This is a genomic window from Bradyrhizobium sp. Gha (assembly GCF_900113735.1).
Lineage (GTDB): Bacteria > Pseudomonadota > Alphaproteobacteria > Rhizobiales > Xanthobacteraceae > Bradyrhizobium.
Genome location: NZ_FOQM01000003.1, coordinates 452,433 through 510,103, shown reverse-complemented (window position 1 = coordinate 510,103; position 57,671 = coordinate 452,433). Strand labels below are relative to the sequence as shown.

General features: G+C 63.7%; 47 protein-coding genes and 1 pseudogene (2 of these 48 cut by a window edge). 21 read left to right on the top strand and 27 right to left on the bottom strand.

The genetic code is table 11. The annotated features are described in order from the left end of the window. The 4 genes in view from BM222_RS08075 to BM222_RS08060 are tightly spaced (at most 47 nt apart) and all read right to left on the bottom strand, a layout consistent with a single transcriptional unit that may run on beyond the window. On the bottom strand, window positions 1-978 hold the 5' portion of the coding sequence (locus BM222_RS08075) for an alpha/beta fold hydrolase (RefSeq protein ID WP_092227724.1). Its footprint begins 18 nt before the window's first position; only the first 978 of its 996 coding nucleotides appear in the window; its start codon is at window positions 976-978; its stop codon lies beyond the left edge, outside the window. Between the two features lie 22 nt (window positions 979-1,000). Continuing rightward, a complete protein-coding gene (locus tag BM222_RS08070) occupies window positions 1,001-2,551 on the bottom strand; it encodes a WS/DGAT/MGAT family O-acyltransferase (RefSeq protein ID WP_092227723.1) in 1,551 nt (516 codons plus the stop codon). 47 nt (window positions 2,552-2,598) lie between these two features. Beyond that, window positions 2,599-3,399, bottom strand: coding sequence for an alpha/beta hydrolase family protein (locus tag BM222_RS08065; protein ID WP_092227722.1), 801 nt, complete (start codon window positions 3,397-3,399; stop codon window positions 2,599-2,601). Beyond that, window positions 3,399-3,656 carry a DUF6489 family protein gene (locus BM222_RS08060; RefSeq protein ID WP_092227721.1) on the bottom strand — a complete coding sequence of 86 codons (258 nt, stop codon included), beginning with the start codon at window positions 3,654-3,656 and terminating at the stop codon, window positions 3,399-3,401. Before BM222_RS08060 ends, BM222_RS08065 begins: the two co-directional genes overlap by 1 nt. 386 nt (window positions 3,657-4,042) lie before the next feature. On the opposite strand from BM222_RS08060, the gene BM222_RS08055 reads away from it, so the two are divergent. The 12 genes from BM222_RS08055 (at window position 4,043) to BM222_RS08000 (ending at window position 17,760) form a co-directional block, all read left to right on the top strand. Continuing rightward, the gene (locus BM222_RS08055; RefSeq protein WP_092227720.1) at window positions 4,043-5,644 is read left to right on the top strand and encodes an ABC transporter substrate-binding protein; all 1,602 of its coding nucleotides are present in this window, start codon (window positions 4,043-4,045) and stop codon (window positions 5,642-5,644) included. 114 nt (window positions 5,645-5,758) lie between these two features. Beyond that, window positions 5,759-6,739: an ABC transporter permease gene (locus tag BM222_RS08050; RefSeq protein WP_092227719.1), complete on the top strand. Its 981-nt coding sequence runs from the start codon at window positions 5,759-5,761 to the stop codon at window positions 6,737-6,739. A gap of 1 nt (window position 6,740) precedes the next feature. Next, a complete protein-coding gene (locus BM222_RS08045) occupies window positions 6,741-7,703 on the top strand; it encodes an ABC transporter permease (RefSeq protein ID WP_092227718.1) in 963 nt (320 codons plus the stop codon). A gap of 13 nt (window positions 7,704-7,716) precedes the next feature. Next, a complete protein-coding gene (locus BM222_RS08040; protein WP_092227717.1) occupies window positions 7,717-8,703 on the top strand; it encodes an ABC transporter ATP-binding protein in 987 nt (328 codons plus the stop codon). Continuing rightward, complete coding sequence (locus tag BM222_RS08035) at window positions 8,700-9,689, top strand: ABC transporter ATP-binding protein (RefSeq protein ID WP_092227716.1); 990 nt, start codon at window positions 8,700-8,702, stop codon at window positions 9,687-9,689. Before BM222_RS08040 ends, BM222_RS08035 begins: the two co-directional genes overlap by 4 nt. Window positions 9,690-9,768: 79 nt before the next feature. Beyond that, the gene (locus BM222_RS08030; RefSeq protein ID WP_092227715.1) at window positions 9,769-11,574 is read left to right on the top strand and encodes a gamma-glutamyltransferase family protein; all 1,806 of its coding nucleotides are present in this window, start codon (window positions 9,769-9,771) and stop codon (window positions 11,572-11,574) included. 9 nt (window positions 11,575-11,583) lie between these two features. Beyond that, on the top strand, window positions 11,584-12,294 hold the full coding sequence (locus BM222_RS08025; RefSeq protein WP_092227714.1) for a DUF1028 domain-containing protein: 711 nt from the start codon (window positions 11,584-11,586) through the stop codon (window positions 12,292-12,294). Beyond that, entirely contained in the window at window positions 12,291-13,280 is a 990-nt protein-coding gene (locus BM222_RS08020; RefSeq protein ID WP_092227713.1) for an ABC transporter ATP-binding protein, read from the top strand. Before BM222_RS08025 ends, BM222_RS08020 begins: the two co-directional genes overlap by 4 nt. Further along, entirely contained in the window at window positions 13,280-14,386 is a 1,107-nt protein-coding gene (locus BM222_RS08015) for an ABC transporter ATP-binding protein (protein WP_177243063.1), read from the top strand. The genes BM222_RS08020 and BM222_RS08015 overlap by 1 nt, the downstream gene beginning before the upstream one ends. Window positions 14,387-14,408: 22 nt before the next feature. Further along, window positions 14,409-15,917 (top strand): ABC transporter substrate-binding protein, encoded by a 1,509-nt coding sequence (locus BM222_RS08010; RefSeq protein WP_092227711.1) that lies wholly within the window; start codon window positions 14,409-14,411, stop codon window positions 15,915-15,917. A gap of 10 nt (window positions 15,918-15,927) precedes the next feature. After that, entirely contained in the window at window positions 15,928-16,869 is a 942-nt protein-coding gene (locus BM222_RS08005; protein ID WP_092227710.1) for an ABC transporter permease, read from the top strand. A 3-nt stretch (window positions 16,870-16,872) separates the two neighbouring features. Then, a complete protein-coding gene (locus BM222_RS08000) occupies window positions 16,873-17,760 on the top strand; it encodes an ABC transporter permease (protein ID WP_092227709.1) in 888 nt (295 codons plus the stop codon). Between the two features lie 61 nt (window positions 17,761-17,821). Here the strand turns inward: BM222_RS08000 and cnbZ are convergent, their stop codons facing one another. From cnbZ to BM222_RS07965, 7 genes are all read right to left on the bottom strand, one after another. Next, on the bottom strand, window positions 17,822-18,568 hold the full coding sequence (cnbZ, locus tag BM222_RS07995) for a 2-amino-5-chloromuconate deaminase CnbZ (protein WP_092227708.1): 747 nt from the start codon (window positions 18,566-18,568) through the stop codon (window positions 17,822-17,824). An 8-nt stretch (window positions 18,569-18,576) separates the two neighbouring features. Continuing rightward, on the bottom strand, window positions 18,577-19,827 hold the full coding sequence (locus tag BM222_RS07990) for an adenylate/guanylate cyclase domain-containing protein (RefSeq protein ID WP_092227707.1): 1,251 nt from the start codon (window positions 19,825-19,827) through the stop codon (window positions 18,577-18,579). Beyond that, on the bottom strand, window positions 19,824-20,213 hold the full coding sequence (locus BM222_RS07985; RefSeq protein ID WP_092227706.1) for a response regulator: 390 nt from the start codon (window positions 20,211-20,213) through the stop codon (window positions 19,824-19,826). The genes BM222_RS07990 and BM222_RS07985 overlap by 4 nt, the downstream gene beginning before the upstream one ends. Continuing rightward, entirely contained in the window at window positions 20,210-22,816 is a 2,607-nt protein-coding gene (locus BM222_RS07980) for an ATP-binding protein (RefSeq protein ID WP_092227705.1), read from the bottom strand. The genes BM222_RS07985 and BM222_RS07980 overlap by 4 nt, the downstream gene beginning before the upstream one ends. A 327-nt stretch (window positions 22,817-23,143) precedes the next feature. Then, window positions 23,144-26,239, bottom strand: a complete 3,096-nt coding sequence (locus tag BM222_RS07975) for a MexW/MexI family multidrug efflux RND transporter permease subunit (RefSeq protein WP_092227704.1) — start codon at window positions 26,237-26,239, stop codon at window positions 23,144-23,146. Window positions 26,240-26,307: 68 nt separating this feature from the next. Further along, the gene (locus BM222_RS07970) at window positions 26,308-27,501 is read right to left on the bottom strand and encodes an efflux RND transporter periplasmic adaptor subunit (RefSeq protein ID WP_092227703.1); all 1,194 of its coding nucleotides are present in this window, start codon (window positions 27,499-27,501) and stop codon (window positions 26,308-26,310) included. Window positions 27,502-27,503: 2 nt separating this feature from the next. After that, window positions 27,504-28,205 carry a TetR/AcrR family transcriptional regulator gene (locus tag BM222_RS07965; protein WP_092227702.1) on the bottom strand — a complete coding sequence of 234 codons (702 nt, stop codon included), beginning with the start codon at window positions 28,203-28,205 and terminating at the stop codon, window positions 27,504-27,506. A 428-nt stretch (window positions 28,206-28,633) separates the two neighbouring features. On the opposite strand from BM222_RS07965, the gene BM222_RS07960 reads away from it, so the two are divergent. From BM222_RS07960 to rocD, 3 genes are all read left to right on the top strand, one after another. Next, the gene (locus BM222_RS07960; protein WP_092227701.1) at window positions 28,634-29,854 is read left to right on the top strand and encodes a cytochrome P450; all 1,221 of its coding nucleotides are present in this window, start codon (window positions 28,634-28,636) and stop codon (window positions 29,852-29,854) included. Between the two features lie 72 nt (window positions 29,855-29,926). Further along, window positions 29,927-30,154 carry a hypothetical protein gene (locus BM222_RS07955; protein WP_143105910.1) on the top strand — a complete coding sequence of 76 codons (228 nt, stop codon included), beginning with the start codon at window positions 29,927-29,929 and terminating at the stop codon, window positions 30,152-30,154. Between the two features lie 52 nt (window positions 30,155-30,206). After that, window positions 30,207-31,421 (top strand): ornithine--oxo-acid transaminase, encoded by a 1,215-nt coding sequence (gene rocD / locus BM222_RS07950; protein ID WP_092227699.1) that lies wholly within the window; start codon window positions 30,207-30,209, stop codon window positions 31,419-31,421. Between the two features lie 135 nt (window positions 31,422-31,556). On the opposite strand, the gene BM222_RS07945 is transcribed toward rocD, so the two are convergent. Then, window positions 31,557-33,185, bottom strand: coding sequence for a putative bifunctional diguanylate cyclase/phosphodiesterase (locus tag BM222_RS07945; protein ID WP_092227698.1), 1,629 nt, complete (start codon window positions 33,183-33,185; stop codon window positions 31,557-31,559). A gap of 588 nt (window positions 33,186-33,773) precedes the next feature. On the opposite strand from BM222_RS07945, the gene BM222_RS07940 reads away from it, so the two are divergent. Together BM222_RS07940 and BM222_RS07935 are read left to right on the top strand one after the other, a co-directional pair. Further along, window positions 33,774-35,177, top strand: a complete 1,404-nt coding sequence (locus BM222_RS07940; RefSeq protein WP_092227697.1) for a GGDEF domain-containing protein — start codon at window positions 33,774-33,776, stop codon at window positions 35,175-35,177. Window positions 35,178-35,638: 461 nt separating this feature from the next. Then, the gene (locus BM222_RS07935) at window positions 35,639-37,282 is read left to right on the top strand and encodes a Spy/CpxP family protein refolding chaperone (RefSeq protein ID WP_244547032.1); all 1,644 of its coding nucleotides are present in this window, start codon (window positions 35,639-35,641) and stop codon (window positions 37,280-37,282) included. 797 nt (window positions 37,283-38,079) lie between these two features. Here the strand turns inward: BM222_RS07935 and BM222_RS41680 are convergent. From BM222_RS41680 to BM222_RS07875, 10 genes and pseudogenes are all read right to left on the bottom strand, one after another. Then, window positions 38,080-38,261, bottom strand: a pseudogene (locus BM222_RS41680) (NADP-dependent oxidoreductase); the annotation flags it as partial. 112 nt (window positions 38,262-38,373) lie between these two features. Then, window positions 38,374-39,237: a sugar phosphate isomerase/epimerase family protein gene (locus BM222_RS07920; protein ID WP_092227696.1), complete on the bottom strand. Its 864-nt coding sequence runs from the start codon at window positions 39,235-39,237 to the stop codon at window positions 38,374-38,376. Continuing rightward, complete coding sequence (locus BM222_RS07915) at window positions 39,237-40,427, bottom strand: dihydrodipicolinate synthase family protein (protein WP_092227776.1); 1,191 nt, start codon at window positions 40,425-40,427, stop codon at window positions 39,237-39,239. The genes BM222_RS07920 and BM222_RS07915 overlap by 1 nt, the downstream gene beginning before the upstream one ends. Window positions 40,428-40,540: 113 nt before the next feature. Then, window positions 40,541-41,692, bottom strand: coding sequence for a Gfo/Idh/MocA family protein (locus tag BM222_RS07910; protein ID WP_092227695.1), 1,152 nt, complete (start codon window positions 41,690-41,692; stop codon window positions 40,541-40,543). Beyond that, window positions 41,689-43,086, bottom strand: coding sequence for an enolase-like domain-containing protein (locus BM222_RS07905; RefSeq protein ID WP_092227694.1), 1,398 nt, complete (start codon window positions 43,084-43,086; stop codon window positions 41,689-41,691). Before BM222_RS07905 ends, BM222_RS07910 begins: the two co-directional genes overlap by 4 nt. Window positions 43,087-43,290: 204 nt before the next feature. Further along, window positions 43,291-44,139, bottom strand: a complete 849-nt coding sequence (locus tag BM222_RS07895; protein ID WP_092227693.1) for an ABC transporter ATP-binding protein — start codon at window positions 44,137-44,139, stop codon at window positions 43,291-43,293. A gap of 115 nt (window positions 44,140-44,254) precedes the next feature. Further along, window positions 44,255-45,247, bottom strand: coding sequence for an ABC transporter substrate-binding protein (locus BM222_RS07890; protein WP_177243062.1), 993 nt, complete (start codon window positions 45,245-45,247; stop codon window positions 44,255-44,257). A 105-nt stretch (window positions 45,248-45,352) separates the two neighbouring features. Next, entirely contained in the window at window positions 45,353-46,162 is an 810-nt protein-coding gene (locus BM222_RS07885) for an ABC transporter permease (RefSeq protein ID WP_092227691.1), read from the bottom strand. 188 nt (window positions 46,163-46,350) lie between these two features. Then, window positions 46,351-47,010 (bottom strand): TetR/AcrR family transcriptional regulator, encoded by a 660-nt coding sequence (locus BM222_RS07880; protein WP_092227690.1) that lies wholly within the window; start codon window positions 47,008-47,010, stop codon window positions 46,351-46,353. 208 nt (window positions 47,011-47,218) lie between these two features. Beyond that, window positions 47,219-48,067, bottom strand: coding sequence for a VOC family protein (locus tag BM222_RS07875; RefSeq protein WP_092227689.1), 849 nt, complete (start codon window positions 48,065-48,067; stop codon window positions 47,219-47,221). 209 nt (window positions 48,068-48,276) lie between these two features. Here BM222_RS07875 and BM222_RS07870 point away from each other — a divergent pair, with 209 nt between their 5' ends. Both BM222_RS07870 and rbsK read left to right on the top strand, forming a co-directional pair. Continuing rightward, window positions 48,277-49,170 (top strand): sugar kinase, encoded by an 894-nt coding sequence (locus BM222_RS07870; RefSeq protein WP_092227688.1) that lies wholly within the window; start codon window positions 48,277-48,279, stop codon window positions 49,168-49,170. 20 nt (window positions 49,171-49,190) lie between these two features. Beyond that, window positions 49,191-50,105: a ribokinase gene (gene rbsK / locus BM222_RS07865; RefSeq protein ID WP_092227687.1), complete on the top strand. Its 915-nt coding sequence runs from the start codon at window positions 49,191-49,193 to the stop codon at window positions 50,103-50,105. Here rbsK and BM222_RS07860 read toward each other — a convergent pair whose 3' ends face one another. Continuing rightward, the gene (locus BM222_RS07860) at window positions 50,106-51,326 is read right to left on the bottom strand and encodes an NAD(P)/FAD-dependent oxidoreductase (protein WP_092227686.1); all 1,221 of its coding nucleotides are present in this window, start codon (window positions 51,324-51,326) and stop codon (window positions 50,106-50,108) included. It abuts the gene before it with no gap. A gap of 222 nt (window positions 51,327-51,548) precedes the next feature. Here BM222_RS07860 and BM222_RS07855 point away from each other — a divergent pair, with 222 nt between their 5' ends. Beyond that, window positions 51,549-52,343 (top strand): enoyl-CoA hydratase/isomerase family protein, encoded by a 795-nt coding sequence (locus tag BM222_RS07855; protein ID WP_092227685.1) that lies wholly within the window; start codon window positions 51,549-51,551, stop codon window positions 52,341-52,343. Between the two features lie 3 nt (window positions 52,344-52,346). Here the strand turns inward: BM222_RS07855 and BM222_RS07850 are convergent, their stop codons facing one another. From BM222_RS07850 to BM222_RS07835, 4 genes are all read right to left on the bottom strand, one after another. Further along, window positions 52,347-53,687 carry a TRAP transporter large permease gene (locus BM222_RS07850; protein ID WP_092227684.1) on the bottom strand — a complete coding sequence of 447 codons (1,341 nt, stop codon included), beginning with the start codon at window positions 53,685-53,687 and terminating at the stop codon, window positions 52,347-52,349. Next, window positions 53,684-54,262, bottom strand: a complete 579-nt coding sequence (locus tag BM222_RS07845) for a TRAP transporter small permease (RefSeq protein WP_092227683.1) — start codon at window positions 54,260-54,262, stop codon at window positions 53,684-53,686. The genes BM222_RS07850 and BM222_RS07845 overlap by 4 nt, the downstream gene beginning before the upstream one ends. A gap of 166 nt (window positions 54,263-54,428) precedes the next feature. Next, window positions 54,429-55,424, bottom strand: a complete 996-nt coding sequence (locus BM222_RS07840) for a TRAP transporter substrate-binding protein (protein WP_092227682.1) — start codon at window positions 55,422-55,424, stop codon at window positions 54,429-54,431. A 60-nt stretch (window positions 55,425-55,484) separates the two neighbouring features. Further along, a complete protein-coding gene (locus BM222_RS07835) occupies window positions 55,485-57,215 on the bottom strand; it encodes an IlvD/Edd family dehydratase (RefSeq protein WP_177243075.1) in 1,731 nt (576 codons plus the stop codon). Between the two features lie 173 nt (window positions 57,216-57,388). Here BM222_RS07835 and BM222_RS07830 point away from each other — a divergent pair, with 173 nt between their 5' ends. Further along, window positions 57,389-57,671, top strand: the 5' end (the start) of a protein-coding gene (locus BM222_RS07830) for a GntR family transcriptional regulator (RefSeq protein ID WP_092227680.1). 398 nt of this gene lie beyond the right edge of the window; only the first 283 of its 681 coding nucleotides appear in the window; it begins with the start codon at window positions 57,389-57,391; its stop codon lies off the right edge, out of view.

Here is a 57,671-nt window from a genome sequence, read left to right as displayed (position 1 = left end):
ACGCCATTCGATCAAGATGGCGCTGACTTCTTCCGGCTTCTCCTGCTGCGTCCAATGGCCGCTGTCCTTCACCAGGTATTTTTCGAGGTCCGCCACCAGTCCCTCCATGCCGTCGGCCGCGGACGGCGGCAGCACCGCGTCGTTCTCGGCCATGATCATCAGCGACGGCACGGTGATGTGGTGGTCGAGCCCTTGCGAGCGCTCCCAGTTGCGGGTGAAATTGCGGTACCAATTGATGCCGCCGGTGAAGCCGGTTTCCGTGAACGTGTCGACGAACACCTGCTTCTCCTCCGCCGTCAGGATCGGCGTCCGCGGATCGACCTTGGCATCGTAGGCCGCGATCATCTGGGGAAACGCCAGATTGGTCTTTGACGAGGCGCCAACGCCTGCGATCGGCGGCTCACCTGATTTCTCCGCCGGACGTGGCAGCGGCTTGCGCATGAAGGCATCAAAGGTCTGCTCGACACGGCTGCCGAAAATCCTGTCCGGTTCGCGCGCGGGGTCCTGGAATTGGACGATATACATCTGGTCGCCGTAGCGCTCGCGGAACAGTGCGATCGGATCCATCGGCGCACGGTCCCAATGCGGCGTGTTGACACCGACGACACCGGCAACGCGGTTGGGGTGCCGCAGCGGCATTTGCCAGACGACGAAGCCACCCCAATCGTGGCCAACGAAGATTGCCTTGTCGATGTTGAAATGATCCAGCAGCCCGACCAGGTCGCCGGTCAGGTGCTCCATGTCATAAGCCTCGACCGGCTCGGGCCGCTCGGTCGCGCCATAGCCGCGCTGGTCCGGCGCGATCACGCGGATGCCGGCCTCGCTCAGCGCCTTGATCTGGTGGCGCCAGGAGAAGGCGAGCTCCGGCCAGCCATGGCACAGCACCACCGGCGGCTTGTCGGTGACAGGACCCGCCTCGTAATAGCCCATGCGGATTCCGTTCGTCTGCGCGAACCTCAGCGGGGGCATTTCAATCATTGCGAACTTCCTGACAAGCGACTTATTCGGCTGCGCCCTTGATGTCGGCCGCAGGCGGCGCGTAGGCCGCTTCGAGCGCGGCAAACTCCTCCGGCAGCATGTCGCACATCACCTGTACATGCGGAATGATGTTGGCGCCGACGATGAAGCCGAAATCGAGCTGGTCGCGGTAGCTCTGCACGGTGATGTTGAGCGCCTGTCCGTGCGTCGAGATCGAGACCGGGAAAATGTGCAGCAGTTCGGCGCCCGCGGCATAGAGCGTCTGCCGCGGCCCCGGCACGTTGGACACCGTGATGTTGGCCGCCGGCGGCAGCACGTCCGACAGGTCCGAGCGGCTGTAGAGCAGTGCCAGGATCTGGACGATGATCGGCGCGCCCAGCATCGAGATGTTGGAGACCTGCGGCATCAAGGCCCGCAGCGGATGCGACATCTCCTTGGACTTGGTCGACTGCGCGATGATGGCCTCGAGCCGCGCCTTGGGATCCTCGATATTGGTCGCGATCGAACAGATCATGCCGAACACCTGGTTGTTGGCTTCGGTGTTGCCCTCCTCGCGCAGGGAGATCGGCACTGCAGCGGTCAGCGACTTCGCCGGCAGCGTGCCATATTGCAGGAGATAGCGCCGGACCACGCCGGAGGCGAGCGCCAGCACGACGTCATTGAGCTTGCCGCCCGCCGCCTTGGCCAGCGCCTTGGATCGCGACAGCGAGATCGACACGCCGGCAAAGCTGCGCTCCGACGAAATCGTCTTGTTGAGCATGGTGGGGGGCGACACCATGCTGGCGAGGCTCTCGCGCGACTTCGGGTCGGAGATCTTGCCGAGCACGTCGGAGACGCTCTTGACCACGGTTGGGATGCTGCCGGCGAAGCGCACCGCGCTTTCGATCTGATACATCGCGTTGTCGAACAGGATCGAACCGATGTCGCTCTTGCCGGTGCGCGGCAGTTGCAGGTTCTGGGCGGCCTTGCCGGCATCGAGTGGCTGGTTGAACAGCTGCGTATAGGAATCGAGCAGATTGGCGGCGATGTCGCGCGGCTCCTGCCCCGGCTTCGATCCGCCGGTCGGCGGCTCGACCTTCCGCGGAATCGGCGAGATGTCGTAGATCATGTTGGTCAGGGCCGCACCGGCGCCACCATCGATGGCGGCATGATGCATCTTGGAATAGAGCCCGACTTCATTGTCCTTCATGCCCTCGAACACGTAGAATTCCCAGAGCGGGCGGGCGCGGTTCAGGAGCTTGGCATGCATCCAGCCGACGATGCGCTCGAGCGTGGCGCGGTCACGCGGCGCCGGCAGGCTGGCGCGGAAGATGTGACGGTCGATGTCGAACTGGTCGTCCTCGACCCAGGTCGGATGATCGATATCCAGCGGCGCCTTCTCAAGGCGCGCTTTCAGGATCGGCGCGATGTGCAGCCGCGAGACGATCATCGCCTTGAAGTCTTCGAAGAAGTCGCCCTTGTAATCGTCAGGCAGACGAAAGATCGCCATGCTACCGACATGCATCGGCATCTCAGGCGTTTCCAGATAGAGAAACGACGCATCCAGCGACGAAAGCTTCTTACCGTCAGCCATAGTTCCCTCCGCTTGTGTGTGACGGGCGCCTTTGCCGGCGCTTCTCGTCAGGCCGATACTGCCCGCTCAGGCGGGGCATATGCAATGGCAAACGGCCCCGCCCGGTCGAATGGCCAGAACTCTCCCTCCGGTTGAGCCAGGCGATCTGCAACGGCCCACAACGCAGCCGGGTTCACCCCGAGCCCGACATGGCTCGCCAAATGCACCTCGATGTTCTCGGCCCGATCCGACTCGCGCAGGAGGCAGGTGCGCCAATTCACGACGCCGTCCGTGCGCGAATAGATCGAGGTCGCCGGCACCTTGAGATCGCCGGCAATCGCGGCGCGCGCTTCTGCAAAATCCTCGACCCGCTCGCCTGACAATGCCTCGTAGAGCGCGGTCGCGTTGGTCGCCCGCACGTCATTGGCGAAGGGGCTGCCAAGCGTGATCACGGAGCGGACCATGTCCGGCGCCTGAAGCGCGAGGTCACGGGCATAGACGCCGCCGAGACTCCATCCGACCAGGCTGACTTTCCTTCCACTGGTGGCGTGGATTTCGACAAGGCGGGTGCGAAGGGCTTGCCGCATTCGCGCCAATCCGCCCAGATTGCGGCCCATCCGCCAGGCCTGCGCCTCATAGCCGAGCTCTCCGAGATAGCGCCGCATCGGCGCCATCGAAAGATCGCTGGCAAGAAAGCCCGGCAGCGCCAGCACCGGATGGCCGTCGCCCCTCGGCGCGCGCATCAGCAGCGGCGACAGCAGGAGGCTGGCGTTGAATTCAAACAGCCCTCGGGCCTCGGCTAGCAACAGGCCAAGGCTCGGCGGACGAAGCCGGCCCGGCGACGGCGGCCCGTCCGGCTCGGATGTCATTACTTCTTCTTGTCGCCGCTGCGCGGGCTGCCGAGACCGGCCATCGTGACGAACATGTCCTGAAACCGCTCCGCGAGCTTGGGATCAAAGGTAAACCAGCTCTGGATCAGCGATTCCGGAGAGACCTTGTCGATGTTGCTCAGGACCTGCTGCTGCAGCTTGTCCATGACCGCCGTCTGCATCGGCGATACATCAGGCAATCCGAAGAACTGGCGGGCCTCGAGGGGAGTGCAGTCGATTTCGATATTTACTTTCATGTCCCCTCCGGATCAGATTCGAGTGGCCTCGCTCAGTATCGCCGCGACATGGTGTGCGACGCAAGCGACCTGAGACGCGGGGCTGGGCGCCGGCTTCCGTAAATCAGGGGATATGGTCAATCAAATCGCTCCGCCCCGATCGCGCGCCGCCGGGCCGCCGCCGCGGTATTCCCGCCCCATTTTCGAGACATCGCGGTCGAAATTCGAATGTCGCCCGCGCGCCTCTCGCCCCAAAATGCCTGTCAGCATTGCTGCACAGCGGTGCAACTTGGCGCGTTCCTTGCTGGAATGGCGCTTGCACGGGTCGAGAACTCTGGGCAACATGGGTCGATCAGCCCCGCCGAACAATCAAAAATGACGGCGCGGGTGAGTGGAGAGGGTCAAGAATGTCAGTCGGACGAAGTCTTTTTGCGGCGACGCTCGCCGGTGTGTTTGCGTTCGCCGTTTCGCCGGCGTGGAGCCAGACGCTGCGCTACGCCAACCAGGGTGAGCTGAAGTCGCTCGACCCCTACACACTCAACGAGTCGACCACCAGCGCGCATCTGGGCCACGTCTATGAGGGTCTGGTCGCTCGCGGCAAAGACCTGAAGATCATCCCGGCGCTGGCCGAAAGCTGGGAGACGCCGGAGCCGACGCGTTGGCGCTTTCACCTGCGCAAGGGCGTCAAATTCCACAACGGTGACCCCTTCACCGCCGATGACGTGGTGTTCTCGGCCGAGCGCGTCCGAGCAAAAGGCTCGAACTTCCAGAGCCGCGTTCCCGCCGATGCCAAGGTCATCAAGGTCGACGATTACACCGTCGATTTCGTCCTGACCTCGCCCAACCCCATCCTGACGGCGCTGTGGGCGACCTGGTACATCATGGACAAGAAATGGGCAGAGGCGAACGATGCGGTGGCACCGACGCCCGCAGCCGCGACGACCCCGAGCTATGCCTCGCTGCATGAAAACGGCACCGGCCCCTTCACGATCGAGAGCCATCAGCCGGGCGTGAAGACCGTCTTCAAGGCCAACCCGAACTGGTGGGGCAAGCCGGAGCATAATCTGAAGGAGATCGTCTTTACGCCGATCGCAAACCCCGCCACGCGCGTTGCGGCGCTGTTGTCCGGCGAGGTCGACGTGATCGAGCCGGTTCCGGTCCAGGACATCGAGCGCGTCAAAGCAAGCCCCAACGCCACCGTGCTGACGGGGCCTGAACTGCGCACCATCTTCGTTGGCATGGACCAGGCGCGCGACGAACTGCTGTACTCCAACGTCAAGGGCAAGAACCCATTCAAGGACGTTCGCGTTCGCGAAGCCGTCTACCGTGCGATCGACGTCGACCTGATCAAGAATCGCGTCATGCGCGGGTTGTCCACGCCGTCCGCATTGATGGTCGCACCCGAGATCTTCGCGATGTCGAAGGACTTCACGCGACCGAAGCTCGATCCCGACGCCGCCAAGAAGCTTCTGGCGGACGCCGGCTATGCCGACGGCTTCGAGGTGACGATGGACTGCCCGAACGACCGCTACGTCAATGACGCCGCGATCTGCCAGGCCATCGTCGGCATGCTCGCACGCATCAACATCAAGGTGGATCTGCTGGCGCAGCCCAAGGCCCAGTATTTCGCCAAGGTGCTGAAGCCCGGCGGCTACAAGACCTCGCTGTACATGCTGGGCTGGACTCCGGATACGCTCGACTCCCAGAATGTGCTGCACGACATCATGGGCTGCCGCGACGACCCCAAGGATCCCAACCGCGGCGAAGCCAATCTCGGCGGCTATTGCAACAAGCAGTTCGACGAGCTCGCCGACAAGGTGCTCGTGGAATCCGATCCGACCAAGCGCGATCTCTTGATCAAGCAGGCCTTCGAGCTCTCCATGAAGGACTGGGCCTACATCCCGCTGCACCAGCAGGCCCTCGCCTGGGGCGTGTCGAAGAAAGTGAAGCTGACCCAGCGTGCGGACAACATGGTCATGCTGTACTGGGCGACCAAACAGGACGAGTAGGTGTCGACATCTTGTGAAGTCCCGGAAGCCATCGCTTCAAGATCTGGCTTCCGGGACTTGCTGTTTCGGGCTAACGCAATGATGCGTGCTGCTGAAGACATGTGAAAGGAACAGATGCTCGCTTTCACACTGCGCCGAGCCGTCCAGGCCATCGGCGTCATGATCGCCGTCGGGATCATCTCGTTCTCGATGTTTCGTTTTGCCGGCGATCCCGTGAACCAGATGGTCGGGATGGATACGTCGGGCGCCGAACGCGCCGCGATCCGTCAATCGCTCGGCCTCGACGATCCCGTAATCGTGCAGTTCGGCCGATATATCGGCAACGCCGCGCAATTCAAGTTCGGCGTGTCCTACCAATTTCGCCTCCCGGTCACCAACCTGCTGATGGAGCGGATGCCGGCGACGCTCGAGCTGGCCATCGTTGCCAGCATCTTCGCCATGATCAGCGGCATCCTGATGGGGGTCTATTCGGCGCTTCGCCGCGACAGTTGGCTCGCACACGTCTTCCAGGCCGTCTCCCTGATCGGCATCTCTCTGCCGACCTTCCTGATCGGCGTTCTCATGATCTACCTGTTTTCGGTGACGCTGGGCTGGCTGCCCTCGTTCGGTCGCGGCGACGTCGTGCATATCGGCTGGTGGGCGACGGGGCTCTTGACGTTGTCCGGCTTGAAAGCGCTGATCATGCCTGCGATCACGCTTGGCCTGTTCCAGATGACGCTGATCATGCGGCTGGTGCGCGCCGAGATGCTGGAAGTGCTTCGGACCGACTACATCCGCTTCGCCCGCGCGCGCGGTCTGACCACGCGGGCGATCCATTTCGGCCATGCGCTGCGCAACACGCTGGTTCCCGTGATCACCGTGGCCGGTCTGCAATTTGGCTCGGTCATTGCTTTCGCGATCATCACCGAGACCGTGTTCCAGTGGCCGGGCATGGGGCTGCTGTTCGTGCAGGCCGTTCAGAACGTCGATATCCCGATCATGGCCGCCTATTTGATGATGGTGTCCCTGATCTTCGTCACCATCAATCTCGTGGTTGATATCCTCTACACCATCGTCGATCCGCGGCTGCGCTCGACGGTCAGCCGGGCACACTGACATGAGCGAAGCCGTCGTTCCCCATCCGACCGAGAAGCGCCCTGCGGCGGCGCCCGGCTGGTTCAGGCGCGCGCTCGACAGCGACCTGTTCTATTCGTTCCGCCGCTCTAAGATCACCATGATCGCGGCGGGTGTGACGCTGCTGTTCTTCCTGGTCGCGATCTTCGCCTCGGTGCTGTCGGTGCAAAATCCGTTCGACCCGGCACAGCTCCAGCTGATGAATTCGCGCATCTCGCCGCTCTGGACCGCCGACGGCCAAAGCCCGTTCCTGCTCGGCACCGACGAGCAGGGCCGCGACGTGCTGTCTGCGATCCTCTACGGACTGCGTATCTCGCTGCTCGTCGGCGTACTCGGCGTGGTCCTGTCCGGCGCGATCGGCATCCTGCTTGGGCTGACGGCGGGCTATTTCGGCGGCGCCGTCGATGGGCTGATCATGCGCATCGCCGACGTACAGCTTTCGTTTCCGGCTATCCTGATCGCGCTGTTGATCAATGGCATCGCCAAATCGGTCTTGGGCAACAAGCTCGACGAGACGAGCATGTTGGCGGTCCTGGTCTTCGCGATCGGGCTGAGCTTTTGGGTGCAATACGCGCGCACGGTGCGTGGCTCGGTCCTGGTCGAGAAGAACAAGGATTATGTCGCAGCCGCGCAGTTGATCGGGCTGCCCGCCCCCGTGATCATGCTGCGCCACGTGCTGCCGAACACCACGGGGCCGATCCTCGTGATCGCCACCATCAACCTCGCGCTGGCCATCATCACCGAGGCGACGCTGTCGTTCCTCGGCTCGGGCATGCCCGAGACCATGCCGTCGCTCGGCACGCTGATCCGCATCGGCAACGGCTATCTGTTTGCCGGCGAATGGTGGATCGTCGCCTTCCCTGGATTCGCACTCGCGGCGCTTATCCTGTCGATCAACCTGCTCGGCGACTGGCTGCGCGACGCACTCAACCCCAAGCTCCGATGAGTCTACAGCATTCATGACCGAACCCGTTCTCTCCGTTCGTAATCTCCAGGTCGAGTTCGCCTCCCGCCGCGGCACGTTGCGCGCCATCGACGGCGTCTCCTTCGATATCGCCAAGGGTGAGGTGCTCGGCGTGGTTGGAGAGTCCGGCGCCGGCAAATCCGTCACGGGGCTTTCGGTGATCGGCCTGATCGATCCGCCCGGCCGCATCGCCGGTGGCGAGATTCGCCTCGCTGGCCTGCGCATCGACAATCTGCCACCGGAGGAGATGCGCCGCGTGCGCGGAAAACGCATCGGCATGATCTTCCAGGATCCGCTGACCTCGCTCAATCCGCTGTACAAGGTCGGCGACCAGGTCGTGGAGACGATCCGGACCCATCTCAATCTGTCCGAGACGGCCGCCCGCCGCCGTGCCATCGACCTTCTCGCGGAAGTCGGAATCCCCGCACCGGAAAAACGCATCGACGGCTATCCCCACGAATTCTCCGGCGGCATGCGCCAGCGCGTGGTGATTGCGCTCGCGATCTGCGCCGAGCCGGAGCTGATCATTGCGGACGAGCCCACCACCGCGCTCGACGTCTCCGTGCAGGCGCAGATCATCTCGCTGATCAAGCGGCTCGGGCGCGACCACGGCACCGCCGTGATGCTGGTGACCCACGACATGGGCGTGATCGCCGAGACCTCCGACCGCGTCGCGGTGATGTACGCCGGCCGCGTCGCCGAGATTGGCCCCGTGCAGGATGTCGTGAGGAATCCGCTGCACCCCTATGCCAAGGGTCTGATGGGCGCGATCCCGACGCTGGCCGGTGAAGACAAGCGCCTGGTGCAGATTCCAGGCTCGATGCCGCGCCTGTCGGCGATCCCGCGTGGCTGCGCGTTCAATCCGCGCTGCGCTTCCGCCTTCGATCGTTGCCGGGTGGAACGGCCCGAGCCGCTGTCGCGCGGCACACAATCGGTGGCCTGCCATCTCTATGATGCGGCGCCGGCGGAGACTGCGGCATGAGCACGCCTTTCGTCCAGGCCACAAATCTGCGCCGTGTCTTCGACGTCTCGAAGCCATGGCTCAACCGCGTGCTGGAAGGCGGCCATCTCGAATATCTCAAGGCGGTCGACCAAGTGACCTTCGACATCAAGAAGGGTGAAACCTTTGCACTGGTCGGCGAGTCCGGCTCGGGCAAAACCACCGTGGCGCGCATGGTCGTCGGGCTGCTGCCACCAAGCTCCGGCGACGTGCTGATCGACGGCGTCTCGATGACCGATCCGCGGCAAGGCCAGGCGCGCCGAAAGCTGCGCCGCCGCATCCAGATGATCTTCCAGGATCCCTATGCCAGCCTGAACCCGCGCTTCCGGGTCGGTGCCATCATCGCGGAGCCGATCCGCGCCTTCGACCTGATCGAGGGTGAGCGCGACGTCCAGGCGCGCGTCGGCGAGCTTCTGACTCTCGTCGGCCTGCATCCCGACGACCGGTTGAAATTCCCGCACGAGTTCTCGGGCGGCCAGCGCCAGCGCATCGCGATCGCGCGCGCTCTTGCCTCCGACGCCGAATTCATCGTCTGCGACGAACCGACTTCGGCGCTCGACGTCTCCGTGCAGGCGCAGATCCTGAACCTGATGCGCGATCTCCAGGACAAGTTCGGCCTGACCTATTTGTTCATCAGCCACAACCTCGCCGTGGTCCGCCACGTGGCGAGCCGGGTGGGTGTGATGTATCTCGGCCGCATCGTCGAGATCGCGGAAGGGCGCGAGCTGTTCACCCGTCCGCGCATGCCGTACACCAAGATGCTGCTCGGCGCCGTGCCTGATCTCGCCATGAGCGGCCGCCAACGCATTCCGGTGAAGGGCGAGATCCCCAACCCGATCAATCCGCCGCCTGGCTGCGCCTTCAACCCGCGCTGTCCGCTGGCGTTCGATCTCTGCCGCAAGGAGACTCCGGAATTGATCGACGGCGTCGCCTGCCATGCGGTGAACACCGCGCCGGTCCCGGCATAACGCGCCCGTGCCATGCGGCGCACGCATTGGCGGCACGGCATGGCCTGTGATCAATTGCGCGCCGCAAATGAGGTAGCCCATGGCCAGCAACGTCAATCCGGATCCCTTCACGACGCGGCCCGAGATCGAGGGCACGTTCGGCGTCGTTGCCACGACCCACTGGATCGCGACCGCCATAGGCATGTCCATCCTGGAAAGGGGCGGCAACGCGTTCGACGCCGGGGTCGCCACCGCTTTCACGCTTCAGGTGGTCGAGCCGCATCTGAATGGCCCCGGCGGAGATGTGCCTGTTATCGTGCATGACGTCAGGCGCGGCTGCACCGAGGTGATCTGCGGCCAGGGCCCGGCGCCGGCCCGCGCCACCATTGCCCATTACAAGGGCGAAGGCCTCGACATGGTGCCCGGCACCGGCCTGCTTGCGGCCTGCGTCCCTGGCACTTTCGAATCCTGGATGATGCTGCTGCGGGACTACGGCACGATGCGTGTGCGCGACGTGCTGGAGCCAGCGATCTCCTACGCACGCGACGGCTATCCGCTGGTCGAGCGGGCTTGCGCCACGATCCAGACCGTCGAGCAATTGTTCCGCAAGCACTGGCCGACCTCGGCCGCGGTCTACCTGCCGAACGGCGAGGTCCCGAAGCCCGGCACGATCTTCACCAACAAGACGCTGGCTGCGACCTACACCCGCATTCTCAACGAAGCCGAGAGCGGCGGCGGTGGCCGCGAGACCGAGATCGAGCGCGCGCGGAAATCATGGTCGCAGGGTTTTGTCGCGGAAGCCATCGACAAATTCTGCCGGACGCAGGAGGTGATGGACGTCAGCGGCTCGCCGCATCGCGGCGTGCTCTCGGCCGACGACATGGCGCGCTGGCAGCCAACGATCGAGGCGCCCCTCACCTACGATTATGGCCGTTACACCGTCTGCAAGGCCGGCGTCTGGAGCCAGGGGCCGGTGACGCTGCAGCAGCTCGCACTGCTCAAGGGATTCGCGCTCGACGGGCTCGATCCGACCGGGCCGGAGTTCATCCATCTGCAGATCGAATGCGCCAAGCTTGCCTTCGCCGACCGCGAAAAATTCTACGGAGATCCGAAGTTCTCCGACATTCCGATAGAGACACTACTATCGGATGCCTACAACGACCAGCGCCGCAAACTCGTCACCGACAAGGCCTCGCTCGATTTCGTCCCCGGCACCGTCGAAGGCTTCGGCGGCGTGGTCAAGCTGCGCCGCGCCGAGGGCCAGCGCGAAGCGGTCGGCGCGCTCGGCGCCGGCGAGCCGACCGTCGGACGCTTCGGCGAGGTGCGCGGTGACACCGTGCATTTCGATATCATCGACAAGGCCGGCAACATGGTGTCCTCGACACCTTCGGGCGGTTGGCTGCAATCCTCGCCAATCATTCCCGAGCTCGGCTTCTGCCTCGGCAGCCGTGCGCAGATGTTCTGGCTCGAGGAAGACCATCCTGGCTCGCTCGCGCCGGGCAAGCGGCCACGCACCACGCTCTCGCCGACCATGGCATTGCGTGACGGCGAGCCGTATCTCGCCTGGGGTTCGCCCGGCGGCGACCAGCAGGATCAATGGATCACGCAGTTCTTCCTGCGCCATGTCCATTGCAACCTCAATCTCCAGGAGGCGATCGACGCGCCGGCCTGGCACTCCGAGCACTTCCCGATCTCGTTCTGGCCGCGCACCGCACGTCCTGGCGTGCTCGTGGTCGAGAACCGCGTACCGAAGGCGACAGTCGAGAACCTTCGCGAGCGCGGGCATATCGTCGAGGTCGGCCCCGACTGGTCGGAAGGCCGCCTCACAGCGGCCTCGCGTGTCGGCGTGCGCCGCCGCGCCGCGGCCAATCCGCGGGGCATGCAGGGTTACGCCGCAGGACGCTGAAGGCAACACATGACCTGGTCGATCATCGCGCGAGACCCTGCCACCGGCCAGTTCGGCATCGCCGTTGCGACCCGCTTCTTCGCCGTCGGCGCGCGCGTGCCCTATGTCGCGGCGGGCTTCGGCGCGATCGCGACCCAGGCCTTCGTCAATCCCTATTATGGCATCGACGGCGTCAAGTTGCTGCGCGAGGGCCTGAACGCTCACGATGTCCTCGCCACGCTGCTCGCGACCGATGACGGCCGCGAAAGCCGGCAGATCCACATCATGGATGCGAGCGGCGCGATCGCCGCGCATACCGGGCGCGACTGCGTCGATTGGTGCGGGCACATCCAAGGCAGCGGTTTTTCGATCGCCGGCAATATGCTCGCGGGCCCCGATGTCCCAGCCGAAACAGCGAAGACTTATATCGCCAATGACAGCCTGCCTTTTCCGCGCCGGCTGCTGGCGGCGATGCGCGCGGGCGAAGCTGCCGGCGGCGACAAGCGCGGCAAGCAGTCCGCGGCGCTGCTGATCCATGGCGAGGAGGAATGGCCGGCGCTGGACATCCGCGCCGACGACCATCCCGACCCGCTCGGCGAACTCGAGCGCCTCGAACGCGTCAGTCACGAGCTCTGGGTTCACTTCCGCTCGTCCATGCCGACGCGGCAGAACCCGGCCGGCAATACCGATCGCAGCGTCATCGACGCCAGCATCAAAGCGGCGCAGGCAAGGCAAGCATGAGCGCGAGCCCCCTCATTGAGATCAGCGATCTGCGCATTCGCTTCCACGGCGACGACGGCCGCATCACCCATGCGGTCGACAGCCTCGATCTCAGCGTCGCCAACGGTGCGACGCTCGGCCTTGTCGGCGAATCCGGCTGCGGCAAGAGCGTGACCTCGCTGGCAATCATGGGCCTGCTGCCGAAGCAGAGCGCCGAGATATCGGGCGCGATCCGCTTCGACGGCCTCGACCTGCTGAAGACACCGGACCAGACGCTGCGCGACTTGCGCGGCAACCGGCTCGCGATGATCTTTCAGGAGCCGATGACCTCGCTCAACCCGAGTTTTACGATCGGCGACCAGATCATCGAGACGATCTTGCGCCACCGTGGCGGCGCGCGAAAGAGTGCGCGCGAGCGGGCAATCGAGCTGCTGCGGCGGGTCCATATCCCCTCGCCCGAACGGCGCATCGACGAATATCCCCACGTGCTCTCGGGCGGGATGCGCCAGCGCGTGATGATCGCAATGGCGCTGGCCTGCGACCCGCAACTGCTGATCGCGGATGAGCCAACCACCGCGCTCGACGTCACGCTGCAGGCTCAGATCCTGGAGCTGATGCGCGAGTTGAAGGCGGCGAGCGGCGCCGCCATCATCCTGATCACGCACGATCTCGGCGTCGTCGCCGAAGTCTGCGACGAGGTCGCGGTGATGTATGCCGGCGAGATCGTCGAGCGCGCGCCTGTCGACGAATTGTTCTCGGCGCCGCAGCATCCCTACACCGTCGGCCTGCTCGGCTCGATCCCGCGGCTCGACCATCGCGCCGAGCAACTGGCGACCATTGAAGGCATGGTGCCGAACATGGCGCAACCGCCCGCCGGCTGCCGCTTCGCCGCGCGCTGTCCCTTCGTGCTGGAGGCCTGCACCAAGACGCCGCCGCCACTGATGGCCGTCAGCCCCAGCCACGTCTCGCGCTGCATCCGCGCGCCGCTTGAATTGCTGGTGACCTGATGGCACTGCTTGAGGTCGAAGGGCTGGTCAAGCACTTCGTCGCCGGGCGCTCGTTGTTCGGCCGGGCGCGGGCGCATGTCAAAGCCGTCGATGGGGTGTCGTTCTCGCTCGAAGCCGGCAAGACGCTTGCCTTGGTCGGCGAGTCCGGTTGCGGCAAATCGACCGTGAGCCGCCTGGTGTTGCGGTTGATCGAGCCGGATGCAGGCAGCCTGCGGTTCGACGGCCGCGACCTGCTCTCGCTCGGCGCCGATGCGCTCCGAAAATTCCGCCGCGAGGCCCAGATCATCTTCCAGGATCCCTACGCCTCGCTCAATCCACGCATGACCGTCGCCCAGGTCCTGACCGAACCGCTCGCGCTCCACGATCTCGTCCCACCGGCACAGCGGCGCGAGCGCGTCGCGGAGCTATTGCGGCTGGTCGGGCTGGAGCCGCGGCTGGCGCGGCGCTATCCGCACGAGTTCTCCGGCGGCCAGCGCCAGCGTATCGCCATCGCGCGCGCGCTGGCAGTCGAGCCGAAACTGATCATCTGCGACGAGCCGGTCTCGGCGCTCGACGTCTCGATCCGTTCGCAGATATTGAATCTGCTGCGCGAACTACAGGACCGGCTGGGCCTCGCCTACATCTTCGTCTCGCACGACCTCGCAGTGGTCAAGCACATCGCCGACCGCGTCGCGGTGATGAATCTCGGCCGTATCGTCGAAGAGGCCGAGGCGGACGAGTTGTTCGCCGGGCCGCGCCATCCCTACAGCCGCGCCCTGTTGTCCGCGATCCCCCTGCCGCAACCTCGCGCCAAGCGCGCGAGGGCCGTGCTGCAAGGCGAGATCCCGAGCGCGCTCAATCCGCCGGCGGGCTGTCGTTTCCATACCCGCTGCCCGTTCGTGATCGAGCGTTGCCGCACCGAGGTGCCGGAATTGGCGGTCGACGGCGCAGGCCACGCCACCGCCTGCCATCGCGTCAATGAGCTGCCCCCAGCCGAGGCCATCCTGCCGGCTGCGGCCGGATTTACGCCGACGCTGGCGAAATTAGTCGCGGCCTTCAGCCGAAAGACGGAAGGCGCGGCCCCCTCAGGTGTTGGTATACAGAGTGCAAGGCCTACGACAACGTAGCCGGAGCAATGGGGACTGTCTGATGAAGAAGTTTCGCCTGGCCGCAGCGGCGGCCGCGTTCCTCCTGTCGCTTGGTGCCGTCCAGGCCCAGACCACGCTGCGCATCGGCCTTGCTGAAGACCCTGATATCCTCGATCCCACCATGGCGCGCACCTATGTCGGCCGCATCGTGTTCGCCGCCTTTTGCGACAAGCTGTTCGACATCGACGAGAAGCTCAACATCGTGCCGCAACTCGCGCTGTCGAGCGAAACGGTCGACGACGGCAAGGGTCTCGTCATCAAGCTCCGGCCCGGCGTGAAATTCCACGACGGGGAGCCGTTCGATGCGGAAGCGGCCAAGTTCTCGCTGGAGCGCCACCTGACCTTCCCCGGCTCGTTCCGCAAGCCGGAGCTTGCCTCGGTCGACCACATCGACGTCGTCGATCCCCTCACCATCAAGCTGGTGTTGAAGTCGCCATTCTCGCCGCTGCTCGCCCAGCTCACCGACCGCGCCGGCATGATGGTGTCGCCGAAGGCGGCGAAGGCAGCCGGTGATAAGTTCGGTCTTCACCCTGTCTGCGCCGGCCCCTACAAATTCGTCGAACGCGTGCAGCAGGACCGCATCGTATTCGAAAAGTTCGCCGACTACTGGAACAAGGACAACGTCTTCATCGACAAGGTCGTGTTCCAGCCCATCGTCGACGCCACCGTGCGGCTGGCGAACCTGAAATCCGGCGGCCTCGATCTGATCGAGCGCGTGCTCGCCACCGACCTCAAGGAGGTCCGCGCGGATTCACGTCTGAAGGTCGCGACCGCGATCGAACTCGGCTATCAAGGCGTCACGCTCAATATCGGCAAGGACAAAGCCAAGGGACCGCTCAGCCAGTCCGCAAAGGTTCGGCAGGCGCTCGACCTTGCCATCGACCGTGAAGCAATCAACCAGGTCGCGTTCAACGGCGAGTTCCAGGTCGGCAATCAATGGGTCAATCCCGATCATCCCTACTATCAAAAGGCCTTTCCGGTCCGCGCCCGGAACGTGGACAAGGCCAAGGCGCTGCTGAAGGAGGCCGGCGTGACGCCGCCGGTCAGCGTCGATTTCCTGGTGCCGAAAGGCGCGGAAAACGAGACACCCGCGCAGGTGATCCAGTCAATGGCCGCAGAAGCCGGGTTCGACATGAAGATCCGTGTCACCGAGTTTGCGACCGGGCTCAAGCAGGCCGAAGCCGGCGATTATCAGGCCTTCTGGCTCGCCTGGAGCGGCCGCATCGATCCCGACGGCAACACCTTCATCTTCCTGCATAGCGGCGCACCACAGAACTACAGCGACTGGAATAATCAACAGGCCGACAAGGCACTGGAAAACGCGCGTCTCGTCACCGACTCCGCCAAGCGCAAAGCCACCTATGAAACGCTCGCAAAGCTGGTCCAGGACGAGGAGCCGATCCTCTACCTCTACCACCGCCGCATCATCATCGCGCACACCACCAAACTCGAAGGCTACAAGCAGATGCCTGACGGTCTCGTGCGCGTCGTCGGCCTCAAGCTGAAATGACGCGGCGGGAATGCTGAACTTTCTCACCCGGCGCCTTGCGCAGATCGTACCGACCTTGTTCTTCGTCTCGGTGCTGATCTTCTCGCTGCAGCAATTGCTGCCGGGCGATCCCGCACTGGTGATGGCGGGCGAAGAGCGCGATCCTGATGTGATCGAGCAGATCCGGCACCAATACCGGCTCGACCAGCCCATTCCCGTGCAATACGCCTACTGGATCAAGGGCGTCCTTGTCGGCGACTTCGGCGAGTCCTTGCGCAACAAGATGCCGGTGCGCGAGCTGATCGCACAAAAGCTGCCGGTGACGCTGCAGCTCGGCGCGATGGCCATCATCATTGCCTTCCTGATCGGCATTCCTGCCGGGATCGTCGCGGCCGTGAAGAGAGGGACGGCCTGGGACTACGGCGCCAATTTCTTCGCGCTATGGGGCATCTCGACGCCGAACTTCTGGCTCGGCATCATGCTGATCTTCGTGTTTTCGATCGAGCTCGGCTGGCTGCCGGCCTCGGGCTATGTGCCGCTCACCGAAAACTGGCGCGCGAGCCTGGCTGCCACCATCATGCCCGCCTTCGTGCTCGGCAATGCCATTGCCGCGGTCCTGATGCGGCATACCCGCAGCGCCATGCTGCAGGTGCTGGAGAGCGATTATGTTCGTACCGCACGCGCCAAGGGACTCTCCGAGCGCTCGGTCATCCTCAAGCACGCGATGCGCAACGCGCTGACGCCGATCATCACGCTCGGCGCGCTCGAGCTCGGCACGCTGTTGTCCGGCGCGGTGCTGACGGAGCAGATCTTCTCCATTCCAGGTTTCGGCAAGCTGATCGTGGACGCTGTGTTCAACCGCGACTACGCCGTCGTGCAGGGTGTAGTGCTGGTGACCGCCACCATCTACATCGCCCTCAATCTGATTGCCGACGTCGCCTATATCCTCGTCAATCCGCGGCTGAGGGGCTAGGCGATGACCGACGCCGTGCTCACGGCCGATCCAGCCACGGATCCAGGCGAACTGGACAGCCCGGCGCGCCGCGCGCGGCGCCGCCTGTTCAAGCGCAAGGCGGCGGTTGCGGGCCTCGTGGTCCTGACCATCTTCATCCTGCTCGCGCTGTTTGCGCCGCTTCTCGTGCCCTACGATCCCATCGCGACAAGCTGGGGCCTGGTCCGCAAGCCGCCTACCGCAGCGCACTGGTTCGGCACCGACGAGCTCGGCCGCGATATCCTCAGCCGCGTCATCTACGGGGCGCGTGCCTCGCTGCTTGCCGGTCTGATCTCGGTTGCGATCGCGCTCGGGATCGGCGTGCCGCTTGGCCTCGTCGCCGGCTATCGCGGCGGATTTGTCGATGCACTGATCAGCCGGATCACCGATGCGATGCTGGCCTGTCCGTTCCTGATCCTGGCGATTGCACTGGCGGCGTTCCTCGGCCCAAGTCTCGGCAATGCCATGATTGCGATCGGTATCTCTGCCACCCCCGTCTTCATCCGTCTCACGCGCGGACAGGTGCTGAGCGTCAAGGCTGAGGACTATGTCGAGGCCGCGCGCGCCCTCGGCAATCCGCCCTGGCGGATTGCGGTCTCGCACATCCTGCCGAACATCCTGCCTGCATTGCTGGTGCAGGCCACGCTGTCGATCGCAGCTGCCATCATTGCGGAGTCCGCCCTGTCGTTCCTGGGGCTCGGCCAGCAACCGCCGGCACCGTCCTGGGGCAGCATGCTCAATGCGGCGCAACGCTTCCTGACCCAGGCGCCCTGGATGGCAATCTGGCCGGGGCTTGCGATCTTCCTCGTCGTGCTGTCGCTGAACTTGCTCGGCGATGGCCTGCGCGATGCGCTCGACCCGCGCCAGCGCTAAGTTCAACTGGAACACGGTTCTCCACCTCGCCCGACGGGAGAGGTAAAGATCGACCGTAGCGTTAGATCACCAACTCACGCATCACGCGGCGGCAATCCATTTCGTATTCGAGATCGACCACCGGCGGTCGTGCAAAGTGCCAGGTGAGCCCCGAGCGCAATGCGCCGCGCCTGACCAGCTCGTCGACCAGCACGTGATGAAAATCGTGCACGGAATAGGCCTGCACGCCGGTCGTGTCCTTCCAACGGAAGCCGAAAGCCGTCATCCGGCTCTCCATCTGCGACGTGGTGGTGAACCGCACTTTCTCGCGCAAACCCTCGGGGCTGAGATCGCGGTAGCGTACCGTGCGCTCGACGTAGGTCCCGCCGCCCTCGCGCGCCTCTGCACCGCCCGCAATGACAAAGGACGGCGCCCTGGAGCTCGTCGGGCGCGTGAACGAGAACGCGTAGAATGACGGCTCGGTCGGCGGATCGACCTCGGGACAGACGTTGCTGCGCGCCACCGGGTTGGTGGTGCCGTCGAAGATGCCCCATTCCGACAGCGTCTTGACGTACTGCAGATTGAAGGCGCGAAAGCCCTCTTCGCTGAACGCCGCCGGCGAGCGCAACTCGCAGGCACAGAAGGCCGTGAGCGGACGTCCGACGTCCTGGATGTACTTTGCAGCCAGCACAAACCCTTCGGCCAGCGGCACCAGCCGATCGAACCGGACGCGCTCGATCTCATAGCCGTCATCGGCGGCAGCACCAGCGGAATACTGGAAGACGGAGGGAATGAACCGGTAGTTGCCGGCCGGGAATTCGCGCGTCATGTCGCCCTCTAATCCAATTGAATGCGGGCGCCCTTGCCGCCATTGAGCAGGCGCTTCAGGTGAAAGCCGGCGAGAGGATCGTCGGCATGCATACCGACCAACGCAGCGAAGGCCGGCATGGCGGCGGCGTCGCCCGCTTCCATCCTGGCAAAGGCCTCGCAATATTGCGCTGTTGCGGGCGCCTCGAATTTTTCCTGCGGCAGCGGCTCGAATGCGCGGAGCGGCTCGCTGCGCCCACGCAGCATCAGCTCACCCACCGGACGTCCCTGAAAGTTTCCGGCTGCCTCCGCGACACTGGAGCTGACACAGATGCGGGTGCCCAGCTGCTTGTTGGCAGCCTCGAGCCGCGCCGCGATGTTGATCGTATCCCCATACGCGGTGTAGTCGAAGAAGCGGTTGCCGCCAAAATTGCCGACCAGCGCGGAGCCTGCGTGAATACCGATGCGGGTGACACCGAAATTCACGCCCCTGGCCTTCTGGCGCACGCAAAAATCCTGCGCCCAGCGATCGAGGTCATGCGCGCACGCGACCGCACGTGTCGCATAATCGGGCTGATCGCCGGGCGCATTGAACAGCACATGGAGCGCATCGCCGATGATCTTCGCGACCGTCCCCTCATGCGCGAAGACGACCTCCGTCATGCCGCCAACATATTCGTTGAGGAGCGCCCCCAGCGTCTCGGGCGGCGCGCTTTCGACCAGCGAAGTGAAGCTGGTGATGTCGGTGAAGATGGCGGCGACGTCGCGCCACTGGACCTCGATACCCTCACCCTCCTTGCTTGCCGCCAGGCGTTTGGCAAGCTCCGGCGAGAAGTGGCGGGACAATGCGGCGTGGGCCCGCTCGGCCTCTGCCTGGCGGCGCCGCACCTCGCGCAGCATCTCGATGTGGCGAAGGGTCTTCTCGATCGTAGCTTCGAGATCGGCGAAGTCGATCGGCTTGGTCAGAAAATCGAACGCGCCGCGGTTCATGGCGGTGCGGATGTTGCTCATGTCGCCATAGGCCGAGACGATAATGGTCGACTTCTTGTCCTCGGCTTCCTGCAGCTTCTGCAACAGCGACAATCCGTCCATCCGCGGCATGTTGATGTCGGAGACCACCATGTCGACATGCGGATTCTGCGCGAGCGACTCCAGCGCCTCCAGGCCGTCCCGCGCGAACATGATGACGACGACCCCGTCGCGTATCTGCCTGCGGAATTTTTGCAGGATCAGCGCCTCGAGGTCGGGCTCGTCATCGACGAAGAGGATGGTCGGGGTCATGCCGCCTGCTCGAGCCTGGTATCGATCTCCTGGCGCAATTGCGCAAAGTCGATCGGCTTGGTGAGAAGCTTCGCGGCGCCGCGCTCGATCGCGGTCCTGCGCGTCTCGGCATCGCCGTAGGCCGTGATCATGATGACCGGAACATGGGGATGATCGGCACGTACCTTGGGGAGCATGTCGAGCCCACTCATGCCGGGCATGTTGATGTCGGACAGAATCAGGATCAAAGAGGGATCGCGAACTTCGGCCGCGCGTCTGATCGCGTCGGGCGCCGACGGCGCGAACTCCATCTGGAATCGGCCCGCGCGCAAATCGCGACGGAACTGCTGCCGAAACAGCGCCTCGACGTCGGGCTCGTCGTCGACGACCAGGATGTAAACGTTCAAGTCCTGCCTCCGGATGTGCCGCCAGCCGCCATCGTGCGCGGCAGCGTGATGATGAATTCGGTGAATACACCGGGCGTGGTATTCACGTCGATCGTGCCGCCGTGCTGCTTCACGACGATGTCATGGCTCATGGACAAACCAAGCCCGGTCCCCTCGCCGGCCGGCTTGGTGGTGAAGAAGGGGTTGAACATCTTCTCCTTGACCTCCTGCGGAATGCCCGTTCCGTTGTCCCGGATCCGGATCTCGACGCTGGCGCCGAGATTTTTCGTCGATGCGCTCACGGTCGGCTCGAAGCCGGCAGCAGCGCTCTCCTTGCGCTTGGTCGCCGCATAGAAGCCGTTCGAAATCAGATTGAGGAAGACGCGGGTGATTTCCTGTGGATAGACATCGGCCATACCGGCAGCCGGATCGAAGTCGCGCGCGAGCGTCACGTTGAACGACGGCCTTTCGGCGCGCGCGCCATGATAGGCCAGATTGAGGCTCTCCTCCACGATCGCGTTGATGTCGGCGGGGCGATGCTCGCCGGAGCCTTCGCGCGAATGCAGCAGCATGTTCCTGACGATGGAATCGGCGCGCTTGCCATGCTGCACCACCTTGTCCAGGTTTCCACGCAGCATGCCGGTCAGCTCGCCCACCTCCTCCTTCGTCTTGTCGTCGAGAGACGCCGTTCGCAGGACCTCCTTGAGCTCGTCGATCAGCTCGGTCGAGACCGAGGAGAAATTGTTGACGAAGTTGAGCGGGTTCTTGATCTCGTGGGCGATGCCGGCCGTGAGCTGGCCGAGCGAGGCCAGCTTCTCGGTCTGGATCAGGCGCCCCTGGGCCGCACGCAGATCGTCGAGCGACTGCGACAGTTCTCTCGTGCGTTCCTGAACTTCGTCGAACAACCGCACATTTTCGATCGCAATCAGGGCCTGGTCCGCAAAGGTGGTCGCAAGATCGATCTGTTTCTCGCTGAAGGGATGCACGACATGCCGCGTCAGAACGAACACCCCGATGGGCGTCCCCTCTCGAAGCAGAGGAACACCTAGCATCGTACGCACATTGGAGCGTCTTCGTGCAGACGAAGGTGCGTACTCCGGATCGGCCTGCACATCCGGAACATGAACCGTCTTGCAATCCAGCAAGGTGCGTCCGACGACGCTTCCCCGCTCCGGCACCGAAGCAAATGTCCGAAGTTTGTTCTCCTGCTCCGCATCAAGGCCGCAGCTTGCTGCCAGATAAAAGACGCCATCGCGCGGACGAAAGATCGTTCCTTCGTCCGCGTCGCATAAGCGGGCCGCCGACCCGACCAGCGTGTCGAGCACGGTTTGCAGATCGAACGTCGAGCGGCTGATTACCTTCAGCACATCGGCGGTGGCGGTTTGCTGCTGTAGTGCTTCACGTAGTTCGGAGGTCCGTTGCTCGACCTTGCTTTCGAGGCCGGCATAGGATTCCTGCAGGCGCTCGCCCATGTGGTTGAACTGGTTCGCGAGTTCCTCCAGTTCGTCGCCGGTCTTGATCGAGATCCGCTGGGCGAAATCGCCGCCGCCGATGCGCATCGCTCCGCTCCGCAGCGCCTGGATCGGGCCGACCATGCGGCGCGCGAGGAATATTCCGGCCAGCACCGCGAAGATCGAAGCGGCAAGCAGCACGATGGCGAGCCGTTCCAGCGAAGCATAGAGCGTCGCATAGGCTTCCTCGACGGGCAGCTCGACGAACATGGTCCAGCCGAGCGGGCTGATCGGCGCGGACGCCGTCAGAACCTTCTGTCCCTGGATGTTGGTCGCTTCCTGCAAGGCGTCCGGCATGGCACCGCCGCCGGCGAGCGCCGCACGCACCTGCGCCAGGCCCGACAAGTCGGTGTTTCGCAAGACCAAGCTGATATCGGGATGCGCGATCAGGCGGCCCTCCGGGCCGACCACATAGGCATGTCCGTGCTCGCCGACCTTGATCTGGGACACGACGTCCCAGATCAGCTTGAGGTTCACCTCCGCGATACTGACGCCGGCGTCCTTCCTCGCGCCGGCCAGCGCCAGCGTCATGTAAGGCTCCGACTCGCGGCGGAAATACACCGGCCCGTAATAGACCTTGTGCGCAATCGCCTGGGTAAATTTCGGATCGTCCGACAGGTCGATGCCGCTGCCGATCGCATCCATCGCCAGCCGCGAGACACGAAGGCGCTCTCGGCCGGTCGAGTCGACCTGGGCGAGTTCGGTGATCGCAGGCACCTGGCGCAACAACCGCAGCGCGTCGAACCGGCGCGGCTCGATCGAGGCCTGGTCGCTTTTGTCGGGCTGATGGCTCACCGACCAGGGCAGTTGCGTGGTCCAGCCCAGCTGGCTCTCGATCTCTTTGACGAACTGGCTGATCTTCGCGGCGGCCGCCTCGGCCTGCTCGTGCTGGACCCGGATCAGCGCGGCCTTGTGCTCCCGGTAGTAGAAGAAGACCTCGAACAGCCCGTTGGCCAGCAGGGCGATGGCGACCACGGCCACGAACAGCGCGACATATTTGGTGAACAGCCGGGTCTTGATCCCAGGCCCCGCCTCGCCGGAGGCGACGCGGCCCTCGGCCGCACTCGGCAAGGTCCTCGTTTGCGGGGTATCGGGATGGACGGAAATGCTCATTCCCCCAAGCCTAGCAAGAACGCCGGAGCTTGTCTCTCGGTGCAGCGCACAAGGCTATTCAATGACCTCGTCGGCAATTGCCGGCATGGTGGGCGGAATTTCAAGCCCGGTCGCCTTCGCCGTCTTGAGATTGATCACCAGGGGATAGCGGGTCGGCACCTCGAAAGGCAGATCCCCCGGGGTCTGCCCCGTTGAAGATGCGGGCCACCAGCGCGCCGGCCCGCTCGGAGCATTCTTTAGGAGTCGGCGCCATACGACATCAGCCCGCCGTCGCGGGCGAACTCGTCGACTTCATAGATCGCCGGCGGCTTCTGCCGAAGCCTTGGGTCAGGTCGGGCGCAGCGCCTTGCCGTCGAGGTCGAGCTCGTTGACCTGCTTGTTGCGCTCGGAATCGGCCGCCGCACGATGGTCGGTCGCCAGCACGACATAAACGGCCGGCAGCACGAACAGGGTGAACAACGTCCCGATCGACATGCCGGCCACGACCACGAGTCCGATCGAGAAGCGGCTGGCCGCTCCTGCGCCCGATGCGGTCAGCAGCGGGATCAGGCCGGTGACCATCGCGGCCGTCGTCATCAGGATCGGCCGCAGACGGATACGGGCCGACATCTCGATGGCCGAGCGGCGGTCGAGCCGTTCGTTGACTTGGAGCTCGTTGGCGAACTCCACCATCAGAATGCCGTGCTTGGTGATCAGGCCGACCAGCGTGAGCAGACCGACCTGGGTGTAGATGTTCATGGTGGCCACGCCGAAGAACAGCGGGATCAGCGCGCCGACGATCGCCATCGGCACCGAGATCATGATCACGAACGGGTCGCGTAGGCTCTCGAACTGCGCCGCCAGCACCAGGAAGATGATGATCAGCGCGAAACCGAACGTGATCGCGAGCTGGTTGCCTTCCTGCACATACTGCCTGGAATCCGCGAGATAGTCGTGGCTGAAACCCTGCGGCAGCTTCTTGGCCTCACCTTCGAGGAAATCCACCGCAGCACCAACCGTCACACCGGGCATCGGCACGGCCGAGAACGTCGCCGAATTGAGCTGATTGTAGTGCGTCAGCGAGTTCGGGTCGGTCTTGGTCTTGATCGAAACCACGGTCGACAGCGGAAGCTGCTGCCCGGTGTTGGTCGTCACATAATAGTCGCCGAGCGATTCAGGCGAGAGGCGCTCGCGGCGCGGTACCTGCGGAATCACCTGGTACGAACGGCCCTGGAGATTGAAGCGGTTGATGTAGTTGCCGCCGAGCAGAACCGCGAGCGTGGAGCCGAGATTCTGCATGTTGATGCCGAGGTCCTGCGCCTTGGTGCGGTCGATCGTGACGTCGACATTCGGCTGGTTGTAGGCAAGGTCACTGTCGGAGACGATGAACATGCCGCTCTTGCGCGCGGCGTCCTTCAGCTTCTCCATCTGCTCGTAGACGGTCTGGAAGCCGGCGGTGGAGCTGATGACCATCTGTACAGGCAGACCGCCCGGCCCGCCCGGCAGCGGCGGCAGGTTGAATGCGAACGCCTGCACGCCCTCAATCTTGGAAAGTTCGGCCTGGACCAGCGGCTTCAGCGCGATCGACGAGCGCTTGCGCTCGTCCCACGGCTTGAGCAGCATGCCCGCGATGCCCCCCTGCGGACCGTTGATGCCGTTCAGCACGAAGCGCAGGTCGGTTTCGGGGAATTTCTGGAACTCCTTGTCGAGCTTGTCGCCGTAGAAATCGACATAATCGATGTTGGCGTATTTCGGCGCCTTGGTCACCGCGAACACGATGCCCTGGTCTTCCTCCGGCGCGAGCTCTTTCGAGGTGTGCATATAGAGGAAGCCGACGAGCCCGAGGATCGTGATCGCGAACAGGCCGGTGATGGCCTTGTAGTCGAGCGAGCGGTCGAGCCTGCGGCCGTACCATCGCGTGACCGCGCCAAACACCCTGTTCACCAGTTTGGCGAACCGGCCTTCTTCCGTGTTCTTCAGCAGCACCGAGCACATCATCGGGGACAGCGTCAGCGCGATCACGCCCGACACGATCACCGAGCCCGCGAGCGTGAAGGCGAATTCGCGGAACAGCGAACCAGTGAGGCCGCCGAGGAAGCCGATCGGGGCATACACCGCCGCGAGCGTGATGGTCATCGAGACGACGGGGCCGACGATCTCGCGCGCGCCTTGCAGCGAAGCCTGAACCGGTGTCTTCCCCTCCTCCAGATGGCGGTGGATGTTCTCCACCACCACGATGGCATCGTCGACCACGAGACCGATCGCGAGCACCATCGCAAGCAAGGTCAGCAGGTTGAAGCTGAAGCCCAACGCCAGCATCAGGGTACAGACGCCGATCATCGACAGCGGGATGGTGACGACAGGGATGATGACCGATCGCAGCGAGGCCAGAAACAGGAAGATCACCACGATCACGATGATGACGGCTTCACCCAGCGTCTTCTCCACCTCGTCGATCGAGGATTGGATGAACTTGGTCGAGTCGTAGGCGACCTTCATCTTCATCGACGGGGGCAGATTGCGCTCGAGCTCCGGGAACAGCGCCCGCACGCCCTTGACCAGCGTCAGCGGGTTACCCTGCGGCGTTGCCTGCACGCCGATGAAGATCGCATGCTCGCCGTTGAAGGCGACGCTCGCGTCCGTGCTCTGAGCCGCAAGCTCGACGGTGGCGATGTCCTCCATGCGCACGAAACCGCCGTCCTTGGCTTTGACGATCATCTTCTTGAACTGGTTGACGTCGGTCAGGCCCGTGTTCGTCGAGACATTCGAGACGATGAGATAGCCCTTGGTCTGCCCCGCGGCGGACTGGAAGTTGTTGGCGGTGATCGCGGAGGCAACGTCCGCCGGCGACACGTTGCGGCCGGCCATCTTCACCGGATCGAGCCAAAGCCGCATCGCAAAGGTCTGGCCGCCCAGGATGTCGGCCGACGCGACACCGTCGACGGTGGACAACACGGGCTGCACCACGCGCGTCAGATAGTCGGAGATTGCCGAGCCCGACAACTCGTCGGACGAGAAGCCCAGATACATCACGGCCGTGGTCTGGCCGGTTGTCTTGGTGACGATCGGGTCGTTGGATTCCTTCGGGATCAGGTATTTGACCGAGTTCGTCTTCGCCAGCACTTCCGTGAGCGCCTGGTTCGGATCGAAGTTCAGCTTGATGTAGACCTGGATCGTCGAGGTGCCGAGCACCGAGGACGAGGTGATGTAGTCCACGCCTTCGGCCGAGGCGACCGCCTGCTCGATCGGCGTCGTGATGAAGCCCTGGATCAGATCCGCGGACGCGCCGGGATAGACGGTCGTGATGTTGATGACCGTGTTCGACAGCTTCGGATATTGCCGGATCGGCAGCACCATCGCCGCGCGCAGGCCTATCAGCAGGATCAGCAGGCTGACAACGACCGACAGAACCGGGCGCTTGATGAAAATATCAGTAAAGGCCATCGCGGCGATCTCGATTTCTATGTCTCAAGAAACGTGATCCGACCTGGCCGGATCACGTGCGTGTCTTGTCAGTAACGCGGCGGCTGCGCCGGGATCGGGGGAGCAGGGTCCGTCGAAATCGCAACGGGGGCGCCCGATTGCAGCTTGAGCTGACCGACGGCGACGACCTTGTCGCCCGGCTTCAGGCCCTTGATGATCTCGACGCGGCCATCGACCCGGTTGCCGGTCTGCACGAAAGTGCGGACCGCGCTCAGGCTGGTCTTGCCGTCGTCACCCTTCTTCTCGGTGATCACGAACACCGAGTCGCCGTACAGCGTGTAGTCCACCGCCGTCTCCGGCACGGTGGTCACGGCCGGCTTGTCCGGCATTACCACCGTGGTGCTCACGAACATGCCCGGCTTCAGGATCTTCTCCGGGTTGGCGATGGTCGCCTGCACACGGATATTGCGGGTGTCGGTCGCGATCTGCGGCTCGATCGTGGTGATCTTGCCGTCGAAGGTGCGCCCCGGATAGGCGTCGACCTTCAGCCGGACCATTTGTCCGACCTTCAGGTTGGCCGAGTCCTTTTCCGTCACGGTGAAATTCGCCCATAGTTCCGAGAGATCGGTCAGCGAGACGATCGCTGTGCCGGCCGTGAGATATTGTCCAACCTCGACCTTGCGGACGCCGAGATCGCCGGAGAACGGCGCGCGCACCAGCTTCTGCGAGATCAGCGCTTCGGTCTTGGCGATGCCGGCCATCGCCTGGTCATAGGCGGCTTGCGCGGTATCGACGGTCGCCTGCGGACCGAACTGCCGCGCTGCCAGCTGCTTGGCGCGATCGAGCGAAAGCTGCGCGACCGTTGCCTGCGCCTTGTAGTTGGCGAGGTCGCCCTGGTCCGGTCCATCGAACAGCTGCACCAGCGGCGTCCCGGCCTCGACATGGGCACCCGGCTCGAACTTGATCTCGGTGACACGTCCGTTGACGTCGGCGCTGACGTCAACCTGGTGCACGGCAACGAGGCTGCCGACTGCAGTGAGCAGGTTCGGCACCACTTCGGACTTCGCCTCGGCCGCGCTAACCAGGGTCGGCGGCGGCTTGTTGTTGGCGAAGAACTGCTTGATCATCTGGCCCCGGAAATAATTGAACCAGACGAGACCGCCGACCAGCGCGCCGAGGAGCGTGCCGACGATGATGAACCAGAGCACCCGCCGGACCGGACGCTTGGGAGCCTTGCTGTCGATCGGTTCGCCCGAAATCTTGTGTTCGGCTACGATGTTCATTGTCATGCGCTTTCTGAAATCGCCGTCTTGTCCGCATCCGCGGCCTGATCGCGGCCCAAATGCGAAGCAATTGCGGCGTCGTTAAGTCCGATACCCCTCAGGAGAAACTCACAAAGCTGCCGTTCGAGTTCACCAGCATTGCCGTAAGCGAGGCAGGGCGCGGCCGGCAGCCTTGTCAGCGCAGCCGTCATCAACGTGTGATGCGCGAACCAGAACAGGTTGAGCGGATCGCCGCTGAATGGCCGCGCGTCCCCGGTGATCACTGCGCGTTCGAGCGAGGCGACGAAGACCGCTCCGATCAACGTCTCGATCTTGGCATACAGCAAACGCGCGAATTCGCCATCGTCCAGATGACTAGTGGCCATCAGTCGCAGGCGCTGGGCCTCTTCCTGGTCGGGACCTTCGGCGATCTGCACGAAATGCTCGACCATGCCGCGGATCAGCTCGACCAAGGTGGCCGTCGACGGCTCGCGCTCGAGCAGTTCGGTCAGCGCCGGGTCCGCCTCGCATTCGTCGCTGAGGATTTCGGCGTAAAGCGCGGCCTTGGACGGAAAATGCTTGAACAGCAGCGCTTCGGAAATGGCAGCGGCGGCCGCCACGCTCTTGGTCGTGGTGCCGTTATAGCCGTGTCGGGCAAAGCAGCGTTTCGCGGCACCGAGGATCAACTGACGCCTCAGGTCGCTCGTCATACGCAATGAGCTCATGTTAGTGAGTAAGCACTCACCCACGCAAAAGTCAAGCACTATGCTGCATCGCAACCTAAGTGCGTGAGAATCCAACGGAAATCGGTCACAGGTTACCGCGGCGGGGCACCCCAGGTAAGCCAAATCGACGGTCGGCGTCAGATCGGCTTGAAGCCGAGCTCGCCACGGATCTGATGGAGGTGACATCCCGGCTCGGCAAGATGCGCTCAACGCTGGCGCTGTCGATCGAACCCATCACCTGCCATGGATTGAGCGCGCCCCCATTCGCCGAGCGTGAGGAGCGGAAAGCGCAGGATCGGCATCAGCGACAGAGTACGATGCGATTGCCGACGCGGTCGACTTGCTAATCACCACATGTCTGTAGACGGTGGTCAGCAAAGCTCGAAAGGGCGAAACAGCATATCGGTGTCATCAGGTGAGTATGGCGCATGAACGCAGATGCGAACGAATTGGCGGCTAATTTCGATCTGGCCAAGCTGACGAGCGAATTCTACGACGATCCCTACCCGACCTATCGTGCACTGCGGGAGAACGACCCGGTCAAGCGGCTCGCGAGCGGCACCGTGTTCCTGACGCGCTACGACGACCTCGTCACCACCTACAAAAACACAAAGTCGTTCAGCTCGGACAAGAAGCGCGAGTTCGCGCCCAAATATGGCGACACCCCGCTCTACGAGCACCACACCACGAGCCTCGTCTTCAACGACCCGCCGGCGCACACCCGCGTGCGGCGCCTGATCATGGGCGCGCTGTCGCCGCGCGCGATCGCGGGCATGGAAGGCGACCTCGTCAAGCTGGTCGACGGATTGCTCGACGCCATCGCCGCCAAGGGCCATTGCGAGCTGATCGAGGATTTTGCCGCCTCGATCCCGATCGAGGTGATCGGCAATCTGCTCGACGTGCCCCATGACCAACGCGCGCCGCTGCGCGACTGGTCGCTGGCGATCCTTGGCGCGCTGGAGCCGGTCGTGTCAGCCGAGGCTGCCGCGCGCGGCAACAAGGCGGTGACGGATTTTCTCGCCTATCTCGAGACGCTGGTCGCGCGCCGGCGGCAGAAGCCGGGCAACCCTGATCGCGACGTGCTGACCCGCCTGATCCAGGGCGAGGAGAACGGCGAGCGGCTGACCGAGAAGGAACTGCTGCACAATTGCATCTTCCTGCTCAATGCCGGCCACGAGACCACGACCAATCTGATCGGCAACGGCCTCGTCGCGCTGCATCGCAATCCTGACGAGAAGCAACGGTTGATCGACAATCCGGATCTGATCAAAACTGCTGTCGAGGAGATCCTGCGCTACGAAAGCTCGAACCAGCTCGGCAACCGCATGACGACCGAACCGGTCGAGCTCGGCGGCGTCATGCTCGAAGCGGGCACGTCGGTGACGCTGTGCATTGGAGCTGCCAACCGCGACCCGGCGCAATTTCCCGACCCTGAACGCTTCGACGTCGCGCGCACGCCGAACCGGCATCTTGCGTTCGCGACCGGCGCACATCAATGCGCCGGCATGGCGCTGGCGCGGCTCGAAGGCGCGATCGCGATCTCGCGTTTCCTGGCGCGCTTCCCGAACTACGCCGTGAGCGGGCAGCCGGTGCGCGGCGGCCGGGTGCGGTTTCGCGGCTTCCTGAGCGTCCCCTGCTCGATCGGCTGAGGCGACATGACTATCGATCAATTGCGCTGACGCCGGGCTGATCCGGCCCTCACGGTGCCGACGGGGCTGCTGATGATCATCTTCGTGATCTTCGCGTTCCAGCTATCCGAGCTCGCGCTGGCGCTGCTGCTGGTCTGCGGCATCTTCGTGACCTCAGGCAGCCCGGTCGCGGTCATCGCGATGCTGGCCGCGCTCGGCATGAATCACGGCCGGGGCGATCCTGCGGATCAGATCGAAGCTCGACGAATATCGCCGGTCCGAAGACTTCCGGGCGGGCAGGCCGATACCCACATCAATTGAGTGCGGCCGGCGCAGTCGGTCAACACCGGCGCGCAGCAAGGAGTGAAGAAAGATGAGCGCGTCGGTCATTGATGTCCTCGCAACGGAAAGGCGCCTCGGCACCCACAATTACGAACCAATCGGGGTCGTCCTCTCGCGTGGCGAAGGTGTCTGGGTCTGGGATACCGAGGGCAACCGTTATCTCGATTGCCTCTCCGCCTATTCCGCAGTCAGCCAGGGCCACTGCCACCCCAAGATCCTGGCGGCGATGGTGGAGCAGGCACACCGGTTGACGCTCACCTCGCGCGCTTTCCACAACGACCAGCTCGCCCCCTTCTACGAGGAGATCGCGGCGCTGACCGGCTCCCACAAGGTGCTGCCGATGAACAGCGGCGCCGAGGCGGTCGAAAGCGCGATCAAGTCGGTCCGCAAATGGGGCTATCAGGTGAAAGGCGTCCCGGACGGCCAGGCCGAGATCGTCGTCTGCGCCAATAATTTCCACGGACGCACACTGGGTATCGTCGGCTTTTCGACCGACCCTGAGACCCGCAAGCACTTTGGGCCTTTCGCGCCGGGCTTCAAGATCATCCCGTTCGGCGACGCGGCCGCCCTCGCGGCGGCGATCACGCCAAACACCGTCGCCTTTCTGGTCGAGCCGATCCAGGGCGAGGTCGGTGTCATCATTCCCCCGGCCGGCTACTTTGCGAAGGTGCGGGAGCTCTGCACCACCAACAACGTGATGCTGGTGCTAGACGAGATCCAGACCGGGCTTGGCCGCACCGGCAAGCTGCTGGCCGAACAGCACGAGGGAATCGAGGCGGATGTGACGTTGCTCGGCAAGGCGCTATCGGGCGGCTTCTATCCCGTGTCGGCCGTGCTCTCGAACAACGAGGTGCTCGGCACGCTGAGGCCCGGGCAGCATGGCTCGACCTTCGGCGGCAACCCGCTTGCCTGCGCGGTGGCGCGCGCCGCCATGCGCGTGCTGGTCGAGGAAGGCATGATCGAGAACGCGGCCAGGCAGGGCGCACGCTTTCTGGAAGGCCTGAAAGACATCCGCGCCAACACGATCCGCGAGGTCCGCGGGCGTGGCTTGATGCTGGCGGTCGAGCTGCATCCCGAGGCCGGGCGCGCACGACGCTACTGCGAAGTGCTCCAGGCCAAGGGCATCCTCGCCAAGGATACCCATGAGCACACGATCCGCATCGCGCCGCCGCTGGTGATCACCAGCGACCAGGTCGACTGGGCGCTGGAGCATTTCGCAACGACGCTGACGCAGGATTTCTCGTGAGGCTGCTTGCGTCGGAACACCGCAGGGCGGCAGTCACGAACGAACGATTTCGCCACCTGCGCGTTTGATTCCTATGGGCTGACGCCACAAGCCACTTGCGCGCCATGACGAACCGCGTCAGCGCCAGCCATCGGCTCACGCATGCAGACTTCTTGGGCCATCTTCAGCAACCGCCGTGCGGTCGAATTCGCGATCAAGCAGCGCGGGAATACCGACGGCCGGGACGGCATCACTGAATAGGTAGCCTTGTCCTTCGGTGCAGCCATTGGCCAACAGATAGGCCAGTTGACCTGCGTCTTCGACGCCCTCGGCCGTGGTCGTCAAGCCAAATCCTTTTGCAAGGCCCAGGATGGCACGAACGATCACCCGGCTGTCGGTACTGTCGTCGAGATGCGACACGAAGCTGCGGTCTATCTTGATCTTGTCGAGGCGAAACGAAAGCAGCTGGCTGAGCGTCGCATAACCTGTTCCGAAATCATCGAGCGCGATGCGGACACCGGCTTGACGGAGTTCATCAATCACAGCCTTCGCAACCCCGGTCTTTTCCACGAACGCGCTCTCGGTAATTTCAATTTCCAGGCGGCTCGGACTGAGCCCGGTTTGCCCAAGGATCGATAAAATGCGCTGTCCAAGCGCGGGATCACGCAATTGAATGGGCGAAATATTGAAGGCAAGCATAAACGCCTCCGGCCACGCCTTGGCATCGAAACAGGCGCGGCGAAAAAGCTGATCTCCAAGCGCGTTGATGAGGCCCGTTTCCTCTGCAATCGGAATGAACACGTCGGGTGGAACACGCCCCAACGTCCTGTTTTCCCAGCGCGCGAGGGCCTCGAACCCGATGATGCAATTCCCTTTGAGCGAAACCAGCGGCTGGTAGTGCGGTTCGATGATATCCGCCGTGATGGCGCTGCGAAGCTCTCGCTCGATCTGGATGCGGCGCTCGACATGCATGTCCATCTCTGGCTCGAAAAAGCGAACACACGGCCTGCCATCGCCTTGTGCGCGATAAAGTGCACGATCTGCGCGCCGGACCAATTCGCGGAGATTGACGCCGTTGATCGGAGCGATGGCGATGCCAATTGCAACCCCAAGCTCGGCTGCCCCGGTCTCGACCGCGAAAGTGTCGGCGGCCGACGCCACAATACGGCGCGCCAGATTGGTGGGAACGTCTAGGGAGCTGATGTCTGGCAGGACAATCCCGAATTCGTCGTCCCCAATCCTCGCCAGCACGCCATCCTTGCGCAAGATGCCAGCGACCCTGTTGGCAAATTCGCATAGTGCCTTGTCCCCCCCTGCGTGGCCATGCGTGTCCTTGATCCTCTTGAAGCCATCAAGGCCAAGCATCAGAACGGCCACCTGGTGCGTGTCGCTGGCGAGGGCAAGGCACGCGTCAAGTTTTTCGTCAAACAGGCGACGGTTAGGCAGGCCGGTCAACGGATCGTGTCGCGCCAGATCGCGCGCCTCTCCTTCAGCAATGGTTCGTGCCTTGGTTTCGCAGACGAGCTCGCGATAGCGGCGAACACTGAAGATCGTCAGCGCAAGGCTCAGGAAGAACGCGACGAATATGATGAAAACGATGTCGTCGGGTGCCGAATCCGCATAGCCCTGTCCTAGCTGAAACAGACGAGGACCAAGCTCATAGACATGCGCCAAGATCGAAGCGAGAACGACGCCCCCAAAGAGAGCAATGAAATCCCTTGCGGCGGAACTACGCCAATCGAACCAAGCGGCGTGCAGTACGCGCGATCGTGGCGTTGAGTTCATCACAGTCGAACCTTTGCTGACGCCGGCTGTTCCAGTGATGTTCTTACAGGTAGCATGGATCGCAGCTTAATACCACATGTTGTACGCTCGTGCGCCGATCGTAGGAACTCGATCAACGCTTCGCAAACCGCGACGGTAAGCGCTTCGTCCGGCAAAAGCGGTTTGCGATCACCCGGCCGGTTCGGACATCGTTAACGCGGCCAAAGCCACGAGGTGCGCCCGTCAAGGTGGATCCATGACTTTGAGGTCGCGCGAGTGGCAAGAGCGAACGGACGGGAGAGCATCGCGAGCTGTCCCGAACGGCTTCCACCGGCCTCTGATCGGCAGGTGGACGTGATCTGACGCCTCCATCGGCACGCCTCAACCACGAGGCCGTGCCACCGGTGATCGCTCGCCGATCCTCCCGTAGAGGTTGTAAATCCTTGGAGTTGATGGGCAAGGCGTGTTAACGTTGTTGCCATAAATCTTCCTCGACCGGCTGTGCGACTCCCGAAAATCGTCCCGGTTTGACCGCGCTCTCGCGGCCGGCGAGCCACCGACAGTCCATCAAACGACTGCAGGTATCATCATGGGAGACGGTAGATGCATATGAGCACCGATCTTGCGGTATCCGAGCCGCCCAACGCGCTCCGGCTGGTCACACAGGCGTATACGAGCCTTCTCCTCATCGCCTTCGCCCTGATGCCTGCCCTGTTCATCGCCTACCTCTATTTCCAGCAGGATCCCACGCTAAAATTCGAAAATCACCTGTTCCACGAATTCGCGATTGCCGTCGCCACCCTCGAAGGGCTGTTCGTCACCTATGTGACATGGCGTTGCTACCGGTCTTCAGGCGAACCTCTGTTGCGTTGGATGACCCTGGGTTTTCTCGGCTTCGTGCTGATCTACGCGCCGCACGGCGCCTTCACCGGGCTGGCACACCGAAATATATGGCTGTTTCTGCTCTATGGACCGGCGTCGCGTCTCGCGATGTCGATCCTGCTCTTCGTTGGGCTGCTCAGCTACAACCAGCCGTCAGACAAGGTCGAGAAGCGTTCGGATGCGCGCGCATGGCTGATCTGGATTGGCCTGTTCCTGACGATGGACATAGCCGTCGCTTTGATCGCCTATTCCCCCTTTGCCGGACACCCGGTGGTCCGCTTGTCCATGGAGGGCGGCGCACTGGTGTTCAGCGCGCTGAACGTCGCGGTCATGCTCATGCGACGGATTCACTCGCCGCTCATGCTCATTTTCGGCATTTCGGTCGCGTGGTTTGCGCTATCGTCGCTCGCGTTCATTCTGGCGGCGCCGTGGAATCACATGTGGTGGCTCGCCCACGCGATCTTTGCTGGCGGCTTCTTCCTGCTCAGCTATGGCGTTGTCCAGGCTTTCCGAACGACGCAATCATTCGCGACCATCTATAGCCAGGAAGAAATGGCAGCCCGCCTGGCCGCGTCGATGGCAGACACTCAAAGGGCACTACAGCAGGTCCAGCTGAGCAATCAAAGGCTGGAACGCCTCGCTGCCACCGACCCGCTGACCGGTGCCGGAAATCGGCGCCACTTCATCGAACATATCGGCGCCGAGATCGCGCGAGCCGAGCGAAGCGGTGCTCCACTATCCCTGCTGTCGCTCGACATCGACCATTTCAAGGACATCAATGACTCACGTGGTCACAGCGTCGGCGATGAGGTCCTCCGCGTATTCGTGCGCAAGTGTCTGGAGGCGATCCGCCCTTACGACTCTGTCGCGCGCGTGGGCGGTGAAGAGTTCATGGTGTTGCTGCCGGGGGCGACCCTCGACACGGCTTGCGCTGTGGCGGAGCGCCTTCGATCGGCCATTGAAAGCACTGCATTCGACGTCGGAGCCCAACCGTCGGTCGGCGTCACCATCAGTGTTGGGGTGTCGGAGCTCGGGCGCGATGGAGACACGGTTGACGGATTCCTGAGCGTCGCCGATCAGCGGCTCTATCGCGCCAAACATGAAGGTCGCAATCGTGTGATTGCCGCGTAGGTGCCATCTACAGAGGGCGAACCATTCCGGTTTAAGTCGGCCAGCGACGGCATCTCCGACGGATCGGCCGTGGAACTGGTCGAACGGGCCTTGTGGTTCGAGACGGCGCGCCGCCGCTGGTGATCACCAGCGACCAGGTCGACTGGGCCCTGGAGCATTTCGCAACGACGCTGACGCAGGATGTCTCGTGAGACTGCCTGCGTCGGAAGATCGCAGGGCGACAATCAACAACGAACCAATCCCCCATCCGCGCGTTGAAAGTCGTGGGCGATTACGAGCTGGGAGCGACAATCATGCTTCCGCGTGGCGTTTGCCTTTCGGTGTTTTTGGTCGGTGCTTCGATGGTCGCGGCGAGCGTCAGCGCGTCCGCCCAGGACCACCATGGAAGGGGCGGACCGCCGGCACCGGCTGCACGTCCAGCCGCGCCACCTGCAATGGCTCGTCCGGCGGCGCCGCCAGCCATGGCCCGTCCCGCCGCGCCGGCGTTCCATCCACCGGCGATGGCGCCGCATCCGGCGCCGCACTTCGCCGCACCGCCACCGCGTCCGACCCCACACTTTGCTGCACCGCCGCCGCGGGCTGCCCCGCACTTCGCGGCGCCTCGGCCTGAATTCCATCGGGCGCCGGCAGCGCCGCAACGTCCGGCCATGGCCCCGCGACCGGCGCCGCATATCGCCGCCCACTCGCGCCCAAGCGCGCCACCCGCCGTGAGCGCGCGGCCGTCGCGACAGGAGCAGACGGAACAGCGCGCGCAACAGCATCAGCAGCAGATCCAGCAGCGACAGCAAATCGCGCAGCAGCGGCAGCGCGAGCTGCTCACACGCCAAAGCGCGGAACGGCAGGGCCGTATCGACCGGATGCAACAGCGCGTGCAGCAATTGCAATCGCAGAAGCCGGAAGGCGCGCGGGCGCAACGTGCACAGGAGCGGACACTGCAGACGCAGAACCGCCTGCTCAAGCGCGAGCAGAGCATGCAACAGCGCGATCAGGCGCGGTTGCAGCGGCTGGGACCTGAGCCCGCCACAGTTGGGCGAGCCGGCGCTTCCGCGGCTGCGCAGGCGGCCGAGCGCGGGCGATTTGCCGAGCCGCTCCGTCAGCAGGCGAATGCACAAACGCAGGCGGCGCTCACCACCCGCGAGAACGGCTGGGCTCCTCGGGACGCCTGGCGACACCGCCACCCCGCGGTGTTCGTGGCGTGGCTCGGGCCCGTGTTCTGGCCTTACGCCTATTCCGACATTTTCGACTACACGTTCTGGTCCTATGCTTACGAGCCTGACTACTGGGCATACGCATATGACGACTTCGTCGATACCGTGTTCTGGGGTGGCGACAGCCCCTATTCCGCCTATGCCAGAATGCCCCCCTATGACTATCCGCAAGCCGGCGGCTCGCGCGCGCGCCAGCGGGCCCAAGTGAGCCCGCAAACGCTACAGCAGATGTGTGGCACCCCGGACAAGGGCGTCACCGCCTGGCCGCTTGCCGATATCGAGAGGGCTGTGCAGCCGACGCCGGAGCAACGCGCGCTGCTCGACGAATTGAAGGCGGCGGCGGCCAAGGCAGCCGACGTATTCAAGAACTCCTGTTCAGAGACCTATGCGTTGACGCCGCCTGGCCGGTTGCGGGCCATGATGAACCGCATCAGCGCGACGCTGGAAGCGGTCAAGATCGTGCGACCGGCACTGGAGAATTTCTACAACTCGCTCAGCGACGAGCAGCAGGCCCGCTTCAACGCGCTCGGCCCCAATGTCGGCGACCGCGCGCAGCAGCAGCAAGCCGGCGCCGAGACCTGTAGCGATCCGAAATCCGGCCTGACCCAGTTGCCGATCCAACGGATCGAGGCTGTGCTCCATCCGTCCGGAAAGCAGAAGGACGCGCTCGACCGCCTCAGTGAAGCGACAGCGAAGGGCGTTGAGGGCCTGCAGGCGGCTTGCCCTAACGATAGACCGCTGACGCCTGTCGGGCGGCTCGAAGCGATGCAGCACCGGCTCGAGGCCATGCTGACGGCCGCCAACCTGGTCGAGCCCGCGCTGGACGAGTTCTATGCGACGCTGAGCAGCGAACAGAAGGCGCGCTTCAACACGCTGCAACAGGTCGCAGGCCCGTGAGGGCAGCGCCGCATTCTCGCGCAGCTCATGCCGGCCTCATGCGGCGGGATTCGTCTCCCCTCGAGCGTCACTCGCGTCTGTGATCGCTCGAGGCCCTTCTATCTCATTCGAGCCAGAGGCGTTGCACTGTTCGAAGTGAGCAGACAACTCAAGCTCAGCCAGATGATCCCAGTATTCTGCTTCTGCGAGCAGCTTCCATTTGTTCATGCTGTTGTACGCGGCCTGTTGCCGGCACAATGAGCCCATCGCACGCAACCGTTGCACTGTTTCCACTGCGAACCTCCCTTTGCGCTTGCTCGTGAACAAGCGCATTCGTGTTCTCGCAGTTTCGCAGGTCGGATCGACGACTGATAGTCCGATGTTTGCCGGTGAATCGATGATAGCGCAATCGTCTGACTTTTCAGAAAATGCCGGTCCGGAAAGGGCGTTGGATGGAAGCTGAACCGGACCCGGGCTGACAAGCCGATCGCAACAATGGCCCCGACGATTGCACGTCGGGGCCATTCAAGATCAACAGGCTCGGGTACATCCGCCGCGGCTGCTGATCGTTGACGCCTCTGATCACTACACCCAATCATATCGGGATGATGATATTCCTCCTGAAAGCTGATGACTGTCCACCTCATCATTGGTGGTACTCCAACCGGTTCGCTGCACCGCCAGCGTTCCGATCCGCCGGAGCAGTTCGCCACGAGGCGGACACAGGATTTCTCCTGAAGCTGTCCGGAAGATCGCAATGCCGGCCGCAGCCAACCAACGTCGGCTCTCAGCGCGTGTGTATCTCGCCGGTGCGTAGCTCAGGGACGAACGCGGATGATCGTCTTCCCTTTGCGTCGCTCGGTCGGGTTTGAAGCGGCGACGGCATCGCTGAGGGCGAGACGTTGCCGATGTTTGTCCGCAGTCGTTCGTCCCGCAACCGCTGGACGATCTCACACAGTTGGGCACGATCGGACTCGACGACGAAGTCCATCGCGAGACCTCATGTGGGCGATCTCGTCCAGCTAGACACGCCCCGCACCCGCATACCATGATAACAGACGTCGCCTCGCATGTCGCTGATCGCAAGCCCGCGACGGCAGTGCGCGGGGAATCTAAACCACCGTCCTGTGTCGCTCGATACAGGTGCGCAGCACCTCATCCATCGGCTTGCTCCACCAGTCATTCGAAAAGATTTCGATCTCCGAATAGCCGGCAAAGCCCTGCGCCTCGACCGCGGCGCGCACCGACTTGATGTCGATGACGCCGTCGCCCATCATGCCCCGGTCGTTGAGGATGTCCTTGGTCGGCACCAGCCAGTCGCAGACATGGAACGCGAGCAAGCGGTCCTTGCTGACGCGCGCGATCTGGCCGATCAGCTCCGGATCCCACCAGATATGATAGACGTCGAGCGCGACGCCGAGCATACCGGTGCGATCAGGGTCGAGCCGGTCGCAGATGTCGAGCGCCTGCTTCGTGGTGTTCACGCAAGCGCGGTCAGCGGCGTAAGCCGGATGCAGCGGCTCGATCGCCAGCGGCAGATTGGCCTGCTTGGCATAGTCGAGCATCTCGGCGAGTGCTTCCTCGACCTGCCCACGCGCGGCCAAAATATCCTTCGACGCCTCGCTGCCCGGGCGTGAATATTGCGGCAGGCCGCCGACCACGACCACAATGCAGGGCGCGCCCAGCGCCTTGGCTTCATCGACGCAGCGCCTGTTGTCGTCGCGCACTTCCGTGCGGCGCGAGGCGTCCGAGGTAAGCATGCCGCCGCGGCAATAGCCCGAGAGATCGAGGCCCGCATCACGCACGGCGCGCGCGGCACGCTCCAGACCGACGGCGGCCACCTGGTCGCGCCAGGGATCGATGGCGCGGATGCCGTGATGTGCGCAGGCATCGATGATCTCGACGAGATCTCCCTGCTTGCGGACTGTCGCCGTATTCAGAGAAAGCCAGCGATGGTCGGACGAAAAATCGCGCATCAGGATTCGACACCGTGGCTGGCGAGCACGGTCTTCATCCGCTGCGTCGCGAGGTCAGGATTGGCGAGCAGGCCGGCCTTGTCGGCGAGGCGAAACAGTTCGGCCAGATGCAGCGTGGAGCGCGTGCTCTCCTGTCCCCCGACCATGGTGAAGTGATCCTGGTGGCCATTGAGATACGCCATGAAGACGACGCCGGTCTTGTAGAAGCGCGTCGGCGCCTTGAAGATGTGACGCGACAGCGGCACCGTCGGCCCCAGCACGTCGTGGAAACCTGCCTCGTCGCCGGCCGCCAGCCGCGACATTGCGTAGGACGCCGCCGGCGCGATCGCATCGAAGATGCCGAGCAGCGCATGCGAAAAGCCTTCGGTGTCGCCCGCGATCAGCTCCGCGTAATTGAAGTCGTCGCCCGTGTACATCTTGATGCGGTTGTCGAGGCGACGGCGCATGTCGATCTCGCGCTGCTTGTCGAGCAGCGAGACTTTTACGCCATCGACCTTGGCGGCATTGCCGTTGATGATGGCCACAGCCGTGTCCATCGCCTTGTCGAGATCGTTGGTGCCCCAATAACCGGTCAGCGCGGGATCGAACATGTCGCCAAGCCAGTGGATGATCACGGGTTCGCGAACCTGCGACAGCACACGGTCATAGACTCTTGCGTAGTCGTCAGCGCTGCGGCCGAGCTTTGCGAGCGCACGCGACGCCATCAGGATGATGCGCCCGCCGACCTTCTCGACTGCCGAAACCTGCTCTTCATAGGCGCGGATCACATCGTCGAGGCTCCTGGCGTCCTCGACTGCGAGATGATCCGTACCGGCACCGGAGAACACCAGCGCGTTGCGGCGTTTCGCGGCGCCGACCGAACGCGTGATCAGCTCCAGCGAGGTCGGCCAGTCCAGTCCCATGCCACGCTGCGCGGTGTCCATGGCTTCGGCAACGCCGAGGCCGAGGTCCCAGACGTGCTCGCGGAAGGCAATCGTCTTGTCCCAGTCGACGGCGACCGACAGCCAGGGATCGTTGTCCGCCAAGGGATCGGCCACCGTATGCACGGCCGAGAAAGCGATGCGGTTCAGCGGGCCCTCGAGCTTTGCGGGAAAAGTGCGCGAGGCAGCGAGCCGATAGGTCTCGATCGAGCGATCGGGCTTGGGTAGTTTCAACGACAAGGATGACATCGGCAATACGGGTTTGTTCATGATTTCCGACCTTTCCGCGTCATTGCGAGCGAAGCGAAGCAATCCAGAATGTCTCGGCTTCGTCGCTTCGCTCCTCGCAATGACGGCTCAATGGACATTGGACTCCGTCGGCCTCACGCCTTGATCGGCGCGACGTCGATCCAGCGCCGCTCCTTCCAGCTCTTCAGCGCGCATTCGGCGAGTTGCACGCCCTTGGCGCCTTCGAGCAGCGAGAACTTGTAGGGCGCGTCCTCGTAGACGTTGCGGATGAACATCTCCCACTGCTCCTTGAAGCCGTTCTCGTAGGTGACGTTATCGGGCAACTTCTGCCAGTCGCCGTAGAAATCGTGCAGCCGCTTCTCGTCGGGATTCCAGACCGGCCTCGGGGTGGCCTGCCGCGCCTGGATCATGCAGTCGGTAAGGCCCGCGACGGCCGAGCCGTGGGTGCCGTCGACCTGGAAGGTGACGAGGTCGTCGCGATAGACGCGCGTGACCCAGGACATGTTGATGTGAGCGATGACGCCGCCCTCGAGCTGGAACGTCGCGTAGGCGGAATCGTCTGCGGTCGCCTTGTACGCCTTGCCCTGCTCGTCGTAGCGCTCGGGAATGTCGGTGTTGCCGATGCAGACCACGCTCTGGACGTTGCCGAAGAGATTGTCGAGCACGTAGCGCCAGTGGCAGACCATGTCGAGGATGATGCCGCCACCGTCCTCGCTGCGGTAGTTCCAGGACGGCCGCTGCGCCTCCTGCCAACCGCCTTCGAACACCCAATAGCCGAACTCGCCTCGCACCGAGAGGATGCGGCCGAAGAAGCCACTATCGCGCAGGAAAGCGATCTTCTTCAGCCCCGGCAGGAACAGCTTGTCCTGCACGGTGCCGTGCTTGACGCCCTTGGCATTGGCGAGCTTGACGACTTCGAGCGCCTCCTCGAAGCTGGTCGCAATCGGCTTCTCGCAATACACGTGCTTGCCGGCATTGATCGCCTGGGTCAGCAGGCCGGGCCGCGCCTGGGTGGTCGCGGCGTCGAAGAACATGGTGTCGTTCTTGTCGGCAAGCGCGGCATCGAGATCGGTGGTCCAGCGCGTGATGTTGTAGCGCTTGGCGAGCACCTCGACCTTCTCGGCGCTGCGGCCGACCAGGATCGGATCGGGCATGACGCGGTCGCCGTTCTTCAGGCGGACGCCGCCCTGGTCGCGGATCGCGACGATGGAGCGGATCAGATGCTGGTTGAGCCCCATGCGGCCGGTGACGCCGTTCATGATGAGGCCGAGGCGTTGGGTGGTCATGCCGGATACTCCTGAAGTGATCTTGGCTGTTCGAGCGAGCGGAGCGCCGACCAGTCCGGATGGACCGACGTCGCAAAGCCCGCAGCATGAAGCGATCCCGTCAGGAGATCGCCGTCATGAATGGAAAGCCGGATGCCCTGCCCGGCATCGGCGTAGAGATCGGGATGCGCAGCTGCGAAGGCCCGCGCTTCGGCGAGAGGCGCGCCGCCAAAGCCGTCGACATAGTGATGGCCGTTGCGCTCGGCATGGGTGACACCGATGAATGCGCCGAGCGCGAGATCCTGCTGCACGGCAAGCCCAGCCTGGCAGGTCAGGTCCTCACCGGTCACGAAGAACTTCTCTCCGCTCGCGCTCCATTTCGCTCCGCGCGTCGCGTTGACGATGGACTTGTAGAGCCCCTTGCAGGATTTCGAGGAGATGCCGCGATAGCCGAGCGCGCGCGCCACGGGGAAGGCATCATAGGAATCGTCGGCTTCGTCGATGATGAATCCCCGCGCGCCGAGCGAGCCGAGCGGCGCTTGCCTGATAATATCGCGCGGCATCGGCTGTTCGACATAGAGCAGCCTCGATGCGATCGACCGCAATGCAGGTTCGCGATCGAGCCGCTCGATCAGCGCCTGCAGCGCGGCAAGGTCCGCATATTGCTCATTGGCATCGAGCGACACCTTAAAGTCGCGACCAAGCGTATCGAGCTCTTTGCCGATGCGCGCCAGCCGCGCCGCATCGGCGGCGGGATGACCCGACAGCTTCAGCTTGAAGTAATTCGCGCCGGCGTTCACGTCTCCGTCGGCGACGCCGCCCTCGCCTTCGATGGCATCATCGAGACCGACGGTATGCCTGATCGCAACGCGGGGCAGCGGCTTGCGGCCGGAGAGAAATGTCGTGAGATCCGCGTCCATCAGATCGGGCGAGAGCCGCGCATCGATGCCGGCGATATTGCCGGCCATTCCGTCGAAGAAATTGGTCTCGGCAGCCCGCAGCAGCGCATCAAGGATCGCCTTGTCGATTTCTGCCGGACCAAAGGCCGCCGCAAGCGGCGGAATGTTGTTCTTGGCACAGGCCGCGACCTGCGCGCCAATGCATTCGGCGTGCAGATCGAACGCCGTCAGGAATCCCGCCTGCGCCTGATAAAGCCCACGCGCGATCTCCAGCGATCGGCGCAAGCCGTCGACGGTCTGCGCCGGCGACAGCTCCGGCCGCTTGTCAAACCATTTCGGCACCAGCAGCTCTGCGCTGGCGCCGACCGAAATTCCTCTTTCCTCGACCTCGATCTCGACCCGCACGAACAGCTGCGGCGTCGCGTTGATCGTGATCGCGCCGAAGCGGAATGGCCGCGCGAAATGCACGGGACGTTCGAAGAAGGCGATGTCTCGCAGCTTCAGGCGCGGGGGCATGGTGTTAGTCGGCTCCCGAGACGGGGCTCAGGCGGCAGTGCACCTCTCCCGCTTGCGGGAGAGGTCGGCACGAAGTGCCGGGTGAGGGTTTTATCCTCTTGGGGAGTCTTGCCAGCGGAGACACCCTCTCCCCGGCCCTCCCCCGCAAGCGGGGGAGGGAGCGCACCGTTCGGGCGGTTGCGATGACAGGGCATCCCATCGAGCCTAATCCAATGCACCCTGCGAGAAGAAATGCTTGCGGATGCGTTGCACGAGCTCGGTGAAAACAGGGTCCGCCATGACGTCGAGCGAGCGCGGGCGCGGCAGCGGCACGTCGTAGATCGCGGCGATTGCACCGGGCCGCTCGGTCATGACAAGCACACGGTCGGCGAGGAACACGGCTTCGGGAATCGAATGCGTGATCAAGAGCACGGTCTTCCTGGTCTCCCGCTGGATCCGCATCAGCTCGACGTTCATGCGCTCGCGCGTCAGCGCGTCGAGCGCGCCGAACGGCTCGTCCATCAGCATGATCCTGGGATCGTGCACCAGCGCACGGCAGATCGAGGCCCGCTGCTGCATGCCGCCGGAAAGTTGCCAGGGCAGCTTCTTCTCGAACCCTTCCAGCCCGACCATCTTCAACAGCGCCTTGGCGCGCGGGAGATATTCGTCGCGGGCGAGGCGCTTCATGTCGATCGGAAGCATCACGTTGGACAGGATGTTGCGCCAGGGCAGCAGCAGCGCGTTCTGGAAGACGATACCGACATTGCCGTGCGGCTTCGTTACGGTCTCGCCTTCGACCAGCACTTCGCCTGATGTCGGCGGCAGCAGTCCGGAGATCAGCTTGAGCAGCGTGGACTTGCCGCAGCCCGATGGACCGACCACGACGAAGAACTCGCCGTCATTGATGTGGAAGTCGAGCGGCCGCAGCGACGGCACGTCGCCGTCGCGCGTCCGGTAGGTCTTCGACACGCCTGACAGGGTTATGCCCGACGCATCGCCGGCCCGATCGCTCACCAGTCTCAGGTGCGCGGCGGGCTGCACGGCGTCACCTGCCAACTTGATCGCTGAGGTCATTCAGTCCACTCGGCAATTTGAGCCGTCATTCCGGGGCGCCCGAAGGGTGAACCCGGAATCTCGAGATTCCGGGTCTGGTCCTTCGGATCATCCCGGAATGACGGGGGTTGTTGCTTCACGACCCACTCTTCGGCAGGTAATCGTTGGTGTAGAAGGCCTTCGGGTTCTCCTTGGCCTTGGCGTCGAGCCCGCCATATTCGACCATCAGGTTGACCGAGTCCGTCATGTTCTGGTCGGTGACCTGGAACGGCCGCTTGTCCTTGGTCTCAGGCGTCCGGTACAGCGGAATGGTCAGCTCAAAGCCTTGGGTCAGCGTGTCGATCTTGCCGCCCTTGGGGTTGGCATCCAGGATCGACTGCGCGGCCGCCTTCGGCTCCTTCTCGGCGGCTTCGACCGCCTTTGTCGTCGCCGACATGAAACGGCGGACGAGATCGGCATGAGCCTTCACGTAGTCGGTGTTGGCGATGATGCCCGAGGAGACCATGTTGATGCCGTAATCGGCGAATTTGATCGGATAGACGTCTTTGCCGGTGGCGTCCTTGATCTTCATCGATTGGTCCATGACATAGCCGAGCAAGAGATCAGCCTGGCCGTTGATCACGGCGTTGAGCTTGGTCTGGCCGTCGCCGGCAACGGTCTTGAAATCGCTTTCCTTGAGACCTGTCTTCTTCAGGAACAGCGGCCAGATCTGGGTCATGGAATCGGCCGGCGTGATCGCGACCGTCTTGCCCTTGATGTCTTCCGGCTTTCGGATGTTCTTGTCGGCAAAACCCATCACGGACATCGGCGAGGTCTGGAGCAGCACGCCGGTCGCAATCACCGGCGCGCCCTTGATCGCGGCACGCATCATGGTGGGAACGTCGACATAGCCGAAATCGGCGGTTTTGGCGGCGACGGCCTGCGTGGTCGCGGCCGAGCCGCGGCCTTCCTGGATCTCCAGGTCGATGCCCTCGGCGGCATAAATGCCCTTGGCCTTGCCGTAATAGAACGGCGCATGCTCGCCATAGACGTACCAGTTGAGCATCAGCACGACCTTGTCGGCCGCCTGCGCCGGCGAAACTGCAAACGCCATCAGCGCCACAGATGCAGCCCCAATCCATCGCTTCATCGTCACTCTCCCTGTTGTTGTTTCGGCCATTGGTGGCCGTTGCTTGATCTATTGTTTGAGCATGATCTGATCGGAAAACCGCTTCACACTTTTCCGGATCATGCTCTACGATGCGAAAATCACGTCCTCGCGCTGGCTGACATGCCAGGGAATCACCAGCTTCTCGACGCGGTCGACGACCCAGAACAGGATGACGCCGAGCAGCGCGAGGATGACGAGCGCTGCGAACATCGTCGGCAGGTCGAACGTGCCAATCGAGCGCTGCATCACATAGCCAATGCCGGAATTGGAACCGACGAACTCGCCGACGACGGCGCCGACCACGGCGAGGGTCACCGAGACCTTGAGGCCGGAGAAGATCGCCGGCAGCGCATGCGGAAGATTCACCGCGCAAAACACCTGGAAGCGGCTGCCCTGCATGGCGCGGGCGAGATCGACCATGTCAGGATCGACCGACTTGAAACCCTGCACGGCGGAGACCACGACGGGAAAGAAGCCGAGGAGGAATGCCGAGATGACTTTCGGCAGGATGCCAAAGCCGAACCAGACCACGAACAGCGGCGCGATCGCGATCTTGGGCACGGATTGGGAGAACACCAGCAGCGGATAGACATAGCTCTCCACCGTCTTCGAGCCCGCGATCAGCATCGCCACGGGAATGCCGAACACCGCGGAGAGCGCGAAGCCCCAGATGGTCGCGTAAGTCGTCGGCCAGGACTGGCGCAGCAATTCCGGCCAATCATCGCGCAGCACGGCGAGGACATCGGCCGGCGCCGGGATCTGATAGGCGGGGATCTTGAACAGCCGGATCGAGAGATCCCAGGCGATGACGATGAACACCAGGAACAACAACGGCCGCACCCAGGCCGCATTCAGCATCTTGGACACTGCACCTTGCGGCTTCAGCTCAGCCACGCCTCACTCCCGGAAGTCTTCTTTGTTCGGGGGAGAAATTAACCCGTTGGGTAAATACTGTCCAGAGCTTTCCCTGTGACGTTTTGTGCCGGTTCCGGGGCCGGTCGGTGGCGGGACAGACGCCTCCCGGAAAGTTTCTGGATTGCTCCGCTGCGCTGGCAATGACGGAGGAAAATGCGGCGAGGAAACTACGCCGTCTGCGCGACCGCAGCGCGCGACTTTGGTGCCTTGGCGATCTCGAACAACGCGGCCGACTGCCCCGTCAGCGCAGCCAGCACGAGGCCGACCATGTGCGCGAGACGTTCGTCCTTGGCGTCCTTGGCGAGCAGGTCACGGCCGAAGATCACGCTTAAGGTCGCCGAGTTCGAGAGATAGAAGAAGCAGAGACCCGCGATCGAGATGTAGAGCTGCACCGGATCGACCGCGACCTGGAAATCGCCGCTGTCGACGCCGCGCCTCACCACGGTGCGGATCATCTCGACGAACGGCGAGTGCATCGACTTGACCTTGGTCGAGCGCTTCAGGTGCTTTGCCCGCGCGAGGTTCTCGGTCTGGAGCAGCGACAGGAATTCCGGGTTGCGCAGGAAGTAACCCCAGGTGAATTCGATCAGCCGCTTGATCGCTTCGGGCGGATCGAGATGTTCGAGATCGAGTCCCCGCTCCTCGCTGCGGATCTTGTCATAGGCGCCTTCCAGCACCGCGAGGTAGAGGTCGTCCTTGTTGCCGACATGGTAGTACAGCATGCGCTTGTTGGCGCCGGCATTCGCCGCGATGCGGTCGACGCGGGCACCGGCGAGCCCGTGAGCGGAAAACTCCTGCTTGGCAGCCTCGAGAATGCGCAGCCGCATCCCCTCGGGGTCGCGCTGCCATTTCAGAGTTCGCTTTGCAATTGCCTTCGCCAAACCGGGTGCTCGCTGGGTGGTTTCGGTATGGCATGTACCACGCCCTCGCCGTCATTGCGAGGAGCCCTTGCGACGAAGCCATCCAGAGTCTTTACGGGAGGAGCCTGGATTGCTTCGCTGCGCTCGTTAAAGACGGAGGAGAGAGCAGCGCCCCTCAATCCACCGGCTTCGGCGAGCGCTCCAGCAGCACGGTCTGGATGCCGCAGGTGCCATTGCGCACGGTCATGATCCGCGTGCCCGGCTTGCGGCCGTTGCGCACGTCGCTGACGTCGAGTCCGGCGGCGACGAGGCGCGCGCGCGTGGCGTCGATGTCGGCGACGCGCCAGCTCAGGCCCCAGAGACGATCGTGCCCAACATCCCCGCCCGCGACGGGGCGGCGCACCACCTCGACGATGAGATCGCCGCAGCGGAAGAACATCAGCTGGCCCCAATCATGGTGGGTGCGGTCGAGCGCCAGATCGAGCCCCAGTCGCGCGCCGTAGAGCGCGGCAGCACGATCGGAATCCTCTGTCGTGATCACGACGTGATCGAGCCCCTCGATCGGCGCGACGTCCGAAGCGAGCGACTTCGGACGCTCCTCGGCCAACTCGAGGAAGAACATGCGCACGCCGCGCGTCAGCTCGGTTGCGGCCCGCGTGCGCTTCCAGTGCAGGGCCGCGCCTGATACATCGTCGCTGCTTTCGACTTCGGCGACGGCATCCGGCTTCAGCGCCACCCGGTCCAGCCGGCGGTGCGTCTTGTTGATATCGGCGACGCGAAAGCACAGGCTGGCGAGCAGGCCCTCCTGGTCAGCGAGCAACGCGCGCATGCGGTCAGCGGTCGCGTTAAAGCCGCTCGGCGCCATCAATTCGAGGGTCATGTTCTCGAGGGTGAACAGGACGCGATCGGCGCCCTCGCCGGAGTTCTGCCAGGCGGGCGCGCGCCCCAGCAGCGTCTGATAGGCCGCCCTGGCCGCACCGATATCCTTGACCAGAGCAACGATGTGATCGAGGCCGGTGATCATGTTCTTTCCCTTTCTGATCGACCTGGAACCATGGATCGAAAAGCGGCAATTGTCCGGGCTTGGCATGGACCCGACATGGTCGTATTCCGGCCCTAGGCCGGCCTCAAGCGCTGCGGGGCGGTTTTGCGAATTATTTCAGCGTCAGAGAAGCGGAACCGGTGTTACAGTAAGCTGGTCGGCCGGACCATCACGCGCATCACGGACAAGCAATGCAGGCTCTCTTTATCGGACAGACCTATATCGACGTCGTCTTCATAACCGACCACATGCCGACCGGCGACGAAAAACACGTAGCGACCGACTACGCGGTCTCTTTCGGCGGCAACGCTGTCACGGCGGCGTTCTGCTGCGCCAAGCTCGGCATCGTGCCCGACCTGATCGCCACCGCGGCGAATGACTGGCTGGGGCGCATGTTCCAGGACATGTGCGCGAAATACGCGATCTCGCTGCACGGGCGGAAGGTCAACCAGTCGTCGCTGTCCTTCATCATGCCCAAGGACGGCAAGCGGGCCATCGTGCGCTGCCGCGACGACGAGCACATCCATCCCTTCCCGATGCTCAATCTCGGCGGCTGCCGCGCATTGCATGTCGACGGCCACCAGCCGGATGCGGCGATCCACTACGCAAAAGTCTGCCGTGAGGCCGGTATCCTGACCTCGCTCGACGGCGGCGGCCTGCGCACCAACACGCACGAACTCCTGGAATTCATCGACGTCGCCATCGTCGCCGAGCGTCTCTGCGAGCAGATGGACCTGACCCCGGAGAAGATGCTCGACTACCTCAAGGGCCGCGGCTGCAAGATCGGCGGCGTCACCATGGGTGAGAAGGGCCTGCTCTGGTACGACGAAACAGGGACGGTCCAGGTGATGCCGGCGATGCCGATCCCGCGCGAGCGCGTGATCGATACCAACGGCGCCGGCGACGTCTTCCACGGCGCCTACGTCTATTCCTATCTCGCCCATCCGGGCAAAAGCTGGCGCGAGCATTTCGACTTTGCCCGGGCAGCCTCGACCTTCAAGATCCAGCGCCTCGGCAACGAGGCCGGCCTGCCGACCCTTGTCGACATCGCCAAAGTCAGGCACGAGTTCGAAGTCAGGGTCTAGGGATTTCATAAGGGCGTATCATGGGGCGTGTCTTCGTCGCCGGCAGCATCAACATGGATGTGGTGGCGACCGCCGATCGCCATCCGAAGGTGGGCGAGACCGTCGCCGGCCGGCAAGTGTTGTATTTTCCGGGCGGCAAGGGTGCGAACCAGGCGGTCGCATCGGCGCGTCTCGGCGTGAAGACCACGCTGATCGGGCGGCTGGGCAAGGATGCGTTCGGGGCGGAACTGCGGGGGTTCCTGGCCGCCCAAGGCATCGATCTCGGCTCCGTGCGAGAGGCCGATACACACAGCGGCACTGCGATCATCACGGTCGCCGCCTCCGACAACACCATCGTCGTGATTCCCGGCAGCAATGCCCTGGTCAGCGCGGATGACGTCGCGGATGCGCCGCTGGCAAAGGGCGATGTCGCGGTCAGCCAGTTCGAGATTCCGCTGCCGACGATTGCCGCGTTCTTCCAGCGGGCGCGATCCGCCGGGGCCACGACGCTGCTCAATCCGGCGCCGGCGCAAAAGATGTCCGGCGAGCTGCTCGCGCTGGTCGACATCCTCGTGCTGAACGAGACCGAGCTTGGCTTTCTCGCAGGTCGCGAGCTCACCGACGAGGACGAAGCCGCAAAGATCATCGACGTCGCCCGACAGCTTCAGGCGCGCAGCGACCAGACCATCTGCGTCACGCTGGGAAAACGCGGCGTGCTCGCGCTCGCCGGAAGCGAGGGATTTGCCGTGCCCGGCCGCGCGGTGAAGGCGGTCGACACCACGGGCGCCGGCGATTGTTTCGTCGGCGCGCTCGCCTCGCAGCTGGCCGAGGGTGCCGCCTTGCGCGCCGCCCTCGCCTTCGCCAATACAGCCGCCTCGATCAGCGTGCAGCGGATGGGCGCCGGGCCGTCCATGCCGACGGCCGCGGAGGTCGCGGCTGTGCTCGGCGCTGGCTGATCAAGCCAGCGCGCTCTTCAGGTCGAAGCTTTCGTCCGCCGCCTGCTCCGGCGTGATCGAGCGATCCATCGCCTGCAAGCGGCGACCGAACATGTGGTCGCCGGCGCGGTTGATCGATTCGATGCCGAGCAGTCTGTCGCCATGATAGCAGAACGCGGAAAACGCCTTCTTCGCGGGATCGCCGCGCAGGACGACACGGTCGTAACCGGTGGTGAGGCCTGATATCTGCAGCTTGTCGTCGCCCTGATCGCTCCAGAACCAGGGATGGCCGTCGTAAGGTTTCTTATCGCCAGTCAGCCGCGCGGCGAGGCAGCGGGCGTGGTCGGTGGCGTTCTGCACCGATTCCAGCCGCAACGAGCCGCCGAAGCGTGGGCTTGCGAACAGCGCGCAATCGCCGATGGCGGAAATGTTGGGATCGGCCGTCGCGAGATATTCGTCGACGATGATGCCGGCCGCGACCGGCAGTCCCGCCTCGGCCGCCAACTCGATGTTCGGCAGCACGCCGACGCCGACCACGATGAGGTCGGCAGGCAGATGCCGTCCATCGCTCAAGGAGACGCCGGTCACCTTGCCGTTCTCGGCTTCGATCGAGGTTGCCTGCACGCCGAGATGAATGCGGATGCCGGCCTCGCGGTGCCGCGCCTGGAAATACTCCGACACTTCCGCCGTCACCGCGCGCGCCATCACGCGCGGCGCCAATTCGAGTACGTCGACCTCGAGGCCCTTGATCCGCGCGGTCGCTGCGAATTCGAGCCCGATGAAGCCGGCGCCGATCACCACGACCCGCGTCTTCGACGGAATGATGTTGCGCAGCGCCTCGCTCTCGTCGAGGATGCGCAGATACTTTACATCGGGCAGATTGGCGTTGGGCAGATCGAGCAGCCGGTTCCGCGCGCCGGTCGCCAAGATCAGGTGACCGTAGGAAAGCGCTTCGCCCGAGGCGAGCAGCAGTTGTCGGGCGGCGCGATCGATCGAAACGACGCGGCCGGCGATCAGGTCAATCTTCTGGTCGTGATAGAATTTCTCGGGGCGGAACATCAGGCTGTCAGGCCCGGCCGCCCCCTTGATGTAGGCCTTCGACAAAGGCGGGCGCTGATAGGGCAGATGCGCCTCGTCGTTGATCAGGCAGATGCGCTCCGAAAAGCCCGCCTGCCGCAGGGATGCCGCGACCTGGTAGCCACCATGGCCGGCGCCGACAATGATCACCGGACCATCACTCATTGAACAGCCCATTTTCGCAAGACACGAGCGTCACCCATGTCGTCTCCTCTCTCATACTGGCTTGGCTAGCCCAGGAGGAGCCGGCGCTCGTGTCCGTCCAACGAAGGCGGCCCATTTGAGCCTATGATTCCGCTCCGCGCAAGGGTGGCACGCGGGGATTGTCACCCCTCGCCTTCTGCGATTTAGTTGCACCAACGAACCCTCCAGCCGGGGACATTCCAGATGCCAGCTCCCGTCTCAAAGCCCGACGATCCCGCGCTGCTGCGGATCGACGGCCCGATCGCAACCATCACGCTCAACCGCCCCGCTGCGTTCAACTCGGTCAATCTTGCAATTGCGCAGAAGCTCGAACAGCTCGCGGCCTATATCGAGGGCGATGATGCCATCAGGGTCATGGTGCTCGAGGGCGAAGGCCGCGCCTTTTCGGCCGGCGGCGATCTGCAGACGATCGGGGCAGCGGCCGAGGCCAACAATGTGACGCCTGTCGTCGGCGAGTTGCTCAAGCATTATCATTCGTTCATCGAGATCATCAGGCGCATGCCGAAGATCTCGCTGTCGAGCGTGCACGGCTCGGCCGCCGGCGCCGGCATGGGCCTCGCCTTCGTTACCGATCTCTGCATTGCCGCTGATGACGCCAAGTTCACGCCGGCTTACGCCAAGATCGGCGTGTCGCCCGACGGCGGCTCGACGGTCGGGATCGTCGGCACGGTCGGTTCGCGCCGCGCGCTGCAGATCTTCCTCGCCGAGGACAATTTTACGGCTCAGCAGGCCTATGAATGGGGCCTCGTCGCCAGGACCGTTCCCGCGACCGAGTTGAAGGAGGCCACGCGAAAACTCGCCGAACGGCTGGCACAGAACCCGCCCGCGGCCATATCGGGCACCAAGTCGCTGGTCTATGCGGCAGCGACGACGCCGGTAAAGCAGCAGCTCGATGCCGAGGAGCACAAGATCATCATGGCGATGAACACGGAAGACTTCCGCGTCGCCGTGAAGAAGTTCACGAGCAAGAGCAAGTGACGTCTATTGCGGACAGATATAGCCGGTCCCCGCCGGCGACTTGAAGCAGCCGACCGATTCGGGAAGGACCTTCTGCGGCAGCCACAGCACCACGCTCGGGAAGTAGATCACGAACGCGATGGTGGCGAAGAACACGACATAGATCGGCAACGCCGCGCGGAGCGCCTTGGCAAAGCTGATGCCGACGAATTTCGACGCCATCAGCAGCACCAGGCCGTAAGGCGGCGTGATCAGGCCGAAGGCGAGCGTGGCGATCAGCACAACGCCCATGTGGACGCCGTTGATGTCGCCCGCTTCCGTCAGCGTGTTGACCAGCGGCATGAAGATGATGATCGTCGGCACCGGCTCGATGAAATCGCCGACCACGGTGAACAGCAGCACCATCAGCAGCATGATCAGATGCGGATCGTGCCCTGCGATCGAGGTGATCATGTCGGCGATGTAGCTGGCGCCGCGCAAATAGGCGAGCATCCAGCCGAAGGCGTTGGCGGCGCCGATCGTGATCAGCGGCAGCGAGAAGATGAGCCCGGCAAGGCAGAAATCGTAGGGGATCTTCCTGAAATGCCCGCGGTTGAGCGCGGGGATCACGACCAGGATGATCCAGACCACCGCGACGACGCCGGCTTCGGTCGGCGTGAACCAGCCGCTCAGGATGCCCCCCAGCAGGATGACGGGGATCATCAGCGGCAGCGCCGCATCGCCGGCGGCGAAGACCACCTGCCGCAGCGGCGCGCGCGGCTTGCGCAAGCCCGAGGGGCCGAAGAAATAGCAATAGATCATCAATCCGAAGCCGATCATCAGGCCCGGCACGACGCCCGCCATGAACAGGCCGGCGATCGAGACATTGCCGACGGCACCATAGACCACGGCGGTGATGCTCGGCGGTACCAGCGCCGCGATGGTCGAGGCCGACGCGATGATCGCAGCGATGAAGGCCGGCTCGTAGCCTTCGCGCTTCATCGGCCCGCCGAGCGCGCGGCTCATCACGGCGACATCGGCGGTGGTCGAGCCCGACATCTCCGAGAAAAACATGCTGAAGACGACCACGACCTGCGACAGCCCGCCCCTGATATGCCCGACCAGCGACACCGAGAGATTGGCTATTCGCACCACCACATTGGCCGAGCTCATGAGCTCGCCGACCAGCAGGAAGAACGGGATCGCCAGCAGCGCCTCGGAATCGACCCCATCGAATATCTTCTGGATGATCGCGGCGAGCGAAACGTCGGACAGGAACGCACCGATGAACACGCCGGCCATCAGCGAGAACGGCACGGGGACGCCTAGATAGCCGAATGACAGGAAGCAGATCGACATGATCGCGAGGACAACAGGTGCGCTCACGGCTGCGTCCTCGCCTGCGCTTCGGTCACGTCGGGCGGCGCATCCTGGTCCGGCGGATCGGGATGGTCAAAGCCGTTGCGCAGACCGTTGACGAGCTGCTCGATGGTGAAGAGGCCGACCAGGATGCCGGACAGCGGAATGATGGCGTAGAGCGAGGCGATCGGCGTGCCCGACGGCAGGCGGAAACTGCCGAAGCCGCGAAGATAGTTCTGGTAGCCGTACCAGACGAGGCAGAAGGCGACGCCGAGCACGATGAGGCGGATGATGATTTCGACGATGATCCTGGGCGTGCCGTGCATCGCCTCGGAGATCGCGGTGAGATAGAGATGATCGTTGCGCCGGGTCGCAGCCGCCGTGCCGACGAAGATCGCATAGATGAACAGCGTCGAGGTGACCTCCTGCAGCCACAGCCAGGGATGGCCGATGGTGCGGGTGACGATGTCCGCCGTGACCGAGAGCGAGAAGCCGAAGCACAGCACGCCGCAGAGGATCATCAGCGCGAGCTCGAGCCAGTCGAGCCAGCGCCATTTGAGATGACGTTGGCGTTGGAGGACGAGCTTGTCGGCGATGGGCATTGGTGCTCCCGACTGCGGTTGGTTTCACCTCTCCCGCTTGCGGGAGAGGTCGCCGCGTAGCGGCGGGGAGGGTACCTTCCCCGGGGGATTGTCCCAATGTAGAGACACCCTCTCCCCTACCCTCTCCCGCAAGCGGGCGGGGGGCGCACCGTCTTCCGGCATTACACTAGTTGATCGACCGGATCAGATCCTTGATCTTCTCGGCGTGCGGGCCAAGGTCCTTGGCGAGCTTGTCGAGATAGGGATCGGCGATCGCCGCAAAGCTCTTCTTGTCGACGTTGTCGACGATCTTGACGCCCATCTTCTTCAGCTTCTCCGCCGCGGCGCGCTCGAGATCGAATGCCTTCCCGGGCTCCTTGCTGCTGATCTCGTTCGCGGCCGCCAGCACCCAGCCCTTCTGCTCGGCCGAGAGGCTCTGCCAGAGCTTGTCGGAGACGAACACCAGTGCGTTGTTGGCCTCGTGCTCGGTGATGTTAAGCACCGGCGCGACCTCGTAGTGCTTGTTGACGAGGTAGACGTTGATGCTGTTCTCGGCGACGTCGACGACGCCGGTTTGCAATGACGTGTAGACGCTGCCGAACGGCATGTGCACGGTCTGGGCGCCATAGGCCGGGAACATGGTGTCCTCGGTGGCGGTCGCCTGCACGCGCACCTTCAGGCCCTTGATGTCTCCGACGTTGTGGATCTCCTTCTTGGAGTACATGTGGCGGACACCTTGCGAGCCCGTGCCGATGAGATGCAGGCCTTGCGTGGTCTCCTCGATCATGGTCTTGAGCGCTTCGAACACCTTGGGGTCGGCAAGCCCCTTCACCACATGCTGCTCGTCGCGGAACAGGTAGTGCAGCGACATCACGCCCGCCTGAGGCGAGATCGTCGCGGTGTTGGCCGAAGAGACGATAGTGAACTCGACGTCGCCGGATTTGACGAGCTGGAGCACCTGCGGCTCCTGGCCGAGTTGCGCGCCCGGATACTGGTCGATGATCATGGTGCCTTTGCTCAATTCCTTGAGCTTGTCGGCAAAGAGGTCGCCGGCGATGGAATAGCCGGTGTTGCGGGGCTGGTCGTAGGCGAAGCGATAATGCTTCACCTCCTGCGCCCCCGCGCCCGTGACGAACAGCATGGCGGCGCCAGCCACCAATGCACGCATGGATCGTGCAATCATCGTCTCCCCCTATGTTTATCGCCAGCCGCGTTCAGCGGTCTCGGCGCTCGTTCGTGTTGATCAGCCCTTTTCAGTTCTCTGCTCAGTCTTCTTCCCAGTTCTCTGCATGAAGTCGAAGTCGCAGCCCTCGTCGGCCTGCATGATGGTCTCGTTGAACAGCCAGGCATAGCCGCGCCGCGCTTCCGCGCGGGCTGTCGCGGGCTCCAAGGCGGCATGCCGCCGCTCCAGTTCTGCTGCATCGACCAAAAGCTCGATGCTGCGGTTGGCAACATCGAGGCTGATCTTGTCGCCGTTCTGCACCAGCGCCAGCGGGCCGCCGACGGCGGATTCCGGCGTGATGTGCAGCACGATGGTGCCGAACGCCGTGCCGCTCATGCGCGCATCCGAAATGCGCACCATGTCCTTGGTGCCACCGCGCGCGAGCTTCTTCGGGATCGGCAGATAGCCGGCCTCGGGCATACCAGGCGCGCCCTTGGGGCCCGCATTGCGCAGCACCAGCACATCGTCGGCGGTGACGTCGAGATCGGGATCGTCGACCCGCAAGGTCATGTCCTCGACGGATTCGAACACCACCGCGCGTCCCGTGTGCTGCAACAGTTTCGGGCTCGCAGCCGATTGCTTGATGACGGCGCCACGCGGCGCGAGGTTGCCGTGCAGGACGGCAAGGCCGCCCTCCTTCTTGATCGGATTGTCGCGCGAGCGGATCGCGTCCTGGCCGGGCACGTCTTCTGCATTTGCGACGACCTCGCGCAGCGTCTGGCCGCTGATGGTCTTCGCATCGAGATCGACCAGATCGCCGAGCTGTGCCAGCAATTTCGGCACGCCGCCGGCGTGGTGGAAATGCTCCATGTAATGCTCGCCCGACGGCTTGAGATCGACCAGAACAGGCACTTCGCGGCCGATCTGGTCGAAGACTTCGAGATCGAGCCGGTGCGGCGAGCGGTGCGCCATCGCGGTCAGATGGATCAGGCCGTTGGTCGAGCCGCCGATCGCCTGCAGCACGACCTGCGCATTCCTGAACGACGCCGGCGTCAGCACCTCACTCGGCTTCGGCCCCTTCGCCTTGGCCATCTCGGCCGCGACCTTGCCGCTGGCTTCCGCCAGACGGAAACGCTCCGCATGCGGCGCCGGGATGGTCGCACTCATCGGCAGCGACAGGCCCATGGCTTCGATCATGCAGGCCATGGTGGACGCCGTGCCCATCACCATGCAGGTGCCGACCGACGGGGCGAGACGGCCGTTGACCGCCTCGATCTCGGCATCGTCCATTTCACCCGCGCGATATTTGGCCCAGAGACGGCGGCAATCGGTGCAGGCACCGAGCACCTCGCCCTTGTGATGGCCGACCACCATGGGCCCGACGGGAATGACCACGGTCGGCAGATCGGCACTGATCGCGGCCATCACCTGCGCCGGCAGCGTCTTGTCGCAGCCGCCGATCACGATCACCGAATCCATCGGCTGGGCCCGGATCATCTCCTCGGTGTCCATCGCCATCAGATTGCGCAGATACATCGAAGTCGGATGCGCAAAGCTCTCGGCGATGGAAATGGTCGGGAATACGAACGGCATCGCACCGGACAGCATCACGCCGCGCTTGGCGGCCTCGATGATCTGGGGGACGTTGCCGTGGCAGGGATTGTAGTCGCTGTAGGTGTTGGTGATGCCGACGATCGGGCGCTCCAGCGCGTCGTCGGAATAGCCCATCGCCTTGATGAACGCCTTGCGCAGGAACAGCGAGAAGCCGGCATCGCCATAGCTCGTCAGACCCTTGCGCAAGCCACCCGTCATCATGCCACTCCTTCTCACTGGCCATTGTGCTACAGCCTGCCCCCTGATTGTCAATAAGACAGGCGTCTATCCTGCAATTTCTGGACTGTCGCGCCGTCAAACAGTCAGATTATTGACAATCTGCCTCTTCCCTGCTCCACATCGCGCACCGGCAGACGCCGGAGGCCGAGGGCATGTCCGACATTCGCACCGCAGATGCCATGCCTTTCAGGCGCGACGATCCTGATGACGTCGTCGCGCGGCTGGAGGACGACATCATCTTCGGCCGCATGCCGCCGGGCGCGCGCCTCACCGAAGACGCGTTGATGTCGCGCTACGGCACCTCGCGCCACTTCGTTCGCCAGGCGCTGGTGGATGCGGAGCGGCGCGGCATCGTCCGCCGCGGGAAGAATGTCGGCGCCACCGTGCGGTTCTATTCCGCCGAAGAGGTCCGGCAGATCTACGAAGTCCGGGAGA

Bases quoted from the DNA above. Each gene is read 5' to 3' on its own strand.
- BM222_RS08070 (WP_092227723.1), bottom strand. From the start codon at position 2,551: ATGGCTGACGGTAAGAAGCTTTCGTCGCTGGATGCGTCGTTTCTCTAT.
- BM222_RS08065 (WP_092227722.1), bottom strand. From the start codon at position 3,399: ATGACATCCGAGCCGGACGGGCCGCCGTCGCCGGGCCGGCTTCGTCCG.
- BM222_RS08060 (WP_092227721.1), bottom strand. From the start codon at position 3,656: ATGAAAGTAAATATCGAAATCGACTGCACTCCCCTCGAGGCCCGCCAG.
- BM222_RS08055 (WP_092227720.1), top strand. From the start codon at position 4,043: ATGTCAGTCGGACGAAGTCTTTTTGCGGCGACGCTCGCCGGTGTGTTT.
- BM222_RS08050 (WP_092227719.1), top strand. From the start codon at position 5,759: ATGCTCGCTTTCACACTGCGCCGAGCCGTCCAGGCCATCGGCGTCATG.
- BM222_RS08045 (WP_092227718.1), top strand. From the start codon at position 6,741: ATGAGCGAAGCCGTCGTTCCCCATCCGACCGAGAAGCGCCCTGCGGCG.
- BM222_RS08040 (WP_092227717.1), top strand. From the start codon at position 7,717: ATGACCGAACCCGTTCTCTCCGTTCGTAATCTCCAGGTCGAGTTCGCC.
- BM222_RS08035 (WP_092227716.1), top strand. From the start codon at position 8,700: ATGAGCACGCCTTTCGTCCAGGCCACAAATCTGCGCCGTGTCTTCGAC.
- BM222_RS08030 (WP_092227715.1), top strand. From the start codon at position 9,769: ATGGCCAGCAACGTCAATCCGGATCCCTTCACGACGCGGCCCGAGATC.
- BM222_RS08025 (WP_092227714.1), top strand. From the start codon at position 11,584: ATGACCTGGTCGATCATCGCGCGAGACCCTGCCACCGGCCAGTTCGGC.
- BM222_RS08020 (WP_092227713.1), top strand. From the start codon at position 12,291: ATGAGCGCGAGCCCCCTCATTGAGATCAGCGATCTGCGCATTCGCTTC.
- BM222_RS08015 (WP_177243063.1), top strand. From the start codon at position 13,280: ATGGCACTGCTTGAGGTCGAAGGGCTGGTCAAGCACTTCGTCGCCGGG.
- BM222_RS08010 (WP_092227711.1), top strand. From the start codon at position 14,409: ATGAAGAAGTTTCGCCTGGCCGCAGCGGCGGCCGCGTTCCTCCTGTCG.
- BM222_RS08005 (WP_092227710.1), top strand. From the start codon at position 15,928: ATGCTGAACTTTCTCACCCGGCGCCTTGCGCAGATCGTACCGACCTTG.
- BM222_RS08000 (WP_092227709.1), top strand. From the start codon at position 16,873: ATGACCGACGCCGTGCTCACGGCCGATCCAGCCACGGATCCAGGCGAA.
- cnbZ (WP_092227708.1), bottom strand. From the start codon at position 18,568: ATGACGCGCGAATTCCCGGCCGGCAACTACCGGTTCATTCCCTCCGTC.
- BM222_RS07990 (WP_092227707.1), bottom strand. From the start codon at position 19,827: ATGACCCCGACCATCCTCTTCGTCGATGACGAGCCCGACCTCGAGGCG.
- BM222_RS07980 (WP_092227705.1), bottom strand. From the start codon at position 22,816: ATGAGCATTTCCGTCCATCCCGATACCCCGCAAACGAGGACCTTGCCG.
- BM222_RS07975 (WP_092227704.1), bottom strand. From the start codon at position 26,239: ATGGCCTTTACTGATATTTTCATCAAGCGCCCGGTTCTGTCGGTCGTT.
- BM222_RS07970 (WP_092227703.1), bottom strand. From the start codon at position 27,501: ATGAACATCGTAGCCGAACACAAGATTTCGGGCGAACCGATCGACAGC.
- BM222_RS07965 (WP_092227702.1), bottom strand. From the start codon at position 28,205: ATGAGCTCATTGCGTATGACGAGCGACCTGAGGCGTCAGTTGATCCTC.
- BM222_RS07960 (WP_092227701.1), top strand. From the start codon at position 28,634: ATGAACGCAGATGCGAACGAATTGGCGGCTAATTTCGATCTGGCCAAG.
- BM222_RS07955 (WP_143105910.1), top strand. From the start codon at position 29,927: ATGATCATCTTCGTGATCTTCGCGTTCCAGCTATCCGAGCTCGCGCTG.
- rocD (WP_092227699.1), top strand. From the start codon at position 30,207: ATGAGCGCGTCGGTCATTGATGTCCTCGCAACGGAAAGGCGCCTCGGC.
- BM222_RS07945 (WP_092227698.1), bottom strand. From the start codon at position 33,185: ATGAACTCAACGCCACGATCGCGCGTACTGCACGCCGCTTGGTTCGAT.
- BM222_RS07940 (WP_092227697.1), top strand. From the start codon at position 33,774: ATGAGCACCGATCTTGCGGTATCCGAGCCGCCCAACGCGCTCCGGCTG.
- BM222_RS07935 (WP_244547032.1), top strand. From the start codon at position 35,639: ATGGCCCGTCCCGCCGCGCCGGCGTTCCATCCACCGGCGATGGCGCCG.
- BM222_RS07920 (WP_092227696.1), bottom strand. From the start codon at position 39,237: ATGCGCGATTTTTCGTCCGACCATCGCTGGCTTTCTCTGAATACGGCG.
- BM222_RS07915 (WP_092227776.1), bottom strand. From the start codon at position 40,427: ATGAACAAACCCGTATTGCCGATGTCATCCTTGTCGTTGAAACTACCC.
- BM222_RS07910 (WP_092227695.1), bottom strand. From the start codon at position 41,692: ATGACCACCCAACGCCTCGGCCTCATCATGAACGGCGTCACCGGCCGC.
- BM222_RS07905 (WP_092227694.1), bottom strand. From the start codon at position 43,086: ATGCCCCCGCGCCTGAAGCTGCGAGACATCGCCTTCTTCGAACGTCCC.
- BM222_RS07895 (WP_092227693.1), bottom strand. From the start codon at position 44,139: ATGACCTCAGCGATCAAGTTGGCAGGTGACGCCGTGCAGCCCGCCGCG.
- BM222_RS07890 (WP_177243062.1), bottom strand. From the start codon at position 45,247: ATGAAGCGATGGATTGGGGCTGCATCTGTGGCGCTGATGGCGTTTGCA.
- BM222_RS07880 (WP_092227690.1), bottom strand. From the start codon at position 47,010: ATGCGGCTGCGCATTCTCGAGGCTGCCAAGCAGGAGTTTTCCGCTCAC.
- BM222_RS07875 (WP_092227689.1), bottom strand. From the start codon at position 48,067: ATGATCACCGGCCTCGATCACATCGTTGCTCTGGTCAAGGATATCGGT.
- BM222_RS07870 (WP_092227688.1), top strand. From the start codon at position 48,277: ATGCAGGCTCTCTTTATCGGACAGACCTATATCGACGTCGTCTTCATA.
- rbsK (WP_092227687.1), top strand. From the start codon at position 49,191: ATGGGGCGTGTCTTCGTCGCCGGCAGCATCAACATGGATGTGGTGGCG.
- BM222_RS07860 (WP_092227686.1), bottom strand. From the start codon at position 51,326: ATGAGTGATGGTCCGGTGATCATTGTCGGCGCCGGCCATGGTGGCTAC.
- BM222_RS07855 (WP_092227685.1), top strand. From the start codon at position 51,549: ATGCCAGCTCCCGTCTCAAAGCCCGACGATCCCGCGCTGCTGCGGATC.
- BM222_RS07845 (WP_092227683.1), bottom strand. From the start codon at position 54,262: ATGCCCATCGCCGACAAGCTCGTCCTCCAACGCCAACGTCATCTCAAA.
- BM222_RS07840 (WP_092227682.1), bottom strand. From the start codon at position 55,424: ATGATTGCACGATCCATGCGTGCATTGGTGGCTGGCGCCGCCATGCTG.
- BM222_RS07835 (WP_177243075.1), bottom strand. From the start codon at position 57,215: ATGACGGGTGGCTTGCGCAAGGGTCTGACGAGCTATGGCGATGCCGGC.